Origin of the sequence: Pleomorphomonas oryzae DSM 16300 (assembly GCF_000422965.1) — a bacterium.
GTDB lineage: Bacteria > Pseudomonadota > Alphaproteobacteria > Rhizobiales > Pleomorphomonadaceae > Pleomorphomonas > Pleomorphomonas oryzae.
On record NZ_AUHB01000018.1, the window covers coordinates 1 to 55,767 of the forward strand.

Here is a 55,767-nt window from a genome sequence, read left to right on the forward strand (position 1 = left end):
CCTCCGTTACCTTCGACAATGGGGGCGAGTTTGCCCGTCATCACCGCCTCGCAGAGGAGCTCTCCTTGCCCACCTACTTCTGTGACCCGCACAGGCCCTGGCAGAAGGGCGGCATCGAAAACGCCATCGGACGCATGCGCCGCTACCTGCCCAGCACCACAGATCTCCAAGCCATTCCGACAGATGGAGTTGAGACCGTCATGCGCCAATACAACGAAAGCCCGAGAAAGATCCTTGGCTACAGGACACCCGCAGAGGTATTCAAAGACTTCATCTCTGTTGCGCTTCAAACGTGAATCCATCCTCCGCCTGCGCAGAGGACCTCAGGCAGAACAAAGCGCAACGCTGATATCAGGCTCACTTTGCGGCATCCGCTCTCAGGCTTGCCGTCTCAGCAGAGGAAGCATATATACAGTCTAACTGTATATATTGGGGAGTCTCCATGTCACACGACGACATCAAGGCCGTTGTTCGCCGCTTCAATATCGAAGTCATTCAGAATGGCGATGCCGACGCCTTTCGCGCCCTGATGGCGCCGGATTTCATCAATCACGCCGCGCCGGCAGGGCGGCCGAACGGCCCTGAGAGCATGTGGGCCACCTTCGAAACCATCCTCCGGCCGGCCATCTCGGACCTCACGGTGACGATCCACGACCAGATCGCCGAGGGCGACAAGGTGACAACCCGCAAGACGATCAGCGGCCGCCACACCGGCGAGCTTCTTGACGTTGCGGCCACGGGCAAGGACATCGCCATCGACGTCATCGACATCGTCCGCGTTGAAGGCGGCCGCTATCAGGAGCACTGGGGCCTCAACACGCTCCAGGCGGTGCTCGCCTCTTTGAAAGCCTAACTCAGCCGCTCGATGATCTCGATGGCGGCGCGCAACACTTGCCGATCGGCGTCCGACAGTCGCGTGTCGATCAGCGCCGCGATCTGCTGCTGCCGCGCCGAGCGCGACCGAGCGAGTGCCGCCCGGCCCTCATCGCTCAGCGCCACCAGCTGGCTGCGGCCATCCTCGGGGTTGGGCAGGCGCGTGACGAGGCCGTTCGTCTCCAGCTGTTCCACCACCAGACGCATGCTCTGGTGCTTCACCTTGCGCTCGGCGGCGAGGCCGGCAACGCTCATCGCCCCCTGGCGATCGAGGAGCCCCAGCGTTTCCGACTGCGAGCTGGTCGGTGTGTCGGCCTCCCGGCGGATGCTGCGGACGAAGGTGCCCACCACCCGGCGAAGCGCCTCGCCGAGCGCCAGAGCTTCCGCCGTGGGTTCCTTGTCCGTCATCTCCAAGCCATCCGCCCGTTGCGACAGCCTTGCTTACGCCGAGGCCGCAGCAAAGGGAACCACGCCGGCGCGGGCAAGGCCGTGGGCGATCAGCCGGTCGATCAGCTCGGCATAGCCGACACCGCTGGCGCCCATCGCCTTGGGATACATGCTGATATTGGTGAAGCCGGGAATGGTGTTCACTTCGTTGACCAGGAAACGGTCGTCCGCCATCAGGAAGAAGTCGACGCGCGCCATGCCGTCGCAGCCGAGCGCCCGGAAGGCGCGGCCCGCCGTCTCCTGCATCGCTGTCTCAAGCTCGGGCGGCAGCTCGGCCGGCACCTTCAGCGCCGCGCCGGCCGCGTCGATATACTTGGCGTCGTAGCTGTAGAAGCCGTGGCTCTCGGCCGGCACGATCTCGCCGGGGTGGGACACGAACAGCCCACCCGCCTCGTTCTCCAGCACGCTGAATTCGATCTCGCGCCCCTTGATGAACTCCTCGGCCAGCAGGCTGTTGTCATAGCAGAAGGCCTCGTCGAGCGCCGGCTGGAACTCCTGGCTGCCCGACACCTTGCGAACACCGACCGACGAGCCCTGCCGCGCCGGCTTGATGAACAGCGGCAGGCCCAGCTCGCGCTCCAGCGCCGCGAAATCCGCCGCCTCGCCGGCATGCAGGATGGCCTCGCGTGCCACGGGAATGCCGGCGGCCCGCAGCAGGCGCTTGGTGATCACCTTGTCGAGCGCGGTGGCGGAGCCAAGAATACCGCAGCCGACCAGCGGCACGCGCGCCACCTCGGCCAGGCCCTGCACCGAGCCGTCCTCGCCGTAGAGGCCATGCAGCACCGGGAACAGCGCGTCGATTTTGCCGGCCTCGCTGATGCGGCCATCGGCTGCGATCGCCAGCATGCGGCCGTGCCCGCCGGGCACCAGCGCCAGCTCGGTGCCGCGTTCGGGCTTGGTCAACGCCTTGCCGTCAAACCGGCTTTCGAACCAACGACCCTCGTGAGTGATGAAGATCGGCACGGCCTCGTATTTGTCCGGCGACAGCGCCACCATGACGTTGGTCCCCGACATCACGGACACGTCGTGCTCGGAGGAACGGCCGCCGAACAGCACGGCGATGCGGAGTTTGGTGGGTTGGGTCATGAAGGGGTCCGTCAAGCTGGGAGGAAGGTTAGGCGCCGACCGCGATGCCGCGATTGGCGAAGAAACGGTCGAAATCGGCAAGCGGCAGCACCACGTCGGCCTGGGTCTCGGGCTGGTGGCCGGAGGGATTGTGGAAGCGGATGGCGTCGGGCGTCGCGGCTGTAACCAGCACCAGATGCCCGCCCTTCGACGGCGGCTCACGGTCCGTCCAGCGGATCGAGTGATGCACCGACGCCATGAAGAACGGAAAGCGGGCAAGAAGCGCCGGCAGTTGCGCCGTGCCGATGCCGGTGACCACCTCGGCCTTCAGCCCGAAGCGCTCGCCGACCATGCGGACGAAGGGCACGTAGATCAGGCCCTTGATGCTCGCCCCGTCGGTGCTGACGACATAGCCGCCGTACTCGGTGGCGGCGCGAGCCAGCTCCAGGATGGGGTGCACCGCGCCACGCGCCGCGAGGATCATCTTCAGGCAGGCCATGCCGCAGACGTTGCCTGCCCAGCGCGCATATTCCTCCACCGTGTCGGCGCCCGACTGCGCCCATAGCGGATCGCGGAGCAGGGCCGCCTCGCCCTCGGCGACGACATCGAGCGTCATCTCCGGTGTTTCCCATTGGCTGAAGTAAGGCACGGCGCTGACAGGCATATCCATCGGGTAGAATCACATCTCGCTTGAAAGTGGCCTGATCAAATTGCATTCTTGGCGCAATTTAAAGAGCCACTATCGACACGCGAGGTGAGCCACTTGGCCGAAACCACCAGCCTGAAACGGCGACGCGAAGGCCCATCCGCCAGCTTCCGCCCGAACGTCGATCCGTCGTCGCCCGCCTCGCTTGCCCGCCAGCTCTATCTCGCGCTGCGCGAGGCCATCGCCGATGGCCGGCTCGATGCCGGCGAGCGGCTGCCCTCCACTCGCCTTGCGGCTGGGGAATGGCGGCTGTCGCGCGGCACGGTGGCCGAGGCCTATGACATCCTGATTGCCGAGGGATACGCTCTGGCCCGCCACGGCTCGGGCACCTACATCACGCCGACCTCGCAAAACCGGCCTCCCAAGGCAGGCGCCAACAGGGAGCCCGCACCGGGCTCGCCGAACCGCACCGTTTCCGTGGCCGTGACACGGGTGATGACCACGGGCCCCAGCCTCGCCCGCCAGAAGATGCTGCCCTTTGTCACCGGCCGCATGGGGCACGACGAGCGGACGGCCAGCCTCCTCAACCGCATCGCCGGCCGGCACATCAACTATGCCTTCGAAGGCTATGGCGACATCCAGGGCGAGCCGGCGCTGCGCACGGCCGTCACAGCCCATCTCGCGGTGTCGCGCGGCGTGCGCTGCACACCCGAGCAGGTGTTCATCACCGCCGGCACCCAGCAGGCGCTCGACCTCGCCTTCCGCGTGCTCGCCTCGCCCGGCGACAGCGTGGTCGTCGAGGACCCCTGCTATCCGCCGGCCCGGCAGTGCCTGGTGCTCAATGGCGCGGAGATCGTCGGCCTGCCGGTGGACCAGAACGGCATCACCACCGAGAAGCTGATCGCCGACGCCTTGCCGCCGCCGGCCCTGTTCTACGTGACGCCGTCCAACCAGTATCCGGTGGGCGCGGTGCTGTCGCTGCCCCGGCGGCTGGAGCTGCTGGCCTATGCGCGCGAGCACGGCTCGTGGATCGTCGAGGACGATTACGACAGCGAGTTCCGCTACGATGGCCACCCCATCGCCTCGCTGCAGGGGCTCGATCAAGCCAACCGCGTGCTCTACACCGGCACCTTCAGCAAGGCGCTGTTGCCCAGCATGCGCCTCGGCTATCTCATCGTGCCGGCCGATCTGGTGCCGGTGTTCAGGGCGATCCGCCCGGCCCTCGACGTCTGCCCGCCCACCTTCCAGCAGCGCGTCGTCGCCGACTTCCTGAACGAGGGCTATTTCCCCGCCCACCTCAGGCGCCTCAGGGAGCGGCTGCGCGCCTCGCGCGACCTGCTCGCCGGCCTCGTCGCCGAGCGCCTGAGCGAGCATCTCCGGGTGACGCTGCCCGACCAGGGCATCAACCTCACGGCCCACAGCACCGGCACCTGGGGCAACGACATGGCCGTCTCCCAGGCGGCGCTGGAAAAGGGCGTGGTGGTGATGCCGCTGTCGCGCATGAACGTCGCCATCACCGACACCACGCGGCTGATGCTGGGCTTTTCCGGCCTCTCCGAACAGGAGGCAGACACCGGCACGCGGCTGCTGGCCGAGGTGTTCAGGGCCCGGCATTTCTAGCCATTTTCGGCTGTGATATCTGCCGTTTGGCGAAACCGGGTGTCGGGGCACAGGCCCCGTTTCCTATGTCGGTCCTCCCCAACAAGAGGAGAGCACCGTGGGAATTCTCGATAACAAGGTGGCGATCATCACTGGCGCGTCCTCTGGCATTGGCCGGGCGGCGGCCGAGCTGTTCGCCGCCGAGGGCGCGGCCGTCGTCCTCAACGCGCGCGGCGTCGACGCGCTGGAGGCGGTGGCCGAGGTCATCAAGGACAAGGGCGGCAAGGTGAGCCTCATTGTCGGCGACGTTGGCGATCCCGCCTGCCACGAGGCGTTGGTCGAGGAAGCAGTGAGCGCGTTCGGCGGCCTCGACATCGCCCTCAACAACGCCGGCACAGTCGGTGCCTTCAGGCCGCTGGCCGAGCTGACGCCGGGCGAGTGGCAGGTGACGCTCAACACCAACCTCACCTCGGCCTTCCTCGCGAGCCGCGTCCAGATCCCGGCGATGCTCCGGCGCGGCGGCGGCTCCATCGTGTTCACCTCGAGCTTCGTCGGCACTAGCGTCGGCCTGCCGGGCATAGCGGCCTATGGTGCTGCGAAAGCCGGGCTGATGGGCCTCGTCAAGGGCATCACCGCCGACTACGGCGCGCGCGGAATCCGCGCCAACGCCCTCTTGCCCGGTGGCACCGACACCGGCATGGCCGGCGATCAGGCGCAAAAGGACTGGGCTGCCGGCCTCCACGCCATGAAGCGCATCGCCCGGCCCGAGGAAATCGCCCAGGCCGCCCTCTTCCTCGCCGGCCCGCAATCGAGCTTTGTCACGGGATCGGCGCTTTATGCGGACGGGGGAAATGCAGCGGTGAAGTGAGGTGGGCGGGTGATATCGGCCGCTCGAGTTCTCGTCCCGAGATCCTCTGCCTGCGCAGAGGAAGACAATCCATAGGATAGGATCGAAAGCCGCTATCGCCTTACTCCATATATATAATTTATTGTCTTCCTCTGCGCAGGCAGAGGACCTCAGGCAGAACGGGGGGCGACGCCGATATAGGTCTCCAAAACAAAACATCCCCGGTGACGCTCGCCACCGGGGATTCTCATTTCTACCGAAGACCCTGTTTCAGCTAATCGCTTCCACAGCCGCCCTCTGGATCGCCAAGCCCGCCTCATACTGCTTCAGCCAGGCACCATAGCCCTTCACATCGGCAGCATCCGGCTTGGCGACGTCCAGCTTGGCGCCGGCGAACACCCGCTCATTCAGATACACGCCAAGGTTCTTGCCCTTGCCGCTGCGGAGATACTCGGCCAGCACGGCGATGCCCCAGGCACCGCCCTCGCTCGCCGTGTCGCCCACCGTCACCGGCGCGCCGATGGCGGCGGCGAGCAGGCGCTGCGCGACGCCGGCCGTCTTGAACATGCCGCCGTGGGCGAACATGCTATCGAGCTTCACGCCCTCGCCATGCAGCACGTTCATGCCGAGGCTCAGCGTGCCGAAGGCGGCGTAGAGCTGGGTGCGCATGAAGTTGCCGAGGTTCAGGCGGCTGCCGGGGGTGCGCACCACCAGCGGGCGGCCCTCGGTGAGGCCGGTAATCGGCTCGCCGGCCAGATAGTTGTAGGCCAGGAGGCCACCGCCATCCGCCTCGCCCTTGAGAGCGGCCTCGAACAGCGCGCCGAACACCGCGTTGGCGTCCGACTTGGCGCCGATCGCCTTGGCAAATTCGGTGAACACGCCGGCCCAGGTGCCGAGCTCGCTGGCGCCGTTGTTGCAGTGAACCATGGCCACGAGGTCGCCGCCCGGCGTGGTGACGATGTCGAGTTCCTCATGCACCGTGGTCAGCGGCTTTTCCAGAACCACCATGGCGAAGATCGAGGTGCCGGCGCTGATGTTGCCGGTGCGCGGTGCCACGGCGTTGGTCGCCACCATGCCGGTGCCGGCGTCGCCTTCCGGCGGGCAGACCGGAATGCCGACAGTGAGCTTGCCGGTGGGGTCGAGCAGCTTGGCGCCCTCGGCGGTGAGCGAACCGGCATCCTCGCCGGCGACCAGCACCTTCGGGAACAGCTTGGGCGCGTCGAGGCCCGGCTTGTGGGTCTTCACCATCTCGCCGAAGCGCTTCATCATCGGCGCGTCGTAATCATGCGTGGCGGCATCGATCGGGAACATGCCCGAGGCATCGCCGACGCCGATCACCTTCTTGCCGGTCAGGCGCCAGTGCACGAAGCCGGCGAGCGTGGTGATGAAGGCGACATTGCCCACATGCGGCTCGTTGTCGATCACCGCCTGATAGAGATGGCTGGCCGACCAGCGGAGCGGGAAGTTGAAGCCCAGCGTCTTGGTCAGCTCGGCGGCGGCGCGCTCGGTGTTGGTGTTGCGCCAAGTGCGGAACGGCACCAGTAGCTTGCCGGCGGCATCGAAGGCGAGATAGCCGTGCATCATCGCCGAGAAGCCCAGCGCGCCGACCCTGCTGAGCTCGACATTGTAGCGCTTCTTCACATCGGCGCTGAGCGCTGCGAAGGAGGCCTGCAGGCCAGCCCAGATCGCCTCTTCCGAATAGGTCCACAGGCGGTCGACGAACTGGTTCTCCCAGCCGTGCGTGCCGGTGGCCAGCACCTCATGATCCGGCCCGATCAGACAGGCCTTGATGTTGGTGGATCCGAGCTCAATGCCCAGCGATGTGCGTCCCTCGGCGATCGCCGCGGCCATGGCCTGCTGCGTCATCTGCTTTCAACTCCCTAAGTCTGGTGTCCGCTTCTCGCGGCGACCTCCATGATCGTTATCCTCACCATACCGCAGAGCACCTGTCGATGAGTAGTGACAGGTACCGCAACGATATGGAGGATGCTGCAATTCCGCTTACCGCCAGTTCGTCTTGGCCAGTTCGATCAGCTCGTCGCCCCGGCCGCTCAGGATCGCCCGCATCATGTAGAGCGAGAAGCCCTTGGCCTGCTCGAGGGTGATCTGCGGCGGCATGGCCAGCTCCTGCTTGGCGGTCATCACGTCCACCAAGACAGGACCGGGCGTGGCGAAGGCTTCGTCGATTGCCGCCGGCAGCGCCTTGGCGTCGTCGACGCGGATGCCCTTGATGCCGATCGCCTCGGCCACCTTGACGAAATCCGGGCTGTTGAGGTCGGTGTCGTCGGAGATATAGCCGCCGGCCTTCATCTCCATGGCGACGAAGCCGAGCGAGCGGTTGTGGACGATGATGATCTTCAGCGGCAGATCCAGCTGGCGGACGGAGAGGATGTCGCCCATCAGCATGGCAAAGCCGCCATCGCCGCACAGCGCCACCACCTGGCGGCTGGGATCGATGCCCTGCGCCCCGATGCCCTGCGACAGGGCGTTGGCCATCGAGCCGTGGTTGAACGAGCCGATCAGCCGCCGCTTGCCGTTCATGGTGATATAGCGCGCCGCCCAGACGGTGGGCGTGCCGACGTCGCAGGTGAAGATGGCGTCGTCCGCCGCCTTCTCGCTGATCAGCCGGGCGAGATATTGCGGATGGATCTGGCCCTTTTCGCCATCCGGCGTTGCGAGATCGTCGAGCCCCTTGCGCGCCTTGGCATAATGCTCCAGCGCCGTCTTGAGGAATGCGTCGTCGCTCTTTTCGGGCAGCTTTTCCAAGAGCGCCGACACCGTCGCCTTGACGTCGCCTATGATGCCCAAATCGATCTGCGTGTGGGCGCCGAGGCTTTCCGGCCGGCTGTCCACCTGGGCGATCCGGGCCTTGGTGGGATAGAAGGCGCGGTAGGGGAAGCCCGAGCCGAGGATCAACAGCGTGTCGGCCGACTCCATGGCGTGATAGCCGGAGGAAAATCCGATCAGCCCGGTCATGCCGACGTCATAGGGGTTATCGTGCTCGACGAACTCCTTGCCGCGCAGGGCATGGACGATCGGCGCCTTCAGTCTTGCGGCCAGCGCCACCACCTCGTCATGTGCCTCGGCGCAGCCGGCGCCACAGAGCAGCGTCACCTTGCCGCTCGAATTCAGCAACGCGGCGAGATCGTCGATCTGGCTTGGCGACGGAACAAGACGGCCGAGCTCCGGCGCCCGCCAGCGGATGTCGACACCCTCCGGCATCGGCTTCAGGGCGATATCGCCCGGCAGCACGATGACGGCGACGCCGCGCTTGGCGATGGCGGTGCGCACGGCCACTTCCAGCACGCGCGGCATCTGGTCGGGGTTGGTCACCAGCTCGCAATAAACAGAGCACTCGCGAAACAGCTCCTGCGGGTGCGTCTCCTGGAAATAGCCCGAGCCGATTTCCGACGACGGAATATGCGCGGCAATCGCCAGCACCGGCACCCGGCTGCGCTGGCAATCGAACAACCCGTTGATCAGGTGCAGGTTACCCGGCCCGCACGAGCCGGCACACACCGCCAGCTCGCCGGTAATATGCGCCTCGGCCCCAGCGGCAAACGCCGCCGCCTCCTCATGGCGCGTACCCATCCAGCGGATCTGCTTCAGCCGATGCAAGCTGTCGCTGAGCCCATTGAGGCTGTCGCCCGTCACGCCCCAGATGCGTTTCACGCCAGCCTCGCCAAGGAACCGAGCGATGTAGTGGGCAATGGATTCGGTCATGAGACGATTTCTCCTGCGGAGGCGGGACACGGCATGAGGCCGACTGTCGGCTCGATGCTGCTCCGACGGGCGGCTAAACTAGCGTCGGTGATCAGCTTAAAATGCGGCACTGGCTTGATGATCTGTTTGCCAGCACTGATAAAATAACGACGGGATCATTCCCCATCTGCGCGATAGTTACCAGCGTTTTTGGCAAGGAGTTGGCGGAAGTGAACCGCGCCGTCACGGCTCAGAAGCCATTGCCAAGCACCATCATGTTGCTATCCTGACGTGTAGCTAGCTTGGGGCTCGGGGAAACCATGATCTACACCGACATACCGGGCGGGGCAGAATTACTCGCATGGTTCGGTCAGGAGCCGACTTTTCACGATGCGGAAATCATCAGCCTTTTCCTCAATCGGTCCGGCGTAAGCGAGCTTAAGCTTCATGGCTGGATCAATACAGGCGACGTCGGCCCGGACGGCAGTTTCGTCCTCGCCAAGCAAGCCCTGGTCACCTTCAGCCTTGAGAAGATCATGGATCTTCAACTGGACGGCTTCAGCGCTCAAAACGTCATAAGTGGCTTGGAACTCGGCTACGCGACCGACAGAGGGCGCTCCAATTGCTTCCCCTTGCCCCAAGATCCTCATGACATCGATATAGAGCTGATGCCGTGCTACGGCTTGGACGGGTTTATCAGAGCCAAGAAGGTGACGGTCTCGTTCGTTCCGGGCCAGCCCAAAGACCGTTGATTCGTCCCACCAACGACACCAAGAGCCGCAAACGCGGCTCTCACTCCGTCCCCTCTCCCTCGACTTTCGGCCCCTTGGCGTAATCACAGATCGTCGACATGTAGTAGGTTTTCCCCTTGTACTCGACCTTCTGCAATCCAAGCTCGAATTCGCCGAACTTCTCGTCGCGATAATAGATTGCGGCGTTGATGAACTGTCCTAGGCGACCGCAATCACCGAGACCAGCGCCAGTGTAAACCGGCAGAATTCGCTCGCTGTAGCTCCCCTTCAGGACCTTCTCAATCTCAACTTCGCCCCGCGCAAACCGGAATGGCTTGTCCTCCGGATCCTCGGCCGGCACTTCAATGCCGTAGGTGACGGTCTTCATCCAACCCTTGACCACCAAATCGGCGCTGGAGAACAGATCTTTCGGAGGCTCTCCGCAACTGCAGGCGTAAGCGTCCAACGCAGTCAGGCTGAGAAGCAATATGGCGGCAACAGGCACCACAACACGAAACGAACCCATCGAAATCTCCTTTGGCAAAATCCGCCTCAATATCCGTCCTGCCACGCATGTAAGCGATCGAATTGCCCTTTCCGCAAATCATCCAGCGAGATAGTCACATAGAGTGCGCCCACGTCAGCCCAGTTCCAGCCCATCGCCTGATCCGACGCCATCTGGAACAGAAGCGCCGCATCCTCCATAGGGCCATGAGGCTGAATCAGGCTGGGTTGACCGCCCATCCGGTGCGGCCGCCCCTCATTGATGAACCTCAGGCGCGCCTCGACATCGTCGAGCAGGTCTCTGGGTATCGCCGGGTTGGTGGCATTGTTCCGCGCGTAGGCGTCGAGCGCATCTTCCCGTATCGCCATTCGCAGCTGATCGTCAGTGGAAAGACCTCGCTCGACCCGCTCCAGAGCGTCGGCGAAATGCGTTTTCTGCCAAAAGACGCTTTTGCTTTTAAAGGTCGCCGCGATGGACCGCCAATCGTCATCCGACATGGGAGCGTCGAGATCCTGCGCCAAAATATGCGCCATCAGGCTCTCGGCAGCGGATCTGAGCCCCGCCGCCCAAGCCAGATGGCCTTCGCCCAGCGTCTCGATCTCCTCAGCGATGAAGGCGTCGCCTTCAGGTCCGGGGCGGCTGTCATTTATGCGAGTGAGGTAATCACGCTGCTTCTCCAGCTCGGCGAGCCGTACCTCGTCGTGCTCCCGCAACCGGGCCTTTATCTTGTCGAGCCCTTCCAACGCCTGCGCCATCAACCCCGCGCCGTCCGCACCCGGTTCCGGAGGTTGCAGCAACCCGCCTTGCCAGTTCGTGAAATTCAGCTTGAAGCGTTCCGGCTCCAAATCCCTCAGGAACTCCTGGATATAGTAAAGCGCACCGCGCCAGGTCAGCGGGCGGTCTAGGCCGACGCTAAAAGCCATGAAGCCTCTATCCGAGACCGGCGCCTCGTAGAGCTCCTCTCCCGAAACCAGCGGCGGCCCTTCCGCCTCGTCATCAGAAGGGGTGTATTCCTGCACCACAAGATCGACCGGCCACTTGCGCCACATCTTGGGTACACCGGGCCGGATCTTTGGCTGGCCACCGATGAGATCCCACATCACCAAACGGACAGTTGACATGTCCTCCGGCGGCTGGCGTTCGGGGCCGAGCTGATCGATATGCAAGACCTGCACGAGATCACCGTCCGTCTCGTAGTCGAGTTGCTGCACCTCCACGAACAGCAGCAGCCAGCCCTGGCGCGGCCCCAGCCCGTTCCAGAGGTTGGCCGGTAGATCGGCGCAGTCGATCTCTGCGATGAAGTGTAGCGGCGACCCGTTGGCGGCGCGCGGCCATGCGACGTTCTCCGGCATCATCGGCAGCCCGCCCAGCCAGGATCGCGGCGCCTCGCCGAAGCGAATGGGCACCTGCCGCTTGAGGATGACGGACGTCTGCTTGCCCGCTTGCGTGGCATCGTCAGGGCGCATGAACATGTTAAGCTTCCCGCTGAAAAACCCGGAAATAGTAGAGACTGCATTCGTGAACTTGAGACCCTCGGCTGCCAAGGCCGGACGGATTGCCGGAGCCGACAGGCTCATCAACGCCGCGACGGCAAGCACAACCCATTTCACGATCATGAAGGCCTCCCGACGCAAACGCCTGCGACCGGCCCTTAACAGAAGGACGAGCCGCGCGCGTAGCAGTTAAAGCGTTCCACTGCTTCGTTATATTCGTTGATGACAGATGAGCTTTCGCGCGAAAGGCAGCTCACATAGCTGTCCACGTCGCTCTGGTAGGATTCCATCTCCGACTTGCAGGAGTTGAACTCCCATTCGCTGTCGAACTTCCCCAGCACGGGACATGACGGCGCCGTTGGCCTCGAACAATAAGCCATTGCCGGCTGTGCGGCTGAAAACAGCAGCGCGGCCACGACCGCGCGCCTCGACAAACCCTTGGGCAAAAACACGATGCGCCCCCGCTCCGGCGGCGCTCCATCCCCGACAAGAGCGCCAGCCCCGTGACTATGGCGCGAGGATTGCCGGGCAGCAACCAGAACTATCACCTATCAACCGAAGCGGGAGGTAGGCAAACGCTTCCCCGCCCTTGCCCCTCCCCTCCTCTTGATGTACGCTCATCATAACTCGCTTGAATCCCCTCAATTGTCTTTAATTACCACCGGAAAATTCACCTTATCCTTTCCGGTAACGTACCTCAAAACTTCAAGCGAAAGCGGAGGAGCGAAGCTGATGCCTAAGCAAATGACCTTCGGCGTGATCGTCGGAAACCGTGGATTCTTCCCCAGCCATCTCGCCGCCAGCGGCCGGCTGGAGATGATCGCCGCCCTTGAGAAGCAGGGCTATAAGGCGATCGTCGTATCGCCCGAAGAGACGGCCCATGGCGCGGTGGAAACCTATAAGGAAGCCGAGATCTGCGCTGCGCTGTTCAAAAAGCACGCTGACGAGATCGACGGCATCATCATCACGCTGCCGAACTTTGGCGAAGAGCGCGGCCTGGCCGACGCCCTGCGCCTTGCCAACCTCAACGTGCCCGTGCTGATCCAGGCGACGCCCGACGACACCGGCAAGATGGCCATCACCCACCGCCGCGACAGCTTCTGCGGCAAGATGTCGATCTGCAACAATCTGCAGCAGTATGGCATCAAGTATTCGCTGACGACGCTGCACACCGAAGCGCCCGACTCCCCCGAGTTCGAGGCCGACCTCAAGTGGTTCGCCGGCGTCTGCCGCATCGTCCGCGGCTTCAGGAACCTGCGCATCGGCGCCGTTGGCGCCCGCCCGGCCGCCTTCAACACCGTGCGCTATTCGGAAAAGCTGCTCGAGCGGTCCGGCATCACCGTCGACACGCTGGACCTTTCGGAAGTGCTCGGCCGCATCGGCCGCCTGAAGGACAACGACGCCGCCGTCGAGAAGAAGATCGCCGAGATTCGCGCCTACGTGCCCACCGGCCATACGCCGGAAGCCGCCCTCATCAAGATGGCCAAGCTCGGCGCCGTGCTGGACAACTGGGTGGAGACCAACCGTCTCACCATCACCTCCGTGCAGTGCTGGACCAGCCTTGAAGAGTTCTTCGGCATCGTGCCCTGCACCGTCATGAGCATGATGAGCCAGAAGCTGCTGCCGTCGGCCTGCGAGGTCGACACGCTGGGCTCGCTCTCCATGTACGCCCTGGCGTTGGCCAGCGAGACGCCGTCGGCGCTTCTCGACTGGAACAACAACTACGGTGGCGACCCCAACAAGGCCGTCTGCTTCCACTGTTCGAACCTGCCCAAGCACTTCTTCAACGAAGGCGTGAAGATGGACTACCAGCAGATCATCGCTGGCACCGTGGGCGCCGAGAACACCTATGGCACGCTGGACGGCAAGGTGAAATCTGGCGCCATGACCTTCCTGCGCCTCTCCACCGACGACCTCACCGGCAAGATCAAGGGCTACACCGGCCAGGGGTCGTTCACCGACGATCCGCTCAACACCTTCGGCGGCGCCGGCGTGGTGGACATCCCCAACCTGCAGAAACTCCTTCGCTACATCTGCGAGAACGCCTTCGAGCATCACGTGGCGACGAACTTCTCCTCGTCGGCTGTGGCGGTGACGGAAGCGGCTTCGAAGTACTTGGGCTGGGACATGTACGTCCACGAGTGAGCCTAGCTGGAAACTCTACTGGGGCGGAGATCTCCGGGCATCCACTTGGCCCGAAAAGTCTTCAACTTTTCGGGCGGATGCCTGGGCTTAGTCTTCTGCGCTTCCGGTGCTCACGGACAGGACGTCCGCTGCGCTCCGGTTCTCGAAGCCGTCGCTACCTGCCTCGCCCCAGCGAGTTTCGAGCCAGGCTCGATGCGTCGCTTTGCAACAGCGTTTCCGGTGCCTCATCGGAAACGCCATTCCCTTCATTGGCTTGGTCCGTTCCAGCTCGAGGTTGACAACGGGCGAGCTATAAGTGGAATTTTACTCTCAAGTTTGTGCATTTGCTCACTGAGGGGTTTGATGCGTCCGACAATCCACGACGTCGCCCGTGCTGCCGGTGTCGGCCTTGCCACGGTGGACCGCGTGCTCAACGATCGCCCCGGCGTGCGCGCGGCGACCGCCGAGCGGGTCAAGGCGGCAGTCGACAAGCTGGGCTTCGTGCGCGACGCCTCGGCGGCGGCGCTGGCTCGCAAGCGCATCGACCGGCTGGTGTTCCTGATCCCCGATGGCCCCAGCGATTTCATGCATCGCCTGGGAGCTGAGGCGCGCGAGGCCAGCAAGCGGCTGGCCGGCAAGCGCGTGGAGATCGAGGTGCGCACCGTGCCTCCCTTCAATAGCGACGCGCTGACCGAAGCGCTGCGTGAGATCGATACCGAAGCGGTGGCCGGCGTGGCGCTGGTCGCCACCGAGTCGGCGGCTGTCCGGGCCGAGCTCTGCCGTTTCAGTGCCGCCGGCATCCCCGTGGTCACGCTGGTGTCGGATGCGCCGCGCTTTCCGCGCCACCATTATGTCGGCATCGACAACGTAGCTGCTGGCCGCACCGCCGCCAGCCTGCTCGGCCAGTTCCTCGGCGGTCGCCAGGGCAAGATCGTCGTGGTCGCCGGCTCCATGCTGGTGCGCGACCATGTCGAGCGCCGCATGGGCTTCGATCAGGTGATCAGCGAGCAGTTTCCGCATCTTCAGGCATCGGTGACGCTGGAAGGCCGCGACGAACGCGCCGCCACTCGCGACGCGCTGATAGCCTGCCTCGCGCGCGAGGGCAACATTGTCGGCCTCTACAACATCGGCGCCGGCCACGAGGGCATCCTCGACGTGGTCGCCGAGCTGCCGGCCGAGGCGCGCCCCATCGTCGTGGCGCACGAGCTCTACGACGTGACGCGCGCCGCCCTGCAGAACGGCCTGATGCACGCCATCATCAACCAGGACGCCGGCCACGAGATCCGCAGCGCCATCCGCGTGCTGCGCGCCCAGATCGACGGCACGCCGCTGGTGGCGGGGCAGGATTCCATCCGCATCGAGATCTTCCTGAGGGACAATCTGCCGTAAAAGGGCGGCGGCGCTCCGTGTCCATGCCCCTAGCCATTCGTCGTCCAGCTCCGGTGCGGACCGAGGCGACGCGCCTTGAACCGTCCATCACCGGATGCTACCGATGGAGGGCGCAACCGGCGTCGGATGGATTTGACCATCAGGGAGCGCTTGCTGGAACATCGACCGCCTGGGTGTCCCGGATCATTGATTCGTGGACACGAAGATGACCGCACTTGTTCTCGATGGAAAATCGCTGGCCCGAAAGATCGAAGCGGAGCTGGCTGCGAAAGTCATCGAACTCACTAGCAAAGCGGGCGGGACAAAACCTGTCTTGGCAACAATACTGGTGGGCGACGATCCCGCTTCGGCGACCTACGTGAAAATGAAAGGGAATGCTTGCGAGCGGATTGGCATGGCCTCTCTGCGCGTCATACTTTCCCAGAGCACGACAACCGACGAACTGCTGGCGGAAATCGACAAGCTCAATGCCGACCCACGGGTTCACGGCATTTTGCTGCAACATCCCGTGCCCAAGCAGATCGATGAGCGCAAATGCTTCGATCGCATCGCTCAGGAAAAAGACGTCGATGGCGTCACGGCGCTCGGCTTCGGCTCCATGTCGATGAACGAGCCAGCTTACGGATCGGCGACCCCGGCCGGCATCATGCGGCTACTGCTGGATTATGGCGTGAGCATCGAGGGAAAACATGCCGTCGTGGTCGGGCGAAGCCCCATTCTGGGCAAGCCGATCGCCATGATGCTGCTAAACGCCAACGCGACCGTGACCATCTGCCACTCCCGAACCCAGGGGCTTCCCCAACTGATCGGATTGGCGGACATCTTGATCGGCGCGGTTGGCAAGCCGCGGTTCATCAAGGGCGAGTGGATCAAGGACGGCGCCATCGTGATCGACGCCGGATATCATCCTGGTGGCGTCGGCGATATCGACCTGTCTGCCGGCACTGACAGGTACGCCGCCTACACGCCTGTTCCAGGCGGGGTCGGGCCGATGACCATCGCGATGCTGATGGCGCAAACCGTCGAGTCCGCCGAAAAATCCCTCGTGTGACCTCCAAACAAGCAGCAAGAAAGAGTGAAAGCGATGAAGGACTTCATTGTAAGCTCTGCGGTCAGCCTTGTTTTTCTTCTTGTTCTTCTCCTGAGCGCCGGACGGGCAGACTATATGGCGGCGTGGGTTTATTTTGGCGTCAGCTTGCTCACCAACGCATTGAGATGCTTCATCCTTCGTGGTCAGCGAGAGCTGTCGCAGGAACGCCTCAGGCCGGGATCCGGCGCCGAGGAGTGGGACAAGCGGCTTCTGGGAATCGGCTTTCTGCTGACGATCGCCACACTGATCCTCGCAGGGCTTGATGCCGGCCGTTTCGGCTGGACCCCGCGCCAGTCGTGGATCTGGATGGCCATTGGAACCTTCGTGACCCTCATCGGTGCCGGGCTGTTCCTCTGGGCAATGGCCGAGAACCGGTTTTTCTCCGCCGTCGTCCGCATTCAGCGCGATCGATCCCATAGGGTCTGTGAGACGGGGCCCTACAGGATCGTCCGGCATCCCGGTAACACCGGCATGATCATTGGCACGCTTGGGCTGCCGCTGTTGTTTGGGTCGGCCTGGAGCACCATCCCCACCTTGTTGGCCGTTGTGCTGCTGATCGTCAGGACGCGCCTGGAAGACGCGCTTCTGGAGCGCGAGCTTGCAGGCTACGACGCCTACCAAAGACAGACCCGCTATCGCCTAATGCCGGGTGTCTGGTAGCGATGGACAGCCCGTCCCCGGGGACGTCGCCATTGTCTTCACCGCGTCGGCGCGTCTGAGAACCGCGCCTCCAGCGGCTTGAGATTGTCCGGCCTCGGCTCGGTCAGGATGCCGTAGAGTTCCGGCCGTCGGCCTCTCAGCCAGCGCTGTCCCGTACATTTGTCGAGCAAACCAAGATCGAGATCGGCGCTCACCATGTCGTCGCCCGCTTCCGAGGTCTCGACGATGATCCGGCCATAGGGGTCGAGGATCATGGCGTTGCCGGTGCGCACCTCGTCCTCGTCGGGACCGATGCCGTTGCTGAAGACGAGGAACATGCCGTTGTCATGAGCGCGGGCCGGCAGCCAGCGCATCAGCCATTCGCGGCCATTCGGCCCGCGGATTTCGGCTACGATGGCGGCGGGGTCCTCGTGCCGGTGCTCCCACTTTTCAATGGGAATATGCTTCATGCCGTGGGGACTTACCGAGTTGCAGCCGCCCGTCTGGTGCGGCGCGATGAGGAGTTCCGCCCCCAAGAGCGCCGCCGCCCGGGCATTTTCGACAAGGTTGTTGTCCCAGCAGATCAGGATGCCCGCGCGGATACCCCAGGGCGTGTCGAACACCGTGTAGCGGTCGCCACTCGAAATCAGCTGGTGCTCGAAGGCGTGCAGCTTGCGGTGACAATGCACGGCGCCATCCGGCATGCACACGGCATAGGCGTTGTAGAGCTTGCCATCGGCCGCCGCCTCCAGGAACCCGGCGCCGATGGCGATGCCGAGCTGGCCGGCCAGCGCGGCGACGATGCCGATCGACGGGCCGTCGAGCGGCTCAGCCAGCGCCCTGAGCCCGGCTTCGTCGAGCTTGGGCACGTGCCAGTAGCCGGTGATGCACATTTCCGGAAAGACGACGAGCTGGCTGCCCTGTCGCAGTGCCTGCCGCGTGAACTCGGCAATGCGCTGCAGATTGTAGATCTTGTCACCGGCGCGGTGCTGGAATTGCACGCTGGAAACCTTGAGCGTCATGGCGTCCTCCTTGTTGGCCATGAGCTTGCTCCTGTTGCCATCCATCTGTAAAATGACAAGTTATCCTGAAATTAGTCGTATATGGAATGGATCTGAAACTACTCCGCGCCTTCACCGAACTGGTCGACGCCGGCCACTACGGCAAGGCGGCGCTGAAGCTCTGCGTCACCCAATCGACGCTGACCAAGCAGATCCAGGCGCTGGAAGCCGCCATCGGCGGCGCGCTGTTCGAACGCGGCCGGCACGGCGCCAAGCCGACGGCCCTTGGGCAGGTGCTGCTGGCCGAAGCGCGACCGCTGCTCAGGCTGAATGAGGAGGCCGACCTGCGCCTCAAGCGCGCCAGCGCCGGCCTCACCGGCCGGCTCGACATCGGCTTCGGCATCTCCACCCTGATCGCCGCGCCGGCGCTGATCGCCGGCTTCCGCCAGGCCGTGCCCGACTGTCGGATTACCCTCAACGACATGGCCTCGCGCGAGCAGCACGAGCGCCTGCTGGCCGGCCGGTTGGACGTCGGCTTCTGCCGCGCGCCGGAAGCGGACGATCTCTCCTTCGCCCCCATCCTCACCGAGCATCTGGCGCTGGTGGTGCCGCACGGCATCGCCCTGCCGCCGCCCGACCGGCTCGACGATCTCAACGCCCTCGGCTTCGTGGCGCTCGCATCTCGCCGCGGCCCGGGCCTCGACGCCCAGGTCACTGCCTGGTGCACCGCCACCGGCTTCACCCCGCGCGTCGTTCAATTGGCCGATGACATCCTCACCGTCCACGCCGTGGTGGCGGCCGGCCTCGGCGCAGCGCTCCTGCCCTGGCAGGGCGTCGAGGCGCTAGGTGCCAGCACCCAGCATCTGCGCCTCACTGGCGACCACGCCAGCTGGCCGATCGGCCTCTCATGGCGCACCGCCGACAGCAATCCCCTGCTGAAAAAGTTCGTCGAACATGTGCGCGAGGCGGCGGGCGCCTGAACGCCTGCCCTCGCCTTCTAGAACAACTCGTCCAGCATCAGGTGGAACTGCAGCTTGCGCCGGTCGGGATCGGTAGCTCCGTATTGCTGGAACAGCCGCCCTTGCAGCGAAGGGCCGAACTCGTGGAGGCAATTCCACAGGATGGCCAGGTCCTGATAGCGATCGGCGATGCCGGCTCGCCCGACGTCGATGCAGCCGACCACCGCGCCATTGTGAATGAGCAGGTTGTCGAGCGAGAAGTCGCCATGCGTCACCACCGGTTCGGCCTCCAGCGGCAACAGTTCCTGCAACCCGTTCCACACCTGTTCGACCGTCCAGCCCTGCCGCTCCTCGTCGAAATCGTCGGCATCGACCAGGCCGGCGTCAATCCGCCACCGGGCGATGGCCAGCCTATGGGCATGATCGCTGGAGAACGGGCAGGCGCTGGTTGGGATCGCATGCAGCCGGCGCAGAAAAGCCGAGAGCGCATCGACCACGGCGGGGCGAGCGGCGACGCTGGAGGAGAGGATCTGATAGGCCGTCTTGCCCGGTATCGCCGTCATCAACAGCCACGCCTCATTGGCGGTGCGCACGAACTGCACGACGGCCGGCACCGGCACGTAGGCGGCCAGCCAGCGCAACCGCACCATTTCCTCGGTAATGGCGTCGGCCACGGCATCCCAGCCGTGCTTGAGAAACAGGTCGGGCGCGCCGGCCTTGTCACGCAGCCGATAGACGGCGCCACCGGATTCCCCGATGGTGTCGCGCACCCATGCATAGCCCTCCACCTCGGCGGACATGCTCAGGGGGACGGGGGGAGCCGCCTCGGCGTCTTCCCGGTCAGTGTCGCTCATCCGTCCAGTCCCCGATAGGTCACGCGGAGACTTCAAGCATCGCCTGCGCATAGGTAGGAAGCGCCGCCTCCCAACCCAAGCCCTGGCCGGACGCAGCGGGACGACAGTCTAGGGCGCCTTGTCCGTCCTCACTCCGGCTTGTACCCCGGCTTCTTGTAGAGCTTGTCGAGCTGCGGCTCGATCTCCGGCCGATAGACGGCGGCGGTCCAGTCGGCCGCCGGCACGTCCTCGATGGCAACGGAAACGGAGCTCTCCTTGCAGCCGGCGCCGTCCATGATCGCCTTGGTGACCAGATCGGCGAGGCGCTGCTTCTGCTCCTCGCCTCGACCCTCGATCATCTTGATGACGACATGCGGCATGGGGATCTCCTTCGTTGACTAAACGCGCAACAGCGCCTTGATCGCCCGCCGCTCGTCCATGGCCTTGTAGGCCTCCGCCACCTGTTCGATCGGCAGTTCCAGATCGAACACCTTGCCCGGATGGATCTTGCCGGTCCAGACCAGATCGATCAGCTCGGGCAGGAAACGCCGGACCGGCGCCGGGCCACCATGCAGGTGGATGTGGGCGAAGAACAGCTCGAAGCCGTCAAGACTCACCCCATGCGGCACGCCGACGAAGCTGACGTGGCCTCCCTTGCGGGCGCAGCGGAGCGCCTGGGTGAAGGCGCCCTGGTTGCCGACGCATTCCAGCACGCAGTCGGCGCCGACGCCGTCTGTCATCTCCATGATGCGGGAAACGCCGGCGTCATCGCGCTCGGCGACGATGTCGGTGGCGCCGAACTCGCGGGCCAGTGCCTGCCGGGTCGGGTGGCTGCTCATGGCGATGATGCGGCCAGCGCCCTTCAGCTTGGCCGAGAGCACGGCCAACAGGCCGACGGCGCCGTCACCCACCACCACAACCGTCTTGCCGGGGGCCACCTCGGCCGCCTCGGCGGCGAACCAGCCGGTGCCCATCACGTCGGACAGGGTGAGAAGATCGGGGATCATCGACGGCGGCGGCATGTCAGGCGTCGCCACCAGCGTGCCGTCGGCCATCGGCACCCGCAGCATGCCGGCCTGGGCGTTGCCCACCAACTCGCGATGGACGCAGGACGACTGGTAGCCGATCTGGCAGGCCGGGCAGGTGTTGTCGGAGGCGAAGAACGAGCCGATGACGAACTGGCCCGGCTTCACCGTGGTCACCGCGCTGCCCACTTCGACCACCACGCCGCAGTACTCATGGCCCATGCGCGTCGGCTCGTTCACCGGCTGGATGCCGCGATAGGGCCAGAGGTCGGAGCCGCAGACGCAAGTGGCCGATAGTTGAAGAATGGCGTCGGTCGGCTTCTCGATGATGGGAATGGCAACCGCCTCGAAGCGAACGTCGCGCGGGCCGTGCAGAACTGTGCCTTTCATGCTGTCCTCCGTCTGACTATTGAGCGGCGTCCGCAAACACCTTGCGGGCGATGGAAATGGCGGTGCTGGCGGCCGGCCAGCCGGCGTAGAAGGCGAGATGGGTGATCGTCTCGATAATCTCCTCCTGGCTGAGGCCGTTTTCCAGCCCGAGCTTCAGATGGAACGGCAGCTCGTTGAGCCGATAGAGCGCCACCAGCGTGGCGATGGTGATCAGGCTGCGATCACGTGGACTGAGGCCCGGCCGCTTCCAGACATCGCCGAACAGCACGTTGTCGGTGTAATCGGCAAGGCCCGGCGCGATATCGCCAAAGGCTTTTTGCGCGGGGCTTTGTTTCTGGGTCATGCTTGGATCTCCTTGATCAATCGACCAGCGCCGGCTCGCCAAGGGCGAAGCGGACCAGCCATTCGAAACCGGCCAGCGTCTTGGCGTCGGCACCCATGGCCGAGAAAAAGGCGAGTGGCGGCAGGTAAACCATGCCGACGTAGAGCGCACTGGCCTTGAGCGGCGTCAACACCTCGTCGATGCTGCTCTCGATGAGGCCCTCGGCCGAATAGGTGTGCTCGCTGGCACCGGCGGTCACGATGGCCTGCAGCGTCCTGCCCTTCAGCGCCGTGCCGTTGGGGCCAAAGGCCCAGCCATAGGTCCAGACCTCGTTGAGATAGGCCTTCAGCATCGGTGTCAGGTTGAACCAATGGATCGGGAACAGGAAGACGATCCGATCGGCCGCCTCCACCACCGCCTGCTCGGCGGCGATGTCGAAGGCCGCGGTGTCGTCGCCATAGAGTGCTTCGAGGTTGCGAACCGTCACGTCGGGCAGGCTCTCGGCCGTCTGCTGGAGCGCCTTGATGGCGGCGGAACGGGCAAAATAGGGATGGGAGACGATCACCAGCGTTTTCATGGGAGGACTTTCTGGGATGAGCTTGGAACAGGAGGGGGTCAGCCGACGGCTTCCACGAGATACGCATCGCTTTTCGACGCCCCAAGGCGAATGCCGAGGATCGCCTGATAGGCCGGCGAGGCATACCAGGCCTCGGCCGTCGCCTTGCTGGGGAATTCCAGGATTACCGTTAGGCCTTCCGGCGCCTTGCCCTCGACGGCCGTGGCCGGGCCGCCCATCAGCAGACGCCGGCCACCGAAGGCGGCCACCGTGGCCAGGGCCTGGGCGAGATAGGGCGCGATGGCCTCGCGGTCGTGGATGGTGGTGTGAAAGATGAAATAGGCGGGTGCGGACATTTGTTGTCCCTCTGACGTTGGGCTCGATGGCTATATAGACCCGCCCCATTGATGACTTGAATGCGTCACCGGGTTGGTGATTACATAACCCAACGTTGAGAATGCCCCCCTATCCGGACAGCCCGATCATGGACTCCATCCAGCGCGTGCGCGCTATCCTCTCCTTCATCAACGCCGCCGATGCCGGCAGCTTCGCCGGCGCCGCCCGCTCCCTCGGTATCTCCTCGGCGGCCGTCAGCAAGAACATCGCCGGCCTGGAGAGATCGCTGGGCGTCCGGCTGATGAACCGCACCACGCGCACCCTTAACCTCACCGAGGAGGGCGAGACCTTCCTGCGCGAGGCGCGCGTCGCGCTGGCCGCCCTCGACCAGGCGGCCGAAGCGGTGATCGCCCACCGGGCAACGCCCACCGGCCGCGTCCGCATCTCCACCAGCGTCGGCTTCGGCCGCGAGCAGTTGACGCCCGTCCTGCCCGGCCTGATCGACCGCTATCCCGGCCTTGCCATCGAGGTGGACTATGACGATCGCCTCGTCGATCTGGTGCACGATCGCTACGACATGGCGCTGCGCGGCGGCCACATCGCCGATAGTTCGCTGATCTCACGGCCGATCTGCCAGATGAACTTGGTGTTGGTGGCCTCGCCCGCCTATCTCGCCGCCCACGGCACGCCCCGCACGCCGGAGGATCTCGGCCGGCACCGCCTGTTGACGCGGCGCTTTCTCGGCGGCCGTGTCTCGCCGTGGAATTTCCGCACCGCCGACGGCAGCCTCACCACCGCCAACACCGAGCGGGCAGTGCTCACCCTCTCCTCGCCCGAGGCGCTGACGCAGGCCGTGCTCGATGGCGCCGGCATCGCCGAGGTGGGCGTCCACCATGCCTTCAAGCACCTCGTCGCCGGCTCCATGAAGGCGCTGCTCTTGAGCAGCCACCACTCCGGCAACTTCGAGATGACCCTGCAATACCCGCACCGGGCGCTCGTCGCCCCCCGCGTGCGCGTCACCGTCGATTACCTCCTTGCGGCTTTTGCCGGCATGGCGGAGCTGCACGTCCCGCTTTCCGCCCTGCGCCACCATGCGGCGTGAAGTCGAGGCCGGCACGCCCTGCTTTTCTTGCCGCCAGCCCGACAATCACGCCAATACGTCTGAAAACACCCTCAAGGATGAGCCGCGACTTTGCCAAGCCGCGCTTCGCTAGCCTGTTCGAGCGCCCGGTTGAAGCGCCCCGGCGGAAGACCAGGCTGGCAAGGCCCACGTATTGCCACACGCCTCGCCAAGACTGATGAAGCGGGCCTGAAGATGCACCTCCCGGTAGAAAGATTTCCGCCAAACATCAAAAAAAAGCAGAACAGTCCAGCCATCTTCAAGCGACCCGCCTGTCGTCAATGCATGTCAAGCACAACCATTTGTAGCACATCTTCTTCACAACACAGGCCAGGAAATACTTTTAGAACTCACGAAAGCAGATCAGTAAACCTGATAGAGACAGAACATAACGCAGGCACCAGGCGTCAGATAAAGACAAATACTATAAAATTCAGACCCATAGCTCCCGTAAATACAACCAAGAAAAGCGATATCGGTCGTTATGCATCAAAAATAAGTCACGATACCTTCGATAGATTTATTGATCGACCGCCAGTAAAATCAGGAAAGAATAACAGATTGTGCGAAAAGCACCGCACATAAGCATATTTGCCAAGACCATGTCCTCTTTTCCCATCCGTTAGACTTTGGATTCGCGGGAGTTGGAATTCGGAAACCGTAGATTTCGCTTTAACGTCGCAAAATATATGGAGCGTTAACTAAAAGCGGCCATTTTATATTGATCGAGTTATCCGTGTTTTAGCAGGGGCACACTCATGGACCGCCTGAAAATTTCTCACAGGCTTTACGCAGGTTTCGGCCTCGTAACGCTGATGCTGATTGCCGTCGCTTTGGCCGGATACGTATATCTCTCCGATTCTTCGAGCTACACCAAAGAATCGGTGCGCATATACGCTCTGAATCTCAATATGGAGATGGCCCTCAAGCACATCTCCATGGGCCGAGCCTCCTTCTACGAAGCGCTGGCACAACCAAAACGTCAGGCCGAAATCTTCGACCGCATGGACAATGCCTTCTCAACCGCCGAGAGCCGGCTGGACGCCGTGGTCCAGAACACCCAGGATCCGGCACGTAAGGCGAAGGCAACAGACATGGCGTCGTCGCTGAAAGCCTATCATGCCGGGGTCAAGACGCTGGTCGAGCAGATCATGACCGGCAACGCCGGGGCCATCAACTCCGACCTGCGCACGCAACTGGCGGCGACCTATGTCCAGATCGACGCGCTCGGCAGCGAACTGTCGACCATCTACGGCCAGCTCGCCGAACAGATGGGCAACGACAGCATCAGGGGGGCCGATCGCGGCGTCTTCCTCGAAATCTCCATCGGCATCGCCGCCGCCCTGATCGCCGTCACCGTTGCCCTGATCAGTGCCATTTCGGTGATGCGGCCGCTCGGCATCGCCATCGATTATGTCCAGGCCCTCGGCCGGGGCGAAAAGGCCTTCGTGGTGACCATCGCGGCGCGGCGCGACGAGTTCGGCATTCTTGGCGGCGTGCTAGAGAAGTGCCGGCAAAGCATGATCGCCGACGAACAGGCCCACATCGAGCGCGAGGCGCGCGAGCATGCCGAGCGAGACCATCTGAAACAGCGCCAGCAGCTCGCCGACGCCTTCGTCTCGGAGATGAAGGATCTGGCCGCCAACTTCGCCGACTCGTCGGCCGAGATCGCCGACAGCGCCCGCAGCCTTGCCGCTACCGCCGAGGAAACGGCGCGTCAGGCCCAGGCCGTCGCCGCCGCCGCCGAACAGGCCTCCAGCAACGTGCAGACGGTGGCCGCCTCGTCGGAGGAAATGGCCGCCTCGGTGCACGAGATCAGCTCGCAGGTCGACCATTCGGCCGAGGTCGCCGATCTGGCCGTCGGCGAGGCCCAGGCCTCCAACGCCCGCATCTCCACGCTCGCCGCGTCGGCGGCGGCCATTGGCGACGTCGTCAACATCATCCGCAAGATCGCCGAACAGACCAACCTTCTGGCGCTCAATGCCACCATCGAGGCGGCGCGTGCCGGTGAGATGGGCAAGGGCTTCGCCGTGGTCGCCGCCGAGGTCAAGCAACTGGCCGACCAGACATCGCGGGCCACCGGCGACATCGAGACCAAGGTCGGCGAGATTCAGGAGTCGACCCAAAACACGGTCCATTCAATGACGTCGATCGTCAAGACGATTTCCAACATCAAGGAAGTCGCGTCCGCCATCGCCGGCGCGGTGGAGGAACAGGGCGCCGCGACCTCGGAAATCGCCGCCAACTGCCAGCAGGCGGCCATCGGCACCACCCAGGTCACCCAGAACATCGCCGGCGTCGGCCAGGCCGCCGAAATGACCGGTGCCGCCTCGACCCAGCTGATGAACCTCTCCACCGGCCTGTCGTCCAAGGCCCAGAACCTGAAATTGGCGGTCGAGACCTTCGTCACCAAGTTCGCGGCGGCCTGAGAGCCTAGCTCGAAACTCGCTGGGGCGCGGCAGGTGGCGATGAGTTCGAGTACCGGAGCGGAGCGAACTTAAGGTTCGTGAGCACCGGAAGCGCAGAACTCGAAGCCAGATGCCCGCCCCAGTAGAGTTTCGGGTCAGGCTCTGAGACAATCGAGCCCCAAGATAAGCGAAAGCCGGCGCCACCACCGCCGGCTTTCGTGTTTCTTGCGGTGCGCCAGCCCGACAGCCTGTTGGCCAGTCAGCCTGCCTTTGCGCACCTCATCTATCAGGATAAGCTAGGGAAATGATGCCGCCTTGCCCGGTCTATCTCTTTCGCAGTTCCGCATTTGCACCATCCGGCGATACCGTCGTCATCGTCGCTCCGCTCGATCAGGTGGTCGCGGTTTATGGTGGGGGTGGCATGTGGGGAGAGGCTGGTCTGTCATCAGCCTTCGGTGGCGTGGCTATTTTCCGCAACGATGCATCCGGCGAACGCTTCGCCGGTGTCTGGGGCGCACGCAATGCCGCCCGCTTCCGCCGCGAGCTTCAGGCCCATATGTCGATCGCGGTCATTGACGAAGCACCTAATGCCCGCCTGGTCTTTTTTGAGACCAAGTCAGGACGCCCTCCAAAGCCGGCGTAACGTTAGCCCCCCGATTATCAGGCTCGGATTCAAGCCGGCCACATCCTACTCGCCCTTCGGCCATCTCGCTTCCATCGCGTCGGCCAGCGCGCTTTCGCCCCGTTCGCGCAGCGCCGCCACGGCGCCGCCGAAATCCCGCCGGTCGCGGTTCTGGCTGAGCTTGGATTTGGCGATCGTCCTCGTCACGACGATCCGGAAGGCGACGATCTTGGAGAGCATGTCCACGATATAGTCGGCCGGCCCATCGCTCATCCGCCAGGCTTTGTCGCCGCTTACCCGCCGCTCATGCTCATGGGTCAACAGCCCCAGAGCGGCGCACTTGCTGCGCTCGTCATGCTGAAAATGGATGGCGCCGTAGACATGCGCCACCTGATAGTTCCAGGTCGGCACGGCCCGATGATGCTCGGCCTTGCTCGGGTAGGAGTTGGGTGTGATGTAACCGTCGGCGCCGTGGAAAATCGCCAGTATCTCCTGCCCATCGTCGATCAGCCGGTGCATATCATTGGCGAGCGCCACATGCCCCACCAATGCGCCATCCTTGCCGGCGATCAGCGGAATGTGGTTGGCGATCAATCCGTCGCGCGTCTGGGCCACTACGGCGGCCAGCGGCGCCGCCGCTATGACGGCAGCCACCGCCTCGGGGTCAACTTCGTTGAAATGCTCCGGCAGATACATCGCACACCCCATGGCCTCAGCCGCCCAGCATCAGACTGCCGGCAATCGCCCACATGATCGCCGCGATGGCGCCTTCCAGCAAGCGCCAGGCGGTCGGTTGGGCGAAGATCGGGCGGAGCTTGGCGGCGCCGAAGCCGAGCGAGAAGAAGAAGCCAAAGGATGAGGTCATGGAGCCCAAGGCGAAGGCCGCCTCGTGGCCCGGATACTGCGTCGAGATGGTGCCGAGCAGCACCACGGTATCGAGATAGACGTGCGGGTTGAGCCAGGTGATGGCGAGGCAGGCGATCAGCGTCGGCATCAGGGGCGTCGCGCCATTGGCACCGCTGACGTCCAGCGCGCCATGCGATTTCAGCGCCGACAACAGGTTCTTGAGGCCGTAGAAGGCAAGGAAGGCGGCGCCGCCAAAGCGCATCACCGGGTCGAGCCAGGGCAAAACCGCGGCGATGCGGCCGAAACTGGTAACGCCCAGGATGATCAGCGCCACGTCCGACAGCGCACAGGTGAGGCAGACGGCGAAGACATGCCCGCCCTTCAGACCCTGTCTGAGCACGAAAGCATTCTGCGCGCCGATGGCGACGATCAGGCTCAGCCCCACGCCGAGTCCCGAGAAATAGGCTGAAAAATCCAACGCCGCCCCCCACATCAACGATGCGTCGGTTTAGGCCTCACCCTCACATTAGACAAATTAATCCTGCTAACTCTTCATTAGCAGGTCTAATGTCGAACCGTCGTCCTCGCTCTTCGACCGGTTTGCCTTGGAGGCCCACATGATTGCCGCCCAACCGAAAATCATCGTCGCGCTGTTGCCCGAACCGGAAACGGTGGCCGCCTGCCTCGACTGCGCGCTGGCCGCCGCCGCTGGCTTCTCGGCGTCGATTTCCGCCCTGCATGTCGGCTTCAATCCGAGGTTCGCCTTCGTGCCGCCGGAGGAGATCGCCATCCAGCAATGGCGCGAGCTGCGCGAGGGCACCATCGCCGAGCGCCTCAATCGCACCAAGGCCGCCTACGAGGCCTGGAGGACGGACCACGCCACCGCCCCGATTAATTGGAAGCACAATGAGGGCGACGTCGGCGACCTCGTTGCCAGCGAGACCGCCCAGGCCGATCTCGTCGTCATGGGCAACCCGCTGCGTCTCGACGGCCGCGACGCTTTCCATGCCACGCTGTTCTGGTCGAAACGCCTGCTCCTGGTGGCGCCGCCCGATCCCAAGGAGGGGCCGCGGCCGCACCGCATCGTCGGCCGCCATATCGTCGTCGGTTGGAAGCCGGGCGAGACGGTGAAACGGGCCACCCATCAGGCACTGCCCTGGCTGCAGAGGGCCGAGAAAGTCACGGTGGTGTCGATCGAGAAGCAGGAGGACACGCCTTACCAAGCCTCCGCCCGCGCCTTCTTCGCCGGGCTCGGCATTTCCGTGGACTGTGTCTCGCTGAGGCGCGAGACCGGCAGTGTCGGCCGGCAACTGCTCGCGTCCGCCGACCGGCTCGGCGCCGACAGCCTGCTGATCGGTGCCTTCAAGCATGGTGCTCTCTGGGAAGCGATCCTCGGTGGCGTCACCCGTGATGTGCTGGCCGCCGCCCGCATCCCCGTTTTCATGATGTGCTGAACCACCCCTCGAAGACCTGGACGACCCGATGATCGACTATTCCGCCGCGCTGGCCGTCGCCGCCATCGTCCGCACCGGCAGCTTCGAGAAGGCCGCCAAGGCACTGTCCGTCACGCCCTCAGCCATTTCCCAACGGGTGCGGCTTCTGGAAGAGCGGCTTGGCGCCGTGCTGATCGAGCGCGGCAATCCCTGCAAGGCGACGGAAAAAGGCGCCTGGCTCTGCCGCCATGTCGAACTGGTCGGCATGCTGGAAAACGACCTTCTCGACCGCCTGCCCGGCCTCGGCGATCGAGAGGCCAGCCCCGTCACGCTGGATGTCGCCGTCAACGCCGATAGCCTCGGCACCTGGTTCATGCCGGCCGCCGCCGCCTTCACTCGGGACTCAAAGGCGCTCCTCAAGATCGCCGTCGACGACCAGGACCATACTGCCGGCTGGTTGAGGCGCGGCCATGTGGTAGCCGCCGTCACCTCGCTGTCAAAACCAGTCGCCGGCTGCAAGGTCAGCTCGCTCGGCCGGCTGCGCTATCACGCCACCGCCAGCCCGGATTTTGTGGCGCGCCACTTCCCGAACGGTGTGACTGCCGACACACTCGCCCGGGCGCCCACCCTCACCTTCAACCAGAAGGACGGCCTGCAGCAGGACTGGGCGCGGCAGATGCTGGGCGCGATGGAGCCCGGCCCCACCCACTGGCTCCCCTCGACGCAGGGCTTCGTCGACGCCGCCCTGCTCGGCATGGGCTGGTGCCTCAACCCCATTCAGCTCGTCGCGGATCACCTCGCCACTGGCCGCCTCGTCGAGCTGGTGCCGGGCGCCACGCTCGACGTGACACTCTACTGGCAAGTGAGCCGCCTCGTCTCCGGCCAGTTCCCGGAGCTGACGCAGGCGGTGCTGGCGGCAGCGAAAGCCGCACTGGCGTGACAAGGCAGCCAGACCGAGAAATCTCAACGCCAACAGGGCTCTCCTCCTAGGATAGCTCTCCCCCCTTGACTCACTCATAACTCACCAGCTATGAATAGACTCATCACCAGCGAGTTATGAATATCATGCCTGCTTCGCCCGAGATGCTGTTCACTACCCTCTCCGACCCCACCCGGCGCGGCCTCTTCGAGCGGCTCTGCCTTGAGGGCGAACAGACGGTGCACGCGCTGACCGCCGAGGCCGGCGTCTCCCAGCCAGCCGTGTCCAAGCATCTCGGCATCTTGAAGCAAGCGGGGCTGGTGATCGACCGCCGGGACGGGCGGCAAACCCACTACAGCGCCCGGCCCGATGCGCTCTCGCCTCTCATCGACTGGACGGGTCGGATGACGGGCTTCTGGCAGGGCCGGCTCGACAATCTCGAAGATCTCCTGAGGAGGATGGATCAATGACCGACGTTCAAACCGAAACCCGTTCCGTGACATTGGAGCGCCAGCTTCCCCATCCGCCGGAGAAGGTGTGGCGGGCGCTGACCGAGCAGCCGCTGATCGACGACTGGCTGATGCAGAGCGACTTCCGGCCCGAGGTCGGCCACAAATTCCAGCTCAAGGCCGATTGGGGCATGGTCGATTGCGAGGTGCTGGAAGTCGACCCACAGCGCAGCCTCGCCTATCGCTGGGATGCCTATGGCCTCAAGAGCGTGGTGACCTGGACGCTGGCCGCCACGACTACCGGCACCCGCCTCACCATGGAACAAACCGGCTTCCAGCCTGGCCAGGACCAGTTCTATCAAGGCGCCCAAGCCGGCTGGCCACGCTTCCTCGACGCCATGGAAGCCGTGCTGGCCGGCCTCTGAGGCTCATCCCGCCATGCTCCATCCTGCTGGCGCCGCCGGCAGGATGGTGAGGCCGATCGCCGTGGTCGCCGAACGTTGTGCCACCACCGTCTCCATGCTACCCATCACCCATGGACAGCCGTCACGCCCTCGCCCCGTCGATTATTTCCGCCATCGATTGATTGGTGGGTGCGCGTCCTTGTCCTTGAAAGCAACCCGCCCGCGAGGCGGGTTTTTCGTGCCGTCTCCGGGCTCGTCTTGGAGATGAAACATGGCCGAACACGAACTCAGGCAAGTGATCGAAGCAGCCGACAGAGCCATCACGGCCGAGGACTTCGATCGCGTCATGGACTTCTACACCGACGACGCCACGCTGGTCGTCAAGCCCGGCCTCAACGCCACCGGCAAAGTGGCGATCCGCAAGGCCTTCGTGGCGATCGCCGCCCATTTCAAGAACACTCTCAAGGTGCGTCAGGGCCGAATGGAAGTCATCGAAGGCGGCGACACTGCTCTTGTCCTCATGGAATCGTTGCTGGATGTTGAGGGGCAGCCGGAGCCGATCGTCCGCCGCGCCACCTACGTCTTCCGCAGATCGGCCGATGGTCGCTGGCTCTGCGTGGTTGACAACTCCTACGGCACGTCGCTGCTCGACGCGTGAAGAAATAAAGGCCGCGCCGAACAAGCGGCGTGGCCCGCTTCCTCATCTATGCTCTCCTCGCAAAACTCCTCCGCGTTCCCTCACGATCAAGTCGCTTGACAATGACAGCCGACAGGAGGATTGGGGGAGCTGCACGGCAATCGCCGCCGCACCAGCCAACAGAAAGACAATGGACAGTCACAGTCGACCTAGTCGCAACCGCGTGAAGTGCGCCGACGTGTGAGCCGTTCATCGGCTCGCCTCTGTGCCTTTGCGCATGAGGACGAGCCACAAATGCCCCCAAAGCTGTTTCTACCCCGGCTGCCACGCCGCTTTCCTTCGTCTCCGAGCCAGTCTGTCCCCGGTCGAATAACCGGCGCCTGATCCCACGCGCCGTCGTCCGCGACAAACAATGATCCTGCCTGGCCAGGAGATAACAAGTTATGGTGTTTCATAAGGTTACGCCGACCGCCGTCGGCCGCGGCCTGGTGCCGAATGTTTTCGATGTCGCCGCCTTCGTGCTGGTGGTCGGCTTTCTGGTTCTGATCGTCTATGGCGTGAACCAGGCCGACGCGCCGCTCAGCGCCGTCTCCACCTCCGCCATCGATCTCAGCCCCTGGCACCTGCCGGAATATGCGTTGCGCACCACGCTGCGCATGCTGGCCGCCATGGTCTGGTCGCTGGTCTTCACCTTCGTCTACGCCACGGTCGCCGCCAAGAGCCGGCGCGCCGAGCTGGTGCTGATCCCTGTCCTAGACATCCTGCAGTCGGTGCCGATCCTCGGCTTCCTCACCTTCACCGTGGTGTTCTTCATGGGCCTGTTCCCCGGCAAGGTGTTCGGGGCGGAACTAGCCTGCGTCTTCGCGATCTTTACGAGCCAGGCCTGGAACATGACCTTCTCCATGTACCAGTCGCTGCGCAACGTTCCGAAGGATCTCGACGAGGTATCGCAGAGCTTCCACCTGTCGGCCTGGCAGCGCTTCTGGCACCTCGACGTGTCCTTCGCCATGCCGGGCCTCGTCTGGAACGCCATGATGTCGATGTCCGGCGGCTGGTTCTTCGTCGTCGCCTCCGAGGCGATCACCGTTGGCGACACCACGGTGACGCTGCCCGGCGTTGGCTCCTACGTGGCCGAGGCGATCCGCCAGCAGAACCTCCCGGCCGTCGGCTGGGCAGTGCTGACCATGCTGGCGGTGATTGTCGCCTATGATCAGCTCTTGTTCCGGCCGATCGTCGCCTGGGCCGACAAGTTCCGCGTCGAGCAGACGGCCTCCGGCGAAGCCCCCTCCTCCTGGGTGCTCGACCTCTTCCGCAAGACGCGCTCGCTGCGTGCCCTGTCGCAGATGACCTCCAATGCCCTCAGGGGCATCGGTCGCTGGCGCCTGCCGCTGCCAGCCGCCCCGCGTTTTTCCTTCCGCCTGCCGGTTTCGGCGAGGCTGATGGACGCCCTCTGGATGACGCTGGTCGGTGCGGTCACCCTCACCATCGGCTGGGAAGTCATCCGCTTCATCGGCGAGAGCCTCACCTTTGCCGACGCCGGCGAAGCCCTCGGCAAGGGCATGATCACGCTGATCCGCGTGCTGGTGCTGATCGCGCTCGCCACCCTCGTCTGGGTGCCGATCGGCGTCTGGATCGGCCTCAGGCCCCGCATCGCCGAGAAGGTGCAGCCGCTCGCCCAGTTCCTCGCCGCCTTCCCGGCCAACATCGCCTTCCCCGCCGTGGTGATGCTGATCGTCGATTTCCACCTCAACGCCAACGTCTGGCTGAGCCCGCTGATGATTCTGGGCACCCAGTGGTACATCCTGTTCAACGTCATCGCCGGCGCCAGCGCCTTCCCCTCCGACCTCCGCGATGCCGCAGCGAGCTTCCACCTCACCGGCTGGCGCTGGTGGCGTAGTGTCATCCTGCCGGGCATCTTCCCCTATTACGTCACCGGCGCCATCACCGCCTCGGGCGGGTCTTGGAACGCGGCCATCGTCGCCGAGGCGGCGAGCTGGGGAAGCCATCATCTGACGGCCACCGGACTGGGCTCCTACATTGCTGAGGCAACAACGGCCGGCGACTTCCCGCGCGTCGTGCTCGGCATCGCCGTCATGTCCCTGTTCGTCACTGTCACCAACCGGATCGTCTGGCGTCCCCTCTACGCCTACGCCGAACGCCACCTGCGCATTGCTTGATCAGGAAAGGTCTCCCAACATGACCATGACCGTTTCCACCACCCCCATCGCCACCGATGAGCTGATCGCCATCAAGGGTGTCAGCCGCGTGTTCCCCAAGGCCAACGGCGATGATCTGCGCGTTCTCGAAGACGTCGATCTCACCATCCGCTCCGGCGAGATCGTCGGCCTGCTCGGCCGCTCCGGCTCCGGCAAGTCGACGCTTCTGCGCATCATCGCCGGCCTGTCCTCGCCTTCCTCGGGCGACGCGCTTTATCGCGGCAAGCCGATCTCCGGCCCGCCGAAGGGCCTCGCCATGGTGTTCCAGTCCTTCGCGCTGTTCCCCTGGCTCACCGTTTTGCAGAACGTCGAGCTCGGCCTTGAAGCCCTCGGCGTCGATGCCGATGAGCGGCGCAGCCGGGCGCTCGCTGCCATCGACCTGATCGGTCTCGACGGCTTCGAAAACGCCTACCCGAAGGAGCTGTCGGGCGGCATGCGCCAGCGCGTCGGCTTTGCCCGGGCGTTGGTGGTCCACCCCGAGATCATGCTGATGGACGAGCCCTTCTCGGCGCTCGACGTGTTGACGGCCGAAACGCTGCGCACCGACATCATCGACCTCTGGGTCGAGGGCCGGCTGCCCATGCAATCGGTGCTGATCGTCACCCACAACATCGAGGAAGCGGTGCTGATGTGCGACCGCATCCTGGTGTTCTCCTCCAACCCCGGCCGCATCGCCTCGGAAATCAAGGTCGAGCTGCCGCACCCGCGCAACCGCCTCGATCCCACTTTCCGCAAGCTGGTCGACAGCATCTACGCTCATATGACCCGGCGCGCCGAGCCGAAGACCACGGCAGAAACCGGCATTCCCGGCACCGGCGTCGGCATGGTGCTGAACCCCGTCTCCACCAACGAGATGGCCGGTCTCCTCGAAGCGCTGGCCGCCGAGCCCTTCCACGGCCGGGCCGACCTGCCGATCCTCGCCGACCGGCTGCAAATGGAGGCCGACGAGCTGTTCCACCTTGCCGAAACCTTGCAGCTCATTCGATTTGCCAACCTCAGCGAGGGCGATCTGCTGCTCACTGACGCCGGCAAGACCTTCACCGGCCTCGGCACCGACGACCGCAAGAAGCTGTTCGCCCAGCATCTCCTCACCTACGTGCCGATCATCGAGCTGATCCGCAGCGTGCTGGACGAGCGGCCGAGCCACACGGCGCCGTCGGTGCGCTTCCGCCAGCAGCTCGAGGACTACATGTCGGAAGACTATGCCGACGAGACGCTGAAGGCGGTGGTGGCCTGGGCGCGCTATGCCGAACTGTTCGCCTTCGACGAGAACGCCGACATGTTCAGCCTAGAAAATCCGGAATAAGCGCTCTCACCGCAACGGCTCGGATTTATCGAGCATTGGGTCAACATTTAACATTGCACTCAAAAGATGAGAAAGATGCGCGTCGTATGTTGATGTAGCAACCGGGTCCGGCTTCAGAAGACGCGTCCGTCAGAAACACCTTCTGTCGGCGAACAGCGTGTCATTCCATATGGACTCACCTTGAGCGCCCGGAGGGCCGCCGCATGCAGACAGCCGCGCGCCGCCTGGCTCGATTGGCCAAGCTGCATGGCCGCCCGGAGCGGGTCTCCTACGGGCCGATCGAACTTGAGGTGACCAACGTCGAACGGGCCGTGGCCTTCTGGACGTCGGCCCTCGGCATGACGCCACGCCCGTCCAAGGACGGCGTTGCCCTCGGTACCCGCTCGCAAACGCTGCTCGTCCTGCATGGCGGCGCCAGGGAGTCGGCCCAACAGCGCCGCTACAGCGGCCTTTATCACGTTGCTATCGGCGTGCCCGATCAGGTGGAGTTCTCGCGCCTGCTTGCCCGGCTGATCGGCAACCGCATCTCCGTATCGGCCGATGACCACGTGATGTCGAAGGCGCTCTACTTTCACGATCCCGACGGTATCGGCATCGTCATCGCCCATGAAACGCCGACACGCTTCAGTCACTTCGGCGATTTCGCGCGGGGCGTGGAACTGTTCGATACCGAGGGACGGCCGCATCCCGGCCGTGCACCGCTCAATGTCGCCGAGGAACTCGATCACGCCCGAAACGCCGATCTCGATGCCGACCTCGCCGAGGGCACGCGCATTGCCTATCTCAATCTCAGCGTTCCCGACCTCGCCGCCGCCGTCGCCTTCTACGAACGTTTGGGCTTCGTTCGTAATCTGATGGTGCCGCACATCGGCTTTGCCGATCTCGGGGCCGGCAGCACCTACACCCACCGCATCGGGTTCAACACCTGGCTTGGCCCCGACAGCCCACCGGCTCCCAAGGGCAGCGCGCGGCTGAGGCGTTTTCACCTGCACCTGGCGGAGCAGGAGGTTTTCACGGCGGCAAGCCACCTGCCGGACGCCGCCGACGACGTCGACGGTCGTCTCCGCTTCATCGATCCCGGTGGCATCGAGGTGATCCTCTCACCGCCAAGCCAAAGCTGACCGGCAAGCGGTCGATCTCACAACCCTCGACCGCACGCAAAAGTGAGCGCCCCGCACCGGACGCCCACCAGAACGGGCTTGCCTTGACAACCAAAACCATCGCAATTCGCCATTCACTCCGCTCCAGACTCACCCCAGCCAGGAAGAGCCCGCAGGAATGAACGACGCCTCCCTTGCGAGGGCTCGCCGCTGGCGGTCCGCCGCCCTGCTCGCCGCCGTGCTGGTGCTGGCCGGCTGCGCCTCGGTTCCCTTGCGGCAGGGCGGCACGCTGACGAGCTACGACCGGCTCGGCAAGGAAAGTGGCCTGCTCAGCAAATCCCGCGCCTATGCCGACAAGGACGCCCTGGCGACCGCCCGCACGGTGCGAATCCTGCCGACGGCCTTCTCGCCCCAGGCGGAAGCCCGGATTCCGATGAGCGGCGACCGGGATCTGGTGACGCGGGCGCTCGACCGTGCCGTCTGCGTGGCGCTCAGCGACCAGTACCAGGTAGTATCGCCCAGTCAGCCAGCCGACCTCACCATCCGCAACAACGTGATCGACGTGCTGCCGACCAACAAGACGGTGGCCGGCATTTCCACCGTCGCCTCGCTCGGCAGCAGCTTCGTGCTGCCGGTCAGCCTTCCCCGCATCCCGATCGGGCTCGGGGGCATCGCCATCGAAGGCGAGGCGCTCGATCGCATGAGCAACCAGCGCGCCGCTATCATCTGGGCGCGCGGCGCCAACTCCTTCACCGAGAACCCCAGGCTGTCCGACGTCGGCGACGCCTATAGCCTCGCTACCTCCTTTGGTGACGATTTCTCCGACGTGATCATCAAGGGCACGGACGCCTCGCTCCTCGATGTCCGCCTGCCCACCATGCAGCGGATCAAATCCTTCTTCGGCGGCCAGCCGAAATATCCGGCCTGCGACACCTTCGGCCGCGAGCCCGGCATTCCCGGCATGGTGGCCGGTATGGTCGGCGCGCCGCCCCAGTGGACCGACAAGCCGCCCGACGCGCGACGGTAATCGGCAAGGAAACCATGCCTGGCGTTCTGATTCGAAGCTGACTAACCTGTTAATAAACTGACCGAATTGACAAAACGCCGCTGCGAACGGTGCCAGCCTCGACGCGGCGGCACGAAACTGCGCAGTAACCCGTAGCGCGCTGACCGCTGCGGTTGCAGTTTCCGGCCCTGCCTGTTCTTGCAATGTAGTTTCTTGGTAGCAGTCGGCGGGATTCTACACTCCATTAACCATTCGCCCCCAGGATCGCCGCGTTCAGGAGACGACGCATGGCGACCCCAATGGCTTCATCGCATTCGACTTTTTCCCACGGCATCCCGCAGGAGACGCGCCGCGCGGCGGTCCCGGCGGACCTCGCCAGCCAGATCGCCAGCCTGTTCGAAGCCCCGGTGCCCGACAACCGCCTCGATGAGCTGATCGCCAAGGGGGCCGACCTCGACGCTCTGGCCGCCGCGGTGGAACTCCACCTCTCCACCGCCCTGCCCACCTTGATGCGCAAGTCGCCCTTCGCCTTCGGTCGATCGGGTGCGGCCACCGAGCTCTGCCTTGCCTATGCCAAGGTACGGACGGCGCTGGAGCGCGCCGAGGCCGCCCGCCGCATCAGCACCGAAACCGGCAGCCTCAAGACCTGCTACACGCGCAACACCATCGGTCGCCTTGCCAGCACCATGTCCGATGTCAACGCCATCGCCGTGGAGCTCACGGGCCTCTCCTACAACATGGGCGAGCTCACCACGTCGTCGCAGGGCATGGCCAGTTCCACCGCCGAGATGGTCGCCTCCATCGGCGAGATTTCCAGGGCAAGCCACGAGGCGCTAGGTGAATCGCGCAGCGCCGCCGATGCCGCCGGGCATTCGACCGCCGCCGTGGAAAAGCTGCGGGTCGCCATGGGCCACATCTCCGTCACCACCTTGGATACCAAGGCCAAGGTGACCGAGTTGGAAGGCGCCTTCGACCAGATCGCGGAAACGCTGAGCGTCATCGATACCATCGCCAGCCAGACCAATCTCTTGGCACTCAACGCCACCATCGAGGCCGCGCGCGCCGGAGAGGCCGGCAAGGGCTTCGCCGTGGTCGCCTCCGAGGTGAAGGTGCTGGCCAACCAGACAGCCAGCGCCACGGAAAACATCAATGCCCGCATCGAGAGCATGCGTCAGGTCATCGAGGGCATGACCGCCGCCATGGCCAACACCAACACCGCCGTCGCCACCGGCGAGGCGGTGATCGACGAAGTGTCGGGTGCCATGACCACCATCGGCGAGCGCGTCGGTACGGTGCTGACGCGCATCGACTCCATCGCCGCCGTGCTGGAAGAGCAGCAGGCCGCCAGTTCAGAGATCGCCACCTCGGTCGATGCCGCCGCCTTCCTGGCCCAGCACAACCAAGCGCTCATGAAGCAGATGGCCGACAAGATCGCCGCCAGCAACACGCGCAATGCCGAGGAATCCCGCAAGCTCTACAGCGACTCCACCAACCCGGCCATGCTGGTGGAAATCGCCAAGATCGACCACGTGCTGTTCAAGAAGAAGGTCACCGACACCCTCCTGGGTTACGAGAACCTTCAGAGCGGCAAGGTGACCGACCACCACGGCTGCCGCCTCGGCCTCTGGTATGACAAGGTGACCGACCCCAAGATCAAGAACAACGCCGAGTTCCGCGCCATCGAAACCCCGCACGCTCGCGTCCACGAGGAGGCGGTGACCACGCTGAAGCTGTTCGAAGCCGGCCGCCACAAGGACGCGCTCACTCACCTCGCCACGCTCAACGAAGCGGGGGATGAGGTGTTCAGGCGGCTGGGGGATCTGGGGCGGACGGTGTTCGCGTGCGAGTGAGGGCGCGTCGCGCCCGCGAAGAGCCGACGTATTGACGTTGGGGATACAGAGCCGCATATTGTCCGCATGTCGAAACTTCGCGCTTCCCCAAACGCCGGACCCACGGCCGAAATGAAAAGCGGCCGTGCCTCGGCTGCCGAGACCAAAGGCAGCATCAATCTCAGGATGGATGGTGTTACGCGCCAACTCATCGATGACGCGGCGGCCGTGCAAGGCAAGACACGCACCGAGTTCATGGTGGAAAGCGCCCGCCGGCAAGCGATCGATGTGCTGCTCGACCAGCGTTTGTTCGCCTTGGAACCCGAACGTTACGACGCCTTCATGGCCGCCCTTGACAACCCGCCCGTGCCCGGGCCGAGGCTCAAGGCGCTGCTCGGCCGGGTGCCAGCGTGGCAGAAATAGCCAAACTCGGGGCACCCGTTCCACTATCTGCCGCACACGATCTCGCTGAGTTTGACTGCGGTGATCCCCAGTTGAACGACTGGTTGCGTCACCGAGCACTCAAGAACGAAAGTCGCTTTTCGCGCACTTATGTGGTGTGCGTCGGGCATCGTGTGGTTGCCTTTTATTGTGTCTCAGCCGGTTCGGTGGAGCGCGCAGTTGCCCCCGGCAAGCTCAGGCGCAACGCGCCCGACGCAATCCCGGTCTCGGTGATCGGTCGCCTCGCCGTCGACCGAGCCTATACCGGGAAAGGCCTTGGCACCGATCTTCTGGCCGATGCCTTGCGCAGGGTCGCCTTCGCTTCCCAAAGCATCGGCATCGGCGCCGTTCTGGTCCATGCCAAGGACGAGGCCGCCAGACGCTTCTATCTCCATGCGGCCGAGTTCATCGAATACCCTGACGGAAGCCGCACGCTGTTCCTGCCGATTGAGACTGTCGTCGCCACCCTCTCCCAGCCCTGAAGTCCATCGCCGGTTTGGTGGAGGCGCGCTGCGGCCTCTATGAGGCGACCTGCCCCGCCAACCAGGGCAGTCGTATTCACCCCGTCATGCTGCGATGCCGCTCCAGCTCGGCCACGGCGATATTGGCAACGGCCAACAGCTCCTCCGTGCTCGCCCCGTCGTGCCCTTGCACCGCCATGCCCTGGATCACCGTGGCAATGAAGCGTGCCAACACCTCCGGATCGGTATCGGGCTTGAGCTCGCCCTCGACGATGGCCCGCTCCAGCCGGTCGCGATAGGCGGCAAGCGCCGTGCGCCGCAGGCCGATCATATGCTGGCCGACGGCACGGTTCTCCTCGGCCACGGCCAGCGCACCGGTGGAGATCATGCAGCCGCCCGGCCGATCGGCGCGGCTGTAGCGCTGGGCGTAGGTACGCAAGAGGCCGCTGATGGTCGCCACCGCGCTGGGGCCTTCCACGAGCAGCGTCCGCACCGGCAGGTTCATGTCCTGGCGGTACCAGTCCAGCGTTTCGAGATAGAGATCGGCCTTGGAGCGGAAGGCCGAGTAGAGGCTCTGCGGCGTGATGCCCATGGCCTCCGTCAGGTCGGCGATCGACGCGCCCTCGTAGCCGAGGCGCCAGAACAGCAGCGCCGCCGCCGCCAGCGCCTCGTTCCGATCGAAACTGCGCGGCCGGCCGCGCGAGCGCTTCTTATTTTCCACAATGATCACTCTTGAATTCAGTCTGCATACGGTATATTACGGAATGATCACTCCGTAATTCAAGGGCAAGGCCATGTATCATAGCTCTATCACATCCGCCGACGCCGATCTCCGCAAGCGTCTCGACCGCGTTCTCGCCCGCGCCGTTGATGAACAGCGCATCGTCGGCGCCGTCATGCTGGTGGCCCGCCACGGCGAGCTCGCCTATGCCACGGCCACCGGCCTTGCCGACCGCGAGGCCGACAGGCCAATGCAGCAGGGCGACGTGTTCCGCTTCGCCTCCCTCACCAAGCCCCTGGTCTCGGCCACCGCCATGGCGCTCGTCGAGCGCGGCCGCCTCGCCCTCGACGCGCCGATCACCGAGTGGCTGCCGGGCTTCCGCCCGGCGCTCGCCGACGGCACCCGCCCGACCATCACTATCCATCATCTTCTGACGCACACCGCCGGCCTCGACTATCGCTTCAACCAGCCGGACGCCGGCCCCTATCGCGATCTCAACGTCTCCGACGGCCTCGACCAGCCCGGCCTCAGCCTCAGTGAGAACATCGCCCGCCTGCAACAGGCGCCGCTGATCTACGCCCCCGGCACCGCCTGGCGCTATTCCCTGGCCATTGACGTGCTGGGCGCCGTGCTCGAGAAGGCCGGCGGCAAGCCACTCCCGGAACTCGTGGCAGAATGCATCACCGCCCCGCTCGGCATGACCGAGACGCGCTTCACCGCCAGCCCCGATACCACGCTGGTCACCCCCTATGCCGACGGCACCCCGCGCCCGGTGCGCATGGGCGAAACCCACGTTCTCCCCTTCGATGCCGCGCGCATCATCTTCACCCCCGGCCGGGCCTACGACCCCGCCTCCTACCCCTCGGGCGGCGCCGGCATGATCGGCACCGCCTCGGATTTCCTTCGCTTCTTGGAAGCGATCCGTGAGGATGGCGCCCCCATCCTTGACCCCGCCACCGTTGACCTGATGACCACCGTCCACGTGCCGCCCGAACGGATGGCCGTGCGCCCCGGCGTCGGCTTCGGCTACGGCGGCTCCGTCCTCGCCGATCCCGCAACGGCCGACAGCCCCCAAGCCGCCGGAACCCTTCAATGGGGCGGCGTCTACGGCCACAACTGGTTCATCGACCGGAAGAACGGCATCAGCTCGGTACTGCTGACCAACACGGCGCTGGAGGGGATGATTGGGCCGCTAACGGTTGAGGTGCGGGATGCGGTGTATGGGGTGTGAGGGAAGGACTCTTCGTCCGCCTCTGAGCTACGAACTTCGCTATGCAATTTAAAACACGCTAAAGCGACCGCCAATCGGCACCGCCGTGTCTGCGGACCAGCTCAACTTGCAAGACACCAGGAATCGTCTACCTCCGCAAAAGCCCAGATCGCGAAGAAAGATGGGAGGTTACTCAAACCTCTGGAAGACGCTGGTTGCCTCTATTCATACTGTAGCCGAAGTTGCCCATAGGCCAGACATGCAAAGGGCCTCAGCTGTCCAAGCTAAGGCCCCTAAATGGTGTGGGGGGATGGATTTGAACCATCCGCGGTTCTTCCGGCTTAACAAGCTAAGAGCTCATATCATCTTCTTGTTGGCGCATGGCTGCTCTATCTGACCCCACAGAACCGCGAGAGCGTCCACACCCGTTTTGAACGTTGCTTTCATGTACACCTCCTCCGTGCCGTCTAGGTTAAAAAACCAGTCCACGCAGAGCCAGATTATGAACAGCCACGCTCCAACATCTCCAATGACGATACCCAAAGTCGCTAGTGCCGAACCTTGAATTCGTTGTGCTTCTTATAAAGAACCAAGCGAAAAGTCAAGCACTCAGAAATATAACAGCGGAAAACCATAAGAATATTATAAGAAAATTCAAATTAACTAAAAGCCAACACCCCTCCTCCCCACAAACACGCTCGTGGTCATATTCCTCTCCACCCTGCCCCCGAACTCCTCTCTCGCAATTCTCCCCAATTCCGCCAGCACCGCCTCCCTATCCTCCCGCGCCGTGAGGTTGGAGTACGTCGCATAGAGGGCCACAGTCTCATCGGCGGTCAGCACCAGCTGCCACGGCACGATCTTGTAATCGACGATGTCGAACGCCCCACTGCGCTTGATCGCTTCAGTGCGGGCTTCTGCATCGAGGCCGAAGGGAATGCCGCGGGTGCCGGCTGAGGGGCTGTCGAAGCCGGAGAGCAGTTCGTGCGTCGCGTCGTGGAACGGGTCGGGGCGACTGGCGTCGCCGAAGATGTTCCAGATCGCCGCCCACCAGCCCCCGGGCTTGAGCAGCCGCGCCACCTTCTGAAGCGCCGTCTCCTCGTCGAGCCAGTGGAAGGCGGCGGCGCAGATGCCGAGGTCGAAGGCCACCTCAGGGAGCGCCGCCTCCTCGAACGGGGCGCGCAGCACTTTGAGCGGCTGATCGGGCAGGCTTGCTTCCAGGAAGTCGGCCAGCCGCGCATCCGGCTCGATGGCGACGAGCGGGTCGGCGCCGAGAGCCAGGAGCCGCCGCGTCGCCGTGCCGGTGCCGGCGCCGATCTCGAACACCTTAGTGCCGGGGCGAAGGCCGCAGCGGGTGACGAGCATGTCATAGACCCAATCCGGATAGTCCGGCCGTGCCGAGTGGTAGGCAGCCGGGTTCAGCCCGAAGGCTTGCCGGCCGAAGCTCTTCTCGATGTCGGTCATGATCTCCCCCACCATCCGAATGCCCCACTCAGTACACCATCCGCCTTGCACGATCCTCTCGACGCCGCCCCTCCCATGAATTATCTATAATTCATGACCACGGCCAAATCGGACACCATCTCCACCCGGATCAGCAAGACGCTGGCCGACCGCATCATTTCCGGCGCCATCGAAGCCGGCAGTCGATTGCGGCAGGACCACGTGGCCGAAGAATTCGGCGCCAGCCACGTGCCGGTGCGCGAGGCCTTCCGCCTGTTGGAGTCGCAGGGGCTGGTGGTGAGCGAGCCGCGCCGAGGCGTGCGGGTGGCCGGCTTCACGCGAGAGGAAGTGCGCGAGGTGGCGGAAATGCGCGCGTCACTGGAGGCGCTGGCGCTGCGTAACGCCTTTCCGCATATGACGAAAGCCATTCTCGACACCGCCGAGGAGGCCAACCGGGCCGGCGACCGGGCGCCCGACGTCTACGCCTGGGAAGAGGCCAACCGCAACTTCCACCGCATCATCCTCGCGCCTTGCGGCATGCCGCGCCTACTCAAAGCGATCGACGATCTGCAGACGGCCAGCGCCCGCTTCCTGTTCTCCGGCTGGCGGGCCGAGTGGGAAGCCCCCACCGACCGCGATCATCGCGCCATTCTCGACGCGCTCCGGACCGGACAGGCCGACATGGCTGCCGCCGTACTAGCCCGGCACGTGCAGACGATCGGTCAGAAGCGGCCGAAATAATCTGCCTTTCCAGTCCCTTATGTCCATTCTCGCAAACGGGGCACGCTTAGCCCTTGCCAAGATCATATTTCTATGGACTCCTTTAGCGATAGATTACTAAAATTATCTATAATTTCGCAGAAGGAGAGATAGAATGAGCAATGCCCCCGCATGGCCTCTCGGACACCGTCTTTCGCAGCCGGTTCGGACGGCGCTCACCGTCGTCGGTGGCGCTGCGCTGATGACGCTGGCCGCCAAGGTTCAGATTCCCTTCTGGCCAGTGCCGATGACGCTGCACACCCTCGCGGTTATGCTGTTCGCCGTCACCCTCGGCCCGCGCGTCGCCGTATCGATCTTCCTCGCCTATCTCGCCGCCGGCACTGCCGGCCTGCCGGTGTTCTCCGGCTCGCCCGAGCGCGGCATTGGCCTTGCCTACATGGCCGGCCCCACCGGCGGTTATCTCGCCGGCTATCTCGTCGCCTCCTGGCTGGTGGGCCGATTGGCGGCCGGCAGGGGCACGCTCGGGCGGCTCGCTGCGATGCTGGCTGGCCTCCTGCCGATCTACGCCCTCGGCGTCGCCTGGCTCGCCGCCTTCGTGCCGGCCGGCAGGCTGATCGCCCTGGGTGTCGCGCCGTTCATCCTCGGCGATCTCATCAAGATCGCCGTCGTGGCGGCCGGTTGCGCGCTGCTGCCGTCCGCCCTCGCCCGCCTGAGAGGCCTTGGAGAATGACCACCGCCGACGGAACCACCCGGCACGACTGGACGGTGGAGGAGATCGCCACCCTCCACGACCTGCCGCTCCTCGAGCTGATCGGCCGCGCCAACGCGGTCCACCGCGCCCATCACGACCCCAACAAGGTGCAGAAGGCCAGCCTCCTCTCCATCAAGACCGGCGGCTGTCCGGAGAACTGCGCCTATTGCCCGCAGTCGGCCCACCACCGCGAGGTGGCGCTGACCAAGGATCGGCTGATGGACCCGACCAAGGTGATCGCTCTCGCCGAAACCGCCCGTAAGGCCGGCGCCGAGCGCTTCTGCATGGGCGCCGCATGGCGCGAGGTGCGCGATGGCGAGGAGTTCGACGCCGTCATCGCCATGGTCAAAGGCGTCCGCGCCCTCGGCATGGAGGCCTGTGTCACGCTCGGCATGCTGAAGCCGCATCAGGCCGAGCGCCTCGCGGCGGCCGGCCTCACCGCCTACAACCACAACCTCGATACCAGCCCCGAGTTCTACGGCCAGATCGTCACCACCCGCACCTATCAGGATCGCCTCGATACGCTGGCCCTGGTGCGCTCGCTCGGCATCGATCTCTGCTGCGGCGGCATCATCGGCATGGGCGAGACGGTGCGCGACCGCGCCTCGATGCTTCGGGTGCTGGCCGGCATGGACCCGCATCCAGAAAGCGCGCCGATCAACGCGCTGGTGCCGGTCGCCGGCACGCCGCTGGCCGACCGGCCGCCGGTCGATCCACTGGATCTGGTGCGCATGGTGGCCACCGCTCGCCTGGTGCTGCCGGGCTCGACGGTGCGCCTGTCGGCCGGCCGCTCGGCGCTCACCCGCGAAGCGCAGATCCTCTGCCTGGTGGCCGGCGCCAACTCGGTGTTCTACGGCGACAAGCTGCTCACCACGCCCAACGCCGACATTGGCGACGACGCCGAACTGTTCGCGGCCATCCGTGACCCCACGCCCGCCTGCCCGCTGAAACACGCCGGCACAGCCAGCCGAATGGCCGGAGCGGGCGACGAAGGCTGTCGCTGCGGAACAGGATGAGGCGAACAGGCGATCACGTGAAATAGCGCCGGATGAAGGGCACCTGCCGCAGGCCGTGGCTGACGACGAAAGCGAGTGGCACCAGGATGGCGGCCATCACATACATCTTCAACAGCGCCGGCGCCTGAACGTTCCGCACCAGGATGGCGCCGGCCACGATAACAGGCGGATGGATGACGTAGACGCCAAAATAGTTCTGCGTCAGGAAGCCCGTCAGTTTGCCCTGGCCGTTGAACTTCTCGCGGAACAGCACGATCAGCCCCAGCGATATGCCGACGCAGAAGAACGCCTCCCACGTCGCATAGAAGGCCGACTGCCAGCGGAAGCCGCCGAAGAAGGCGCCGATGTCGGGCACGGCGCCATGGGCCTCAGCGAGGATGGCACTCGCCGGAATACCCAGGAACCACAGGGGTATGCCGAGAATCAGCGTCCACCTGAACCAGCGCATGCCGAACTTGTAGGTCACGCTGTCCAGAACCTGATGCCTCCGGCAGAAGATGCCCGCGAAGAACATGACGACATAGGAAGAGAAGAAGCCGCCTTGCATGAAGTTGCCAGGCACCGCCTTGAACAGCTGAACACCGCCCGGCTGTACCAGGCGCAGCAGGAAGGCGCCCACGGCGATGATCAACGCGACCGCCACCACCGACCGATGCGCGATTCTGAAAGGTGTCGCCTGGCTCGCCACCGCCCCCGGCTCGCCCGGCGCGCCATGCCAGACGGCGTAAGCAACCGACAGGATCAACAGCAGCATCAGGAACCACAACGGGCCAAGACTGCTCAGGAAATCGAGCGAGGTGACGTAGTGGACATACCATTCGGCCATGTTCGGCGCGGCGGCATTGGCCAAGCCGGCGATCCATATGGTCAGGGGGTGGATGAGAGCGACATAGACCAGCATGGGGACGCCAAGCCGGACCAGCCGGCTTTCGATGAACGGCGCCGAGCCTTTCCTCTCAAGGGAATCGGGAACGAGGTAGCCCGAGATAAAGAACAGGAGACCCATGAACCAGGCCTGGGTGAGCGAGCCATAGAGGCCGAACAACAGGCCGGAGAGCGGGCCGTAGCTGGCCTGTTCCTTGTAATACCAGAGGCCGTTGCCGCTATAGGTGACGTTGAGGTGCATCAGCACCACGAGGATGATGACGAACCACTTGAGATGATCGAGGTAGGCAAGCCGCCCTAGTCTCGTCTTCTCTACGACTGCCCCCTGCGCATCCATGTCGTCCCCCATTTCAATGCAGCATACCGACCAAGTTGGAGCGGGCGGCCGTTCGGCGCCCCTCCTCATGAATTCTTCGCGTGAATGAATGAGATCGCCGGTCCGGCCTTTTGCTCTCGCAGGCCGCGCGCTCCGTAATCGTGATTGCAGGCGGACGGTATGACTGCTCACCAGAGCGGTCAATCAGAGGTTTTCGCTATGATTTTCTGGAGTTAAGCAGGCATCAATAGTGCACGAACCCAGGGAATACTTAGAGATAACCTGCATATATGAGTATCGGACAGTTGCAGCATGGCGCAGCAGGGCGACTGAGCGGCAATGTCTCAGACCCTACCCTTGAGTTTCTGAATACCCGGTGTACATTAGCCAGGATTAGCTAATGAGGCTCCCATGTCCACCGTCAACATGCTCGACGCCAAGACGCACCTCTCGAAGCTGGTCGGGGATGTGGAAAGCGGCGCGATCGACGAGATCGTCATTGCCCGCAACGGCAAGCCGGCGGCGAAGCTGGTACCGATCGGCAAGGCGAAAGCTGCCGGCAAGCGGTTGGGCCTCTTGAAAGGGCGCTTTCCGGCGATGTCGCTCGACGATTTCAACAGCGATGACCAGGCGGTCGCCGCACTGTTCGCCGGCAAGGCCACCGACTGATGCGTCTCCTGCTCGACACTCACGTGGCGATCTGGGCGCTGGTTTCGCCCGAGCTCATCCCGGATCGCCTCGCGAGCCTGATCGCCGACGCGGACAACGAGATCTACGTCTCCGCGGCGAGCATCTGGGAAATCGGCATCAAGTTCACCTTGGGTAAGCCGAGCGCCCCGCCCTTTTCGGCCAAGGATGCCATCGCCTATTTCGCTGAGGCCGGCTTCCTCTCTTTGCCCGTAATAGCAGCCCACGCCGCCGCCGTGGAAGAGCTGCCGCCACTCCACATCGACCCCTTCGACAGACTGCTGATAGCCCAAGCCGTCACCGAGCCGCTGCGGCTGATCAGCCACGACGCCAAGGTCGCCGCTTACGGAAGCATGGTTCTCAGCTGGTAGCCGAATCCTCGCCTCGCTCCGTCACGACATCGGCAAAGGCCTGATGGTCAGCAGTGCTGGCCCGCCGATAGGCGCTGGGCGTCATGCCCGTTACCCGCAGGAATTCGCGGTTGAAGTTGGATTTGGTGCCGAAGCCGGATTCCAACATCACCACCGTCACCGGCTCGTCGGTTTGGGTCAGCCGCCGCTGGGCATCGCGCACCCGATATTCGTTGACCACCTGCGACACGTTGCGGCCGTGCGCCCGGTTGAGCGCCCCGGAAATCTGCCGGGCGGGGATGCCTGCGCGGCGAGCCAGCCGCTCCAGCGTCAAGTCCGGATCACGATAGATTTGCTTTTCCGCCATCAGCGCCTCGATGCGGCCGATGACGGCGGCATCCGCTGCGCGCGTGTCCTCATCCACGGGGAGCGGCGGGGGCGACGGCGCGGCCTCCTCGCCCGACAACGCCTCCGTCTCGGGGCGGCTGTCACCCGCCACCGTCGCCGCATAACCGGCCACAGCGAGCCACAACACACTGGCGGCGGTGAGCAGCAGCTTGGCCTGCCGCCCCTCGCCGAGGAACAGATCGACCGATACCGACGCATCGAGAAAAGCGGTGAACACCAGCACGGCGCCGAGGGCGACCAGAGCCCGATAGGCCATCCGCTCGTCGCTGAACCGGACGGCGGAGAGCGTCCCCGGCCCCTGCCGCGCCACGGCGAGCATCGCCACGCCATAGCCGAGGTAGATGACGAACAGCACAGCGTCGATCGACACCCGCCAGACGGCGACCAGCACCGCCACGACGACCGCCGGCAACAGATGCAGCCAGACGGCCGGCGCCGGTGTGCTGTGGCGCAGCCGATCGAAGGCCATGAATGACATGGCCGGCAGCAGGGCGGCGAGAACCGGCTGGATCAGCCGCGCCGGCTGCCAGCCGAAGTTCCAGTTGAGGCCCGAAAGAGCTGCCTGCACGGCGAAGGCGGCGACCAGCAGCGGAAACAGTCCGAACTTCCCCGCGCCATGCCGGATCATCCGCAGCAGGATGAGGCAGAGGACGAGCGATACGACGAAAGGCAAGGGGATCGAAGGCATGGCCTTTTCTAGCATGCCACCGGCATCTTCGTCGCGCCGCCAGGACGCAGAATCCCCTGGTGGACGTCCTCGATCGCAATTGAGGTCGCGCGCCGCGCGTCATCTCTGGCAGCGAGCCATAAGGTGGAAGCCGTCGCCGCGATGGTCGACAGCGCCCCGCCCGCCATCTCCATTAAAGCAAGCCTTCTTCACCCAGCATCGAATGGCGATCCTCGGACTGTCTCGATTGTTCTGGCTAGCGGGAATGCGTCGTCAGGCGAGGCAGACCCGATCGCCGCCCGCCGCCTTGGCCTTGCGGAGCGCCCGGTCGACCCGTTCCATCGCCACGCCGCGATCTTCGCCGGCAGTCAGTGCGGTCACGCCGATGCTCGCTCTGAGTTGGGCGAACGCGTTGTCGCCAAAAGTCTCAGCGCCGATCACTTTGACCAGGCTGTCGGCAAAGCGGGCCGCCGCATCGGAACTGCCCTCCCTGAGGATGGCGAATGTATCGCCATCGAGGCGGGCAGCGACCCCGGCGCCGCTGGAGACGCTGGCAATGATCCGGCCGACCTTGCCAAGCGCCGCATCGCCTGCCGCGCGGCCGAAGCGGTCGTTGAAAATGCCGAAGCCGTCGAGATCGGCAACAATCAGGTTGAGCGGCTCTGAGGACGCCCGACGGCTCAACAGCCGCGTCTCGTATTCCGCTTCGAACCCCGGTCGATTGACGAGCCCGGTCAGCGCATCGCGGAAGGCCAGTTCGCCGATCCGCTTCTTGTAGATGCCGAAGGCGATGGAAACGAGAACGAGCGATACGGCGATGACCAGGAAGCCGATGGCAAGATTGAACAGGAAACCAAGCCACAGCGGCCGCATCGCCGCCGCCTCGTCCTGCTCGACCATGACGCGCCAGCCGAGATCGGGAATAAGCCGATGCGACAGGAGGATGGTTCGCCCGGCTCGCTTGAAGGAATACTCGCCGCGCTCCTCTCCGAGGATCTGACTGGCGATGCCTGCGAGCCCTTCGGATTTTTGAATGGAGGCGCCCACCGGCGTATCGTCATCCGTCGCCACGACGATGTCGCCCCGCGCATTGACGAAATAGATATTGCGGTTGAACTGCTCGCGATAGCGCGAAACGATGTTGCGGACTGTTCGGAAATCGAGGCCGACGCCGGCAAGGGCGATCATCTTGCCGTCATGGTCGAGAACCCGGTAGTTGATGAAGACCGTCAGCGCGTCATCTTGCTGCTTGTTGACATCGACGTTGACCTCGTAAGGCGCCGCCGCGTCAATCGCCCGGAAAAACCAGATGTCGGCAGGATCGTCGCGCTTGAGATGTCGGGGCGGCGCCTGAAAGTGGTAATAGGCCTGCGTGTCACGAGACACCAGAAACGCCGTGAAAACATTGTATTGCCGCTGGATCCGCTGCAGATAGCGGGTGATCGCCGCCAGATCGAGCTCCCCCGAATGCAGCCAGTCCTGCACGAAGGTGTCATTGGCCATCAACGAGGAAACCAGGATCGGCCGCACCAGATCGGTCTGAATCTCCGAATAGATGTTCGACCCGGTCAGGGGCAGTTCGGTCTCGATGATCGACTGCCGCATGGTGTCGACAGCGATGAAGTAGCTGACCATATTGGTGATGAGAAAGCCGATGGCGAGAATGGCGCCGATCAGCGGGATCATGCGCATCCGGTCCAGCTTGGCGGTCATTCTTCCTCCCGGCGAACGCAAGCGCGTCCGCCCCTCACTCCGTCAGCAGCCATCCGAATCGTCTCGGCTCTGCCCCTACCATAGGTGGAATTAACAAGAGTCCGCGATCAATCTTCAGGGAAAGACGGATTCTCTTCGTCCTTGTCCGCCACCTCAAAGCCCAGAAGATTCCAGGATTGCAGCATGTGTGGCGGCAGGGGAGCGGTGACGTCGATCACCGCGCCGCCAGCCGGATGCGGTATGGTGAGGCGGCGGGCCAGAAGGTGCAGCCGGTTCTGGATACCGCCCGGCAATTGCCAATTCTCGATATCGAAATAACGGGGATCGCCGATGATCGGATGCCCCATCGCTTGGCAATGGACGCGCAGCTGATGGGTGCGGCCGGTGGTCGGCTTCATGGTCAGCCACGACAGGCGGCCGGCCGAATGCTCGACGATGGAATAGTAAGTCACGGCATGCTGGGCGTCGGTATCGCCATGTTTGGCCACGGTCATCATGTCGCCGTCCGGTCCCGCCACGCGCTTCAGATAGCTCGAGATCTTGCCCTGGGCCGGCTTGGGCTGGCCGTACACCAGCGCCCAATAGATCTTGCGCGCCGAACGCGTCTGGAAGGTACGAGCCAGCGTCGCCGCCGCGAGGCGCGAGCGGGCCACCAGAAGGCAGCCGGAGGTCTCCCGGTCGAGGCGATGAACGAGGCGCGGCTTGACGCCCTTGCGGTCGCGCAGCGCCTCCAGCATGCCGTCGATGTGGCGTGTCATGCCCGAACCGCCCTGCACGGCAAGGCCGGCCGGCTTGTTGAAGACGAACACGTGCTCGTCCTCGTAGAGCAGCAGCGAGCGCAGATAATCGGCCTCGTTGGCGGATGCCACCTGCTTCGGCCGGGCCATCGGCGCGCCGCCCTCCCCGTCGTAGAAGGATGGGCCACTCTGTGCGGCATCGCCATATTGCAGTGGCGGTATGCGCACCGTCTGGCCAACGCCGAGCCGCTGTTCGGTCTTGCAGCGACCGCCATCGACACGCACTTGCCCCGAGCGGATCAGTTTCTGCAAGCGGCCGAAGCCAAGGCCGGGGAAATGCTCCTTGAACCAGCGGTCGAGGCGCATTCCGGCCTCGTCTTTGGCAACGACGATCATTTCGACGCGTGGCCCGCCGGGTGCTTCATGGGTCATGCGAAGGCCCTCACAAGGTGGAGACCGGCAACCAGCCCGGCCAGCGACAGCACAATCGAGGCACCGACATAGACGGCGGCGGCGGCAACCGCGCCACGCTCGAACAGCACGATGGTGTCGAGCGAGAAGGACGACAGGGTCGTGAAGCCGCCAAGGATGCCCACCGCCACGAACAGACGAAGAGGCTCCGAGCCGTCGAATTTCAGAGCCAGGAGCTCAATGAACAACCCCATGATGAAGGAGCCGACGATATTGACTATAATGGTGCCGAACGGAAAGCCGGCCCCGAGGAGTCGTCCGGCACCGACGCCCACCAGATAGCGGCAGACCGAGCCGAGAGCGCCGCCGACGGCGACAAGAAACAGTGGTACAAGCGACATGGTAAGACTCGGGGCGACTGTCGACCGGAGGGGTGCCGGATCGACACGGACAATACGGCCGGCGGCGGTTTCGCGCTTTCTAGAGCATAGCCCGGTAAATTGGAACCTCAATCGCCGCACCGCGTTCCGTTGCAAGGGCCGGAACGGTGGCCGGCCAGCGGTGGCTCCACCTCTGAAGGAACGATGGATGAGCCTCGCGACCAGCCCCGAAAAACGTCCCGATTTGCTGGAAATCCCGCCCGGTGGCCCTGCTTGCGAAATGGCGTGCATTCCGCTATTTCCTCGCCGCCGGATCGAGCCGACGTCACCGACGTCCGATCTCTGCGACGGTTCTACATGAACGACGCCAAAGCAAAAGACAGCCATACGGCCGCCTCGGGCGCCTCCCTATCGACCCCAGACGTAGCCGGCCATGGTGAGTATGCTGGTGGCTCTCTCCTCGGCCTCGCGGTTGGCTCGGTGGGTGTCGTCTACGGCGACATCGGTACCAGCCCGCTCTACGCGTTCCGCGAAGCCTTGCACCATACGGCCACCGACGGCATTACCCGCGCCGAGGTCACAGGCGTCGTATCGCTGCTCATCTGGTCGCTCACCCTGGTGGTGACGCTGAAATACGTGCTGTTCGTGATGTATGCGGACAACAAGGGCGAAGGCGGCACGCTGTCGCTGGTGGCTCTGGTGCGCGGCGCGCTCGGCAAGCGCGGCGGCTTCGCGCTGATCATCGGTATCCTCGGCGCCTCGATGTTCTTTGGCGACGCCGTCATCACCCCTGCCATCTCGGTGCTGTCGGCCGTCGAGGGTCTGAAGGTCGTCGCCCCCAGCTTCTCGAACTATGTGGTGCCGCTGACCATTGCCATTCTCATCTTTCTGTTTGCCATTCAGAGTCTTGGCACCGGAAGGGTGGCGGCCTGGTTTGGACCGATCACGGCTGTCTGGTTCCTTTGTCTCGGCGTTCTCGGCCTGATGCATGTCAGCGACGATCCCGCCATTCTCTATGCGCTGCTGCCGACCTCGGCCATCAGCTTCGTGATCGATCACGGCTTCCTGGCGCTCGTTGTCATCGGCTCGGTATTCCTGGCGGTCACCGGTGCCGAAGCGCTCTATGCCGATATGGGCCATTTCGGCCGCCGGCCGATCCAGCTCGCCTGGCTGGCGCTGGTCTTCCCGGCACTGACCCTCAACTATCTCGGTCAGGGCGCCCTGGTGCTCTCCCATCCCCAGGCCCTGGAAAATCCATTCTTCCTGATGGTTCCGCAGCCGGTGCTCATCCCCTTCATCCTGCTGGCCACCATCGCCACCATCATCGCCAGCCAGGCGGTCATTACCGGCGCGTTCTCGCTCACCCAGCAGGCCGTGCAGCTCGGCCTCATTCCCCGCATCGAAAGCCGCCACACCTCCGAGACCCAGGCCGGCCAGATCTACCTGCCGCGCATCAACTGGATGCTGCTCATCGGCATTCTGGCACTGGTCGTGTTCTTCCGCTCATCGAGCGCGCTGGCCTCCGCCTACGGCATCTCGGTCACCGGCGAGATGGTGATGTCGTCCATGCTGGCCTTCATCGTGGTCTGGAAGGTCTGGAAGTGGCCGATCTGGGTGGCCGTCGCCATCGTCGCCCCCTTCCTTTCCATGGAGCTCATCTTCCTGTCGGCCAACCTTCTGAAGGTATTCGACGGCGGCTACCTGCCGCTGACGCTGGCCGCCTGCGTCGCCACCTGCATGTGGACCTGGGTGCGCGGCAGCGACCTCGTCTTCGAGAAGTCGCACCGGGAAAACATCCAGCTCACCGACCTCATCAAGATGCTCGGCAAGTCGCATCCCGTCCGGGTCAACGGCACCGCCGTATTCCTGACGTCCGACCCCGAGATCGCGCCGAGCGCCCTTCTCCACAACCTCAAGCACAACAACGTCCTGCACGCCAAGAACATCATCATGACCGTGCATGTGGTGACGACGCCGCGCTACCCGGATGATCAGCGCGTCAAGATCGAGCCGCTGTCGGACGACTTCGTCCTCGTCGAGTTGACCTTCGGCTACATGGAATCGCCGAACGTGCCGCGTGCGCTGGCCCAGTGCCGCAAACAGGGCATCAAGTTCGACATCATGGCGACGTCCTTCTTCCTCAACCGCCGCTCCTTCAAGCCGAGCCCGCAGTCGCCCATGCCGCTGTGGCAGAACCGCCTGTTCATCTCGCTGACGCGAACGGCGGCCAACGCCACCGACTTCTACCGCCTGCCTTCCAATCGCGTGGTCGAGCTCGGCCAGCAGCTCACGGTGTGACGCTTGCTGCCATAAGACGCAGCGACACGCCTCGGAAACCGCAGCGCGACCGTTGCATTGTGGCAACAAAGCGGTTGGAAGGTGGAATCGACGCCGGCATTCTGCCCTGGAAAGGCTTGAACGTCGTTGGCGCACTCTGCATCGTCTTGAGTGAGTTACGAGTTCGATACGGATGTCCGATTCGAACTTTGGATATGTGCAACCCTCCTCAAACCTATCGGATTCCGGTTCTTTCACGATGATGAGAAAGATGCTTCTCCTTGCGGCGGTTGCCACGATGGCCGCGTCGCTCCACACGGGCGTTGCCCGTGCCGAAGAGGAAACCGTTCGCTTCTGGGACCCTTCGTCCAGTAGCTTCCAGACCATCGTACGCAAGCCCTCGACCCGCACGATGGAAAGCCCGATCAAGAAGGAACTGATCGATTATACCGGCCCCTACGGCAATGGCACGATCATCGTCAACACGGGCGAGCGCCGCCTCTACTACGTAGTCGCCGACGGCAAGGCGATGAAATACGGCATCGGCGTCGGCCGTCCCGGCTTCACCTGGCAGGGCGAGCACCACATCACCCGCAAGGCCGAGTGGCCCGGCTGGACGCCGCCGCCGGCCATGCGCAAGCGCCAGCCGAAGCTGCCCTCTTTCATGCCCGGCGGCCCCGATAATCCGCTTGGTGCGCGCGCCATGTACATTGGCTCGACCATCTACCGCATCCATGGCACGGCTGAGCCGTGGACCATCGGCCAGGCGGTGTCGTCGGGCTGCATCCGCATGACCAATGACGATGTGGCCGATCTCTACGAGCGCGTCGGCGTTGGCACCCGGGTCGTGGTCATTCACTGATCCGGTGGATAGCTGAAAAATGCAACGCCGTCGCGGCATGCCGCGGCGGCGTTTTTTTTTCATGCAGCTCTGCGTGTCAGCGCGACAGGCCCTTCGCCGCGAGTTCGGCGACATAGGCAGAGAACAGCGCCTCTTTGTCCCGGCCGGTCTCATAAAGAATGGTCCAGGTAAAAAGGCCGCTATCGTGGCCATCGTCGAACACAAGGCGGACGGCGTAGGAGCCGACCGGTTCGACCGCGGTGATCGCAACGTCCTTCTTGCCGGCCACTGTGACGCGCTGGCTCGGGGCATGTCCCTGAACCTCAGCCGAGGGCGAATTCACCCTGAGAAGTTCGGCCGGGATGGAAAAGGATTTGCCATCCTCAAAGGACACGGCCAGCGAGCGCTTATCGGCGGAAAGACGGATTTCGGTGGGCCAGACGGCCATGGCGTGCTCCGGTCGAG

58 protein-coding genes and 1 riboswitch are annotated in these 55,767 nt (G+C 64.2%); of the genes, 33 read left to right on the top strand and 25 right to left on the bottom strand.

All coding sequences use genetic code 11. From position 1 onward, the window contains the following. On the top strand, window positions 1-296 hold a 296-nt coding region (locus G522_RS28130; protein ID WP_036840455.1), incomplete at its 5' end, for an IS30 family transposase. A gap of 146 nt (window positions 297-442) precedes the next feature. Beyond that, complete coding sequence (locus G522_RS0121605; RefSeq protein ID WP_026792813.1) at window positions 443-853, top strand: ester cyclase; 411 nt, start codon at window positions 443-445, stop codon at window positions 851-853. Here G522_RS0121605 and G522_RS0121610 read toward each other — a convergent pair. The 3 genes from G522_RS0121610 to G522_RS0121620 are packed head-to-tail and all read right to left on the bottom strand — an operon-like array spanning window position 850 to window position 3,049. Then, entirely contained in the window at window positions 850-1,281 is a 432-nt protein-coding gene (locus tag G522_RS0121610; RefSeq protein WP_026792814.1) for a MarR family winged helix-turn-helix transcriptional regulator, read from the bottom strand. The two genes, G522_RS0121605 and G522_RS0121610, sit on opposite strands and share 4 nt — an antisense overlap. A gap of 33 nt (window positions 1,282-1,314) precedes the next feature. Continuing rightward, window positions 1,315-2,406, bottom strand: a complete 1,092-nt coding sequence (locus G522_RS0121615) for a D-alanine--D-alanine ligase family protein (RefSeq protein ID WP_026792815.1) — start codon at window positions 2,404-2,406, stop codon at window positions 1,315-1,317. A gap of 28 nt (window positions 2,407-2,434) precedes the next feature. Beyond that, entirely contained in the window at window positions 2,435-3,049 is a 615-nt protein-coding gene (locus G522_RS0121620; RefSeq protein ID WP_026792816.1) for a hypothetical protein, read from the bottom strand. A gap of 99 nt (window positions 3,050-3,148) precedes the next feature. Between G522_RS0121620 and pdxR the strand changes: the two genes are divergently transcribed. Together pdxR and G522_RS0121630 are read left to right on the top strand one after the other, a co-directional pair. Continuing rightward, window positions 3,149-4,651 (top strand): MocR-like pyridoxine biosynthesis transcription factor PdxR, encoded by a 1,503-nt coding sequence (gene pdxR, locus G522_RS28135; protein ID WP_051229039.1) that lies wholly within the window; start codon window positions 3,149-3,151, stop codon window positions 4,649-4,651. A gap of 97 nt (window positions 4,652-4,748) precedes the next feature. After that, window positions 4,749-5,498 carry an SDR family oxidoreductase gene (locus G522_RS0121630; protein WP_026792817.1) on the top strand — a complete coding sequence of 250 codons (750 nt, stop codon included), beginning with the start codon at window positions 4,749-4,751 and terminating at the stop codon, window positions 5,496-5,498. A 249-nt stretch (window positions 5,499-5,747) separates the two neighbouring features. Here G522_RS0121630 and G522_RS0121635 read toward each other — a convergent pair whose 3' ends face one another. Continuing rightward, a complete protein-coding gene (locus tag G522_RS0121635) occupies window positions 5,748-7,343 on the bottom strand; it encodes a xylulokinase (protein ID WP_026792818.1) in 1,596 nt (531 codons plus the stop codon). 135 nt (window positions 7,344-7,478) lie between these two features. Then, a complete protein-coding gene (poxB, locus tag G522_RS0121640) occupies window positions 7,479-9,200 on the bottom strand; it encodes a ubiquinone-dependent pyruvate dehydrogenase (RefSeq protein WP_026792819.1) in 1,722 nt (573 codons plus the stop codon). 299 nt (window positions 9,201-9,499) lie between these two features. On the opposite strand from poxB, the gene G522_RS0121645 reads away from it, so the two are divergent. Further along, window positions 9,500-9,931, top strand: coding sequence for an Imm50 family immunity protein (locus G522_RS0121645; protein WP_026792820.1), 432 nt, complete (start codon window positions 9,500-9,502; stop codon window positions 9,929-9,931). A 40-nt stretch (window positions 9,932-9,971) separates the two neighbouring features. Here G522_RS0121645 and G522_RS0121650 read toward each other — a convergent pair whose 3' ends face one another. The 3 genes from G522_RS0121650 to G522_RS30150 are packed head-to-tail and all read right to left on the bottom strand — an operon-like array spanning window position 9,972 to window position 12,360. After that, a complete protein-coding gene (locus G522_RS0121650; RefSeq protein ID WP_026792821.1) occupies window positions 9,972-10,436 on the bottom strand; it encodes a hypothetical protein in 465 nt (154 codons plus the stop codon). A 26-nt stretch (window positions 10,437-10,462) separates the two neighbouring features. After that, a complete protein-coding gene (locus G522_RS0121655; protein WP_026792822.1) occupies window positions 10,463-12,031 on the bottom strand; it encodes a DUF1963 domain-containing protein in 1,569 nt (522 codons plus the stop codon). Window positions 12,032-12,066: 35 nt separating this feature from the next. Further along, on the bottom strand, window positions 12,067-12,360 hold the full coding sequence (locus tag G522_RS30150) for a hypothetical protein (protein WP_156887014.1): 294 nt from the start codon (window positions 12,358-12,360) through the stop codon (window positions 12,067-12,069). A gap of 280 nt (window positions 12,361-12,640) precedes the next feature. Between G522_RS30150 and G522_RS0121665 the strand changes: the two genes are divergently transcribed. The 4 genes from G522_RS0121665 to G522_RS0121680 all read left to right on the top strand — a co-directional run bounded on the left by G522_RS0121665 (window position 12,641) and on the right by G522_RS0121680 (window position 17,171). Then, complete coding sequence (locus G522_RS0121665; RefSeq protein WP_026792824.1) at window positions 12,641-14,053, top strand: L-fucose/L-arabinose isomerase family protein; 1,413 nt, start codon at window positions 12,641-12,643, stop codon at window positions 14,051-14,053. 342 nt (window positions 14,054-14,395) lie between these two features. After that, window positions 14,396-15,421: a LacI family DNA-binding transcriptional regulator gene (locus G522_RS0121670; RefSeq protein WP_026792825.1), complete on the top strand. Its 1,026-nt coding sequence runs from the start codon at window positions 14,396-14,398 to the stop codon at window positions 15,419-15,421. A 102-nt stretch (window positions 15,422-15,523) separates the two neighbouring features. Then, a riboswitch (ZMP/ZTP riboswitch) is annotated at window positions 15,524-15,603 on the top strand. Window positions 15,604-15,626: 23 nt separating this feature from the next. After that, window positions 15,627-16,472 carry a bifunctional methylenetetrahydrofolate dehydrogenase/methenyltetrahydrofolate cyclohydrolase FolD gene (folD, locus tag G522_RS0121675; RefSeq protein ID WP_026792826.1) on the top strand — a complete coding sequence of 282 codons (846 nt, stop codon included), beginning with the start codon at window positions 15,627-15,629 and terminating at the stop codon, window positions 16,470-16,472. A gap of 33 nt (window positions 16,473-16,505) precedes the next feature. Continuing rightward, the gene (locus tag G522_RS0121680; RefSeq protein ID WP_026792827.1) at window positions 16,506-17,171 is read left to right on the top strand and encodes a methyltransferase family protein; all 666 of its coding nucleotides are present in this window, start codon (window positions 16,506-16,508) and stop codon (window positions 17,169-17,171) included. Window positions 17,172-17,209: 38 nt separating this feature from the next. Here G522_RS0121680 and G522_RS0121685 read toward each other — a convergent pair whose 3' ends face one another. Then, the gene (locus G522_RS0121685) at window positions 17,210-18,193 is read right to left on the bottom strand and encodes a nitrilase family protein (protein WP_245586709.1); all 984 of its coding nucleotides are present in this window, start codon (window positions 18,191-18,193) and stop codon (window positions 17,210-17,212) included. Window positions 18,194-18,258: 65 nt separating this feature from the next. Here G522_RS0121685 and G522_RS0121690 point away from each other — a divergent pair, with 65 nt between their 5' ends. Continuing rightward, a complete protein-coding gene (locus G522_RS0121690) occupies window positions 18,259-19,131 on the top strand; it encodes a LysR family transcriptional regulator (protein ID WP_026792829.1) in 873 nt (290 codons plus the stop codon). Between the two features lie 17 nt (window positions 19,132-19,148). On the opposite strand, the gene G522_RS0121695 is transcribed toward G522_RS0121690, so the two are convergent. The 6 genes from G522_RS0121695 to G522_RS0121720 all read right to left on the bottom strand — a co-directional run bounded on the left by G522_RS0121695 (window position 19,149) and on the right by G522_RS0121720 (window position 22,592). Further along, the gene (locus G522_RS0121695; RefSeq protein WP_026792830.1) at window positions 19,149-19,964 is read right to left on the bottom strand and encodes an APH(3')-I family aminoglycoside O-phosphotransferase; all 816 of its coding nucleotides are present in this window, start codon (window positions 19,962-19,964) and stop codon (window positions 19,149-19,151) included. Between the two features lie 128 nt (window positions 19,965-20,092). Further along, window positions 20,093-20,323: a tautomerase family protein gene (locus G522_RS0121700; RefSeq protein WP_026792831.1), complete on the bottom strand. Its 231-nt coding sequence runs from the start codon at window positions 20,321-20,323 to the stop codon at window positions 20,093-20,095. A gap of 18 nt (window positions 20,324-20,341) precedes the next feature. Continuing rightward, on the bottom strand, window positions 20,342-21,358 hold the full coding sequence (locus G522_RS0121705) for a zinc-dependent alcohol dehydrogenase family protein (protein WP_026792832.1): 1,017 nt from the start codon (window positions 21,356-21,358) through the stop codon (window positions 20,342-20,344). 16 nt (window positions 21,359-21,374) lie between these two features. Continuing rightward, the gene (locus tag G522_RS0121710) at window positions 21,375-21,701 is read right to left on the bottom strand and encodes a carboxymuconolactone decarboxylase family protein (protein WP_026792833.1); all 327 of its coding nucleotides are present in this window, start codon (window positions 21,699-21,701) and stop codon (window positions 21,375-21,377) included. A gap of 16 nt (window positions 21,702-21,717) precedes the next feature. Continuing rightward, a complete protein-coding gene (locus G522_RS28140) occupies window positions 21,718-22,257 on the bottom strand; it encodes an NAD(P)H-dependent oxidoreductase (protein WP_051229041.1) in 540 nt (179 codons plus the stop codon). A gap of 38 nt (window positions 22,258-22,295) precedes the next feature. Next, entirely contained in the window at window positions 22,296-22,592 is a 297-nt protein-coding gene (locus G522_RS0121720) for a DUF1330 domain-containing protein (RefSeq protein WP_036840461.1), read from the bottom strand. Between the two features lie 128 nt (window positions 22,593-22,720). Between G522_RS0121720 and G522_RS0121725 the strand changes: the two genes are divergently transcribed. From G522_RS0121725 to G522_RS0121735, 3 genes are all read left to right on the top strand, one after another. Then, on the top strand, window positions 22,721-23,674 hold the full coding sequence (locus tag G522_RS0121725) for a LysR family transcriptional regulator (protein WP_026792835.1): 954 nt from the start codon (window positions 22,721-22,723) through the stop codon (window positions 23,672-23,674). Between the two features lie 776 nt (window positions 23,675-24,450). Continuing rightward, complete coding sequence (locus G522_RS29245; RefSeq protein ID WP_051229042.1) at window positions 24,451-26,121, top strand: methyl-accepting chemotaxis protein; 1,671 nt, start codon at window positions 24,451-24,453, stop codon at window positions 26,119-26,121. A gap of 283 nt (window positions 26,122-26,404) precedes the next feature. Next, window positions 26,405-26,743: a hypothetical protein gene (locus G522_RS0121735; protein ID WP_026792836.1), complete on the top strand. Its 339-nt coding sequence runs from the start codon at window positions 26,405-26,407 to the stop codon at window positions 26,741-26,743. Window positions 26,744-26,788: 45 nt separating this feature from the next. Here G522_RS0121735 and G522_RS0121740 read toward each other — a convergent pair whose 3' ends face one another. Beyond that, window positions 26,789-27,430 (bottom strand): FMN-binding negative transcriptional regulator, encoded by a 642-nt coding sequence (locus G522_RS0121740; RefSeq protein WP_245586710.1) that lies wholly within the window; start codon window positions 27,428-27,430, stop codon window positions 26,789-26,791. A gap of 4 nt (window positions 27,431-27,434) precedes the next feature. Beyond that, window positions 27,435-28,046 carry a LysE/ArgO family amino acid transporter gene (locus G522_RS0121745; RefSeq protein ID WP_026792838.1) on the bottom strand — a complete coding sequence of 204 codons (612 nt, stop codon included), beginning with the start codon at window positions 28,044-28,046 and terminating at the stop codon, window positions 27,435-27,437. A gap of 139 nt (window positions 28,047-28,185) precedes the next feature. On the opposite strand from G522_RS0121745, the gene G522_RS0121750 reads away from it, so the two are divergent. The 12 genes from G522_RS0121750 to G522_RS0121805 all read left to right on the top strand — a co-directional run bounded on the left by G522_RS0121750 (window position 28,186) and on the right by G522_RS0121805 (window position 39,790). Continuing rightward, window positions 28,186-29,022, top strand: coding sequence for a universal stress protein (locus G522_RS0121750; protein ID WP_026792839.1), 837 nt, complete (start codon window positions 28,186-28,188; stop codon window positions 29,020-29,022). 28 nt (window positions 29,023-29,050) lie between these two features. Then, complete coding sequence (locus G522_RS0121755) at window positions 29,051-29,941, top strand: LysR family transcriptional regulator ArgP (protein WP_026792840.1); 891 nt, start codon at window positions 29,051-29,053, stop codon at window positions 29,939-29,941. Window positions 29,942-30,066: 125 nt separating this feature from the next. After that, entirely contained in the window at window positions 30,067-30,390 is a 324-nt protein-coding gene (locus G522_RS0121760) for an ArsR/SmtB family transcription factor (protein ID WP_026792841.1), read from the top strand. Next, window positions 30,387-30,794 (top strand): SRPBCC family protein, encoded by a 408-nt coding sequence (locus tag G522_RS0121765; protein WP_026792842.1) that lies wholly within the window; start codon window positions 30,387-30,389, stop codon window positions 30,792-30,794. The genes G522_RS0121760 and G522_RS0121765 overlap by 4 nt, the downstream gene beginning before the upstream one ends. Window positions 30,795-31,044: 250 nt before the next feature. Next, window positions 31,045-31,431, top strand: coding sequence for a YybH family protein (locus G522_RS0121770; RefSeq protein ID WP_026792843.1), 387 nt, complete (start codon window positions 31,045-31,047; stop codon window positions 31,429-31,431). A gap of 422 nt (window positions 31,432-31,853) precedes the next feature. Continuing rightward, window positions 31,854-33,587, top strand: a complete 1,734-nt coding sequence (locus G522_RS0121775; RefSeq protein ID WP_026792844.1) for an ABC transporter permease — start codon at window positions 31,854-31,856, stop codon at window positions 33,585-33,587. 19 nt (window positions 33,588-33,606) lie between these two features. After that, the gene (locus tag G522_RS0121780; protein WP_245586711.1) at window positions 33,607-34,932 is read left to right on the top strand and encodes an ABC transporter ATP-binding protein; all 1,326 of its coding nucleotides are present in this window, start codon (window positions 33,607-33,609) and stop codon (window positions 34,930-34,932) included. 203 nt (window positions 34,933-35,135) lie between these two features. Then, on the top strand, window positions 35,136-36,053 hold the full coding sequence (locus G522_RS28150; RefSeq protein WP_051229044.1) for a VOC family protein: 918 nt from the start codon (window positions 35,136-35,138) through the stop codon (window positions 36,051-36,053). A 157-nt stretch (window positions 36,054-36,210) separates the two neighbouring features. Then, entirely contained in the window at window positions 36,211-37,059 is an 849-nt protein-coding gene (locus tag G522_RS0121790) for a DUF3313 domain-containing protein (RefSeq protein WP_051229046.1), read from the top strand. Window positions 37,060-37,325: 266 nt separating this feature from the next. Next, the gene (locus tag G522_RS30655) at window positions 37,326-38,888 is read left to right on the top strand and encodes a methyl-accepting chemotaxis protein (protein WP_084633332.1); all 1,563 of its coding nucleotides are present in this window, start codon (window positions 37,326-37,328) and stop codon (window positions 38,886-38,888) included. 111 nt (window positions 38,889-38,999) lie between these two features. Continuing rightward, a complete protein-coding gene (locus G522_RS0121800) occupies window positions 39,000-39,290 on the top strand; it encodes a type II toxin-antitoxin system TacA family antitoxin (RefSeq protein WP_425414089.1) in 291 nt (96 codons plus the stop codon). Then, on the top strand, window positions 39,278-39,790 hold the full coding sequence (locus G522_RS0121805; protein WP_026792848.1) for a GNAT family N-acetyltransferase: 513 nt from the start codon (window positions 39,278-39,280) through the stop codon (window positions 39,788-39,790). Before G522_RS0121800 ends, G522_RS0121805 begins: the two co-directional genes overlap by 13 nt. 76 nt (window positions 39,791-39,866) lie before the next feature. Here the strand turns inward: G522_RS0121805 and G522_RS0121810 are convergent, their stop codons facing one another. Further along, the gene (locus G522_RS0121810; protein ID WP_245586712.1) at window positions 39,867-40,490 is read right to left on the bottom strand and encodes a TetR/AcrR family transcriptional regulator; all 624 of its coding nucleotides are present in this window, start codon (window positions 40,488-40,490) and stop codon (window positions 39,867-39,869) included. A 73-nt stretch (window positions 40,491-40,563) separates the two neighbouring features. Between G522_RS0121810 and G522_RS0121815 the strand changes: the two genes are divergently transcribed. Further along, window positions 40,564-41,721: a serine hydrolase domain-containing protein gene (locus tag G522_RS0121815; protein WP_026792850.1), complete on the top strand. Its 1,158-nt coding sequence runs from the start codon at window positions 40,564-40,566 to the stop codon at window positions 41,719-41,721. A 642-nt stretch (window positions 41,722-42,363) separates the two neighbouring features. Here the strand turns inward: G522_RS0121815 and G522_RS0121825 are convergent. After that, a complete protein-coding gene (locus tag G522_RS0121825; protein WP_210162961.1) occupies window positions 42,364-43,179 on the bottom strand; it encodes a class I SAM-dependent methyltransferase in 816 nt (271 codons plus the stop codon). A gap of 78 nt (window positions 43,180-43,257) precedes the next feature. On the opposite strand from G522_RS0121825, the gene G522_RS0121830 reads away from it, so the two are divergent. The 3 genes from G522_RS0121830 to bioB all read left to right on the top strand — a co-directional run bounded on the left by G522_RS0121830 (window position 43,258) and on the right by bioB (window position 45,630). Next, window positions 43,258-43,884, top strand: coding sequence for a GntR family transcriptional regulator (locus tag G522_RS0121830; RefSeq protein WP_026792853.1), 627 nt, complete (start codon window positions 43,258-43,260; stop codon window positions 43,882-43,884). A gap of 133 nt (window positions 43,885-44,017) precedes the next feature. After that, window positions 44,018-44,593 (top strand): biotin transporter BioY, encoded by a 576-nt coding sequence (locus G522_RS0121835; RefSeq protein ID WP_026792854.1) that lies wholly within the window; start codon window positions 44,018-44,020, stop codon window positions 44,591-44,593. After that, window positions 44,590-45,630, top strand: coding sequence for a biotin synthase BioB (gene bioB, locus G522_RS28165; protein WP_084633333.1), 1,041 nt, complete (start codon window positions 44,590-44,592; stop codon window positions 45,628-45,630). The genes G522_RS0121835 and bioB overlap by 4 nt, the downstream gene beginning before the upstream one ends. 13 nt (window positions 45,631-45,643) lie before the next feature. Here the strand turns inward: bioB and G522_RS0121845 are convergent, their stop codons facing one another. Continuing rightward, a complete protein-coding gene (locus G522_RS0121845; protein WP_026792855.1) occupies window positions 45,644-46,852 on the bottom strand; it encodes an acyltransferase family protein in 1,209 nt (402 codons plus the stop codon). 390 nt (window positions 46,853-47,242) lie between these two features. Here G522_RS0121845 and G522_RS0121850 point away from each other — a divergent pair, with 390 nt between their 5' ends. Further along, entirely contained in the window at window positions 47,243-47,500 is a 258-nt protein-coding gene (locus G522_RS0121850) for a type II toxin-antitoxin system Phd/YefM family antitoxin (RefSeq protein ID WP_026792856.1), read from the top strand. After that, window positions 47,500-47,889, top strand: coding sequence for a type II toxin-antitoxin system VapC family toxin (locus tag G522_RS0121855; protein WP_026792857.1), 390 nt, complete (start codon window positions 47,500-47,502; stop codon window positions 47,887-47,889). The genes G522_RS0121850 and G522_RS0121855 overlap by 1 nt, the downstream gene beginning before the upstream one ends. On the opposite strand, the gene G522_RS28170 is transcribed toward G522_RS0121855, so the two are convergent. From G522_RS28170 to crcB, 4 genes are all read right to left on the bottom strand, one after another. Next, complete coding sequence (locus tag G522_RS28170; RefSeq protein ID WP_084633338.1) at window positions 47,879-48,964, bottom strand: helix-turn-helix domain-containing protein; 1,086 nt, start codon at window positions 48,962-48,964, stop codon at window positions 47,879-47,881. The genes G522_RS0121855 and G522_RS28170 overlap by 11 nt on opposite strands. Window positions 48,965-49,216: 252 nt before the next feature. Beyond that, a complete protein-coding gene (locus tag G522_RS0121870; protein WP_026792858.1) occupies window positions 49,217-50,656 on the bottom strand; it encodes a GGDEF domain-containing protein in 1,440 nt (479 codons plus the stop codon). A gap of 107 nt (window positions 50,657-50,763) precedes the next feature. Beyond that, a complete protein-coding gene (locus G522_RS0121875; RefSeq protein WP_036840469.1) occupies window positions 50,764-51,825 on the bottom strand; it encodes an RluA family pseudouridine synthase in 1,062 nt (353 codons plus the stop codon). Continuing rightward, entirely contained in the window at window positions 51,822-52,205 is a 384-nt protein-coding gene (crcB, locus tag G522_RS0121880) for a fluoride efflux transporter CrcB (protein ID WP_026792860.1), read from the bottom strand. Before crcB ends, G522_RS0121875 begins: the two co-directional genes overlap by 4 nt. 336 nt (window positions 52,206-52,541) lie before the next feature. Here crcB and G522_RS0121885 point away from each other — a divergent pair, with 336 nt between their 5' ends. Together G522_RS0121885 and G522_RS0121890 are read left to right on the top strand one after the other, a co-directional pair. Further along, complete coding sequence (locus tag G522_RS0121885; protein WP_036840495.1) at window positions 52,542-54,482, top strand: potassium transporter Kup; 1,941 nt, start codon at window positions 52,542-52,544, stop codon at window positions 54,480-54,482. Window positions 54,483-54,732: 250 nt separating this feature from the next. Then, window positions 54,733-55,323, top strand: a complete 591-nt coding sequence (locus G522_RS0121890) for a L,D-transpeptidase (RefSeq protein WP_245586713.1) — start codon at window positions 54,733-54,735, stop codon at window positions 55,321-55,323. Between the two features lie 76 nt (window positions 55,324-55,399). On the opposite strand, the gene G522_RS0121895 is transcribed toward G522_RS0121890, so the two are convergent. Further along, window positions 55,400-55,750 (bottom strand): gamma-butyrobetaine hydroxylase family protein, encoded by a 351-nt coding sequence (locus G522_RS0121895; RefSeq protein WP_026792863.1) that lies wholly within the window; start codon window positions 55,748-55,750, stop codon window positions 55,400-55,402. Window positions 55,751-55,767: the final 17 nt, after the last annotated feature.

Coding starts and splice junctions, on each gene's coding strand:
- G522_RS0121605 (WP_026792813.1), top strand. CDS start 443: ATGTCACACGACGACATCAAGGCCGTTGTTCGCCGCTTCAATATCGAA.
- G522_RS0121610 (WP_026792814.1), bottom strand. CDS start 1,281: ATGACGGACAAGGAACCCACGGCGGAAGCTCTGGCGCTCGGCGAGGCG.
- G522_RS0121615 (WP_026792815.1), bottom strand. CDS start 2,406: ATGACCCAACCCACCAAACTCCGCATCGCCGTGCTGTTCGGCGGCCGT.
- G522_RS0121620 (WP_026792816.1), bottom strand. CDS start 3,049: ATGCCTGTCAGCGCCGTGCCTTACTTCAGCCAATGGGAAACACCGGAG.
- G522_RS0121635 (WP_026792818.1), bottom strand. CDS start 7,343: ATGACGCAGCAGGCCATGGCCGCGGCGATCGCCGAGGGACGCACATCG.
- poxB (WP_026792819.1), bottom strand. CDS start 9,200: ATGACCGAATCCATTGCCCACTACATCGCTCGGTTCCTTGGCGAGGCT.
- G522_RS0121645 (WP_026792820.1), top strand. CDS start 9,500: ATGATCTACACCGACATACCGGGCGGGGCAGAATTACTCGCATGGTTC.
- G522_RS0121650 (WP_026792821.1), bottom strand. CDS start 10,436: ATGGGTTCGTTTCGTGTTGTGGTGCCTGTTGCCGCCATATTGCTTCTC.
- G522_RS0121655 (WP_026792822.1), bottom strand. CDS start 12,031: ATGATCGTGAAATGGGTTGTGCTTGCCGTCGCGGCGTTGATGAGCCTG.
- G522_RS0121665 (WP_026792824.1), top strand. CDS start 12,641: ATGCCTAAGCAAATGACCTTCGGCGTGATCGTCGGAAACCGTGGATTC.
- G522_RS0121670 (WP_026792825.1), top strand. CDS start 14,396: ATGCGTCCGACAATCCACGACGTCGCCCGTGCTGCCGGTGTCGGCCTT.
- folD (WP_026792826.1), top strand. CDS start 15,627: ATGACCGCACTTGTTCTCGATGGAAAATCGCTGGCCCGAAAGATCGAA.
- G522_RS0121680 (WP_026792827.1), top strand. CDS start 16,506: ATGAAGGACTTCATTGTAAGCTCTGCGGTCAGCCTTGTTTTTCTTCTT.
- G522_RS0121685 (WP_245586709.1), bottom strand. CDS start 18,193: ATGGCCAACAAGGAGGACGCCATGACGCTCAAGGTTTCCAGCGTGCAA.
- G522_RS0121690 (WP_026792829.1), top strand. CDS start 18,259: ATGGATCTGAAACTACTCCGCGCCTTCACCGAACTGGTCGACGCCGGC.
- G522_RS0121695 (WP_026792830.1), bottom strand. CDS start 19,964: ATGAGCGACACTGACCGGGAAGACGCCGAGGCGGCTCCCCCCGTCCCC.
- G522_RS0121700 (WP_026792831.1), bottom strand. CDS start 20,323: ATGCCGCATGTCGTCATCAAGATGATCGAGGGTCGAGGCGAGGAGCAG.
- G522_RS0121705 (WP_026792832.1), bottom strand. CDS start 21,358: ATGAAAGGCACAGTTCTGCACGGCCCGCGCGACGTTCGCTTCGAGGCG.
- G522_RS0121710 (WP_026792833.1), bottom strand. CDS start 21,701: ATGACCCAGAAACAAAGCCCCGCGCAAAAAGCCTTTGGCGATATCGCG.
- G522_RS28140 (WP_051229041.1), bottom strand. CDS start 22,257: ATGAAAACGCTGGTGATCGTCTCCCATCCCTATTTTGCCCGTTCCGCC.
- G522_RS0121720 (WP_036840461.1), bottom strand. CDS start 22,592: ATGTCCGCACCCGCCTATTTCATCTTTCACACCACCATCCACGACCGC.
- G522_RS0121725 (WP_026792835.1), top strand. CDS start 22,721: ATGGACTCCATCCAGCGCGTGCGCGCTATCCTCTCCTTCATCAACGCC.
- G522_RS29245 (WP_051229042.1), top strand. CDS start 24,451: ATGGACCGCCTGAAAATTTCTCACAGGCTTTACGCAGGTTTCGGCCTC.
- G522_RS0121735 (WP_026792836.1), top strand. CDS start 26,405: ATGATGCCGCCTTGCCCGGTCTATCTCTTTCGCAGTTCCGCATTTGCA.
- G522_RS0121740 (WP_245586710.1), bottom strand. CDS start 27,430: ATGGGGTGTGCGATGTATCTGCCGGAGCATTTCAACGAAGTTGACCCC.
- G522_RS0121750 (WP_026792839.1), top strand. CDS start 28,186: ATGATTGCCGCCCAACCGAAAATCATCGTCGCGCTGTTGCCCGAACCG.
- G522_RS0121755 (WP_026792840.1), top strand. CDS start 29,051: ATGATCGACTATTCCGCCGCGCTGGCCGTCGCCGCCATCGTCCGCACC.
- G522_RS0121760 (WP_026792841.1), top strand. CDS start 30,067: ATGCCTGCTTCGCCCGAGATGCTGTTCACTACCCTCTCCGACCCCACC.
- G522_RS0121765 (WP_026792842.1), top strand. CDS start 30,387: ATGACCGACGTTCAAACCGAAACCCGTTCCGTGACATTGGAGCGCCAG.
- G522_RS0121770 (WP_026792843.1), top strand. CDS start 31,045: ATGGCCGAACACGAACTCAGGCAAGTGATCGAAGCAGCCGACAGAGCC.
- G522_RS0121775 (WP_026792844.1), top strand. CDS start 31,854: ATGGTGTTTCATAAGGTTACGCCGACCGCCGTCGGCCGCGGCCTGGTG.
- G522_RS0121780 (WP_245586711.1), top strand. CDS start 33,607: ATGACCATGACCGTTTCCACCACCCCCATCGCCACCGATGAGCTGATC.
- G522_RS28150 (WP_051229044.1), top strand. CDS start 35,136: ATGCAGACAGCCGCGCGCCGCCTGGCTCGATTGGCCAAGCTGCATGGC.
- G522_RS0121790 (WP_051229046.1), top strand. CDS start 36,211: ATGAACGACGCCTCCCTTGCGAGGGCTCGCCGCTGGCGGTCCGCCGCC.
- G522_RS30655 (WP_084633332.1), top strand. CDS start 37,326: ATGGCGACCCCAATGGCTTCATCGCATTCGACTTTTTCCCACGGCATC.
- G522_RS0121800 (WP_425414089.1), top strand. CDS start 39,000: ATGAAAAGCGGCCGTGCCTCGGCTGCCGAGACCAAAGGCAGCATCAAT.
- G522_RS0121815 (WP_026792850.1), top strand. CDS start 40,564: ATGTATCATAGCTCTATCACATCCGCCGACGCCGATCTCCGCAAGCGT.
- G522_RS0121825 (WP_210162961.1), bottom strand. CDS start 43,179: ATGGTGGGGGAGATCATGACCGACATCGAGAAGAGCTTCGGCCGGCAA.
- G522_RS0121830 (WP_026792853.1), top strand. CDS start 43,258: ATGACCACGGCCAAATCGGACACCATCTCCACCCGGATCAGCAAGACG.
- G522_RS0121835 (WP_026792854.1), top strand. CDS start 44,018: ATGAGCAATGCCCCCGCATGGCCTCTCGGACACCGTCTTTCGCAGCCG.
- bioB (WP_084633333.1), top strand. CDS start 44,590: ATGACCACCGCCGACGGAACCACCCGGCACGACTGGACGGTGGAGGAG.
- G522_RS0121845 (WP_026792855.1), bottom strand. CDS start 46,852: ATGGATGCGCAGGGGGCAGTCGTAGAGAAGACGAGACTAGGGCGGCTT.
- G522_RS0121850 (WP_026792856.1), top strand. CDS start 47,243: ATGTCCACCGTCAACATGCTCGACGCCAAGACGCACCTCTCGAAGCTG.
- G522_RS0121855 (WP_026792857.1), top strand. CDS start 47,500: ATGCGTCTCCTGCTCGACACTCACGTGGCGATCTGGGCGCTGGTTTCG.
- G522_RS28170 (WP_084633338.1), bottom strand. CDS start 48,964: ATGCCTTCGATCCCCTTGCCTTTCGTCGTATCGCTCGTCCTCTGCCTC.
- G522_RS0121870 (WP_026792858.1), bottom strand. CDS start 50,656: ATGACCGCCAAGCTGGACCGGATGCGCATGATCCCGCTGATCGGCGCC.
- G522_RS0121875 (WP_036840469.1), bottom strand. CDS start 51,825: ATGACCCATGAAGCACCCGGCGGGCCACGCGTCGAAATGATCGTCGTT.
- crcB (WP_026792860.1), bottom strand. CDS start 52,205: ATGTCGCTTGTACCACTGTTTCTTGTCGCCGTCGGCGGCGCTCTCGGC.
- G522_RS0121885 (WP_036840495.1), top strand. CDS start 52,542: ATGAACGACGCCAAAGCAAAAGACAGCCATACGGCCGCCTCGGGCGCC.
- G522_RS0121890 (WP_245586713.1), top strand. CDS start 54,733: ATGCTTCTCCTTGCGGCGGTTGCCACGATGGCCGCGTCGCTCCACACG.
- G522_RS0121895 (WP_026792863.1), bottom strand. CDS start 55,750: ATGGCCGTCTGGCCCACCGAAATCCGTCTTTCCGCCGATAAGCGCTCG.